This is a genomic window from Bacillus lumedeiriae (assembly GCF_044891285.1).
Taxonomy (GTDB): Bacteria; Bacillota; Bacilli; order Bacillales; family Domibacillaceae; genus Pseudobacillus; species Pseudobacillus lumedeiriae.
On record NZ_JAUIYO010000015.1, the window covers coordinates 1 to 57,671 of the forward strand.

Here is a 57,671-nt window from a genome sequence, read left to right on the forward strand (position 1 = left end):
ACCGCTAATAATCAAACGAAAATGTTTATTTTGTTCAACGATTCGGCGTTTGAACCCAATGTTCTTTAATATCTGTTTTAGAGAGTTCATAAATGAAATAGAGCTTCCTAAGAAACTAACTACTCTTCTTTCATAGTGTACATAACCATCACCATCAAAATACAAATGTTTTCAAATTATAATCCATAGGGTATAATAACGGTAGAATCACATACATTAAAAAAGACCGTTTCGATGCGGGAACATCAAAACGGTCATACAATAGCAGGTTCCCATTTGGGGATCGACACACAAATAGCAGCTGCTAAAACCGCCAAGAGGGTCCAATCTCAAGGGCGGTTTTAGTCTTTTTTATGAAATGACAGAATTGATACGACAAGACTTGCAAAAGCAAGTACAATCATTAATGATTCGTATACTGTCATATGGCATCACCTCCCTCCTATAAAAATGGAGGAGTATGCCGGCCACCCTTGAGAAAACCTATACTATTGTTCTTATATTATATCATTTTTCAGAAAGAACGTTTATTTCTAAAAAATTAACTTTGAAATTTCGAACGCTTTTTTATGTAATCTCAAACTTTTTATAGCTCGCCTGAAAGCAGATGATGTTACCTATATTCTATCCCGCTCCTCTTCGAATATTCAGAATGGTCTGTATTTATTCGGAGTTTATAAAGTCTCTTCTATAGACAGCGAATCAGTATAGTACTCATAAAAAAATGAATACTATACTCGAAAGCAAAAAGGAGTGATCTTAATGGCCATGTGCCCTTTATGTAACTCATTTAAAGTATTAGAAAAGTACTGTCCAGAATGCAGCTGTCGATTAGATGATTCAGGAAAGGTATCTGATTTTTTAGACCCTTATGGCCATTATAACGATAACGAAACAGTGAAAATGGGTGATGGTTATCCCAATACCGCAAAGGATCAGATTTGCCCGCATTTAATGTACTGTCAGCATTGTGGATATAATCAGGTGGAGTTCATTAAAGAAGAATAACGGAAAAGGCTGCCGAGAAATCTCGACAGCCTAAGAGTATTATTGAACGTTGTTTCCCTTTCGTTTGATCCACCCATTTTGCACACTATGATGAAAGTTCTCATCAGCATATGTAACGAAAAAGCGGCTCGTGTGACTATTTTGTTCATTCTCATTAAAGATTAATAATTGTTGATTATCAGGATTATACAAATAATTAGAGCCTTCATCGTCCATATAATACTCACCATCAAAATCCTCGGCAATGGCCGCTTTTAATTCGTCCACATTCGCTTCTGTATGGATGGATTCAACTTTATTGCCAGCATAGGATATTAATAGATTTTTACTTCGATAGTCTTGAATCCATTCGTAGAAGCCTTCTTCATCAGGGCCTTCATAATCAGGATTTCCAACCATTCTTTTTGCTTTGGATGGCGCATCCCCTAATGAAATCCCATACATGCTAAATTCACCATTATTGAATGCCAAAAATGGTGGAGTGGTAATAGAATCTAGTTTTTTGTACTCTCCATTTAAATACACTTGGGGAGTATGGCAGCTCTCGTTCTCAAACGTAACCGTTATAGTTGATCCCCTTTTTTCCATCATTCCGCCGCATTCTTCAAGCAGGCTGCTCGTAAATTCAACTTTATCGCCCTTGATGATCCCTGTTCCTTCGAATGAATTGGCATAGGAGTTGTTATTATTCGGATTAACCCTAGTTCCTCCTAGCGTATAGGTAATCTGATTCTCTTCACCCTGTTCGATTTGTAATTGACCGAGGTGATCATCACTTAAAAAGATCCATTGTCCGTCCCAAGAACGATCTTCATTTTTCTGTGCGTCCACTGGTTTAAGTGCAGTCTTTTTTTCATTAGCTTGTCCACTAGTCTGTTCGTTCACCTTTTCACTTGCTTGTTCATGGTTTACTTCCTTTTCCTTGGACACAACTTGACTCGAACACCCGGCTATCATAAAAATAGATGTGATCGTGATGATGGATGTCATGAATTTGTGCATTTGCCGCTCTCCTCACTATGAACTATTTCTAAATAAGATATAAAGAACTTGAAAAACCGCTTTTTGAAAAAGTCAGCCATTCCTTTATATATATCGGTCTTATTTCTTAGTTATTTAGAGAGGGATTAGTTATAATGTCAGGCAGCTTCTGATCTAAAATCATTATTCCGAGCAATATGAGACAAAGCACAACGAGCGGCCTTGGAGTAGGATGGTCGTTGTGCTTTTTATCGATTCGTCTATTCTTCTTTTAGTCGTCTATCGTTTCTTTTTATGCCGGGCAGATGATGCGGTTCTTTCCCCGGTTTCTATATTCGTCGTGCCTTGTCCTTTTACATCTGATGAGCCTAGTTCTGATTTGGATGGATCTTTTTTACGTTTTCCCATGTTTATCACCTCCTTCTTTACTGTTTCAATTCGTCCCGCTTTTTATTCTCTAGAAAATGCGGAATAAAAAGCGGTTGAAAAGGCAATCTATAAATTGAAACTCTCATCAGCGAGCGGCTCATTGCCCGCTGATGCAAGACCAATTTAAGGAGGCGTTACTGAATGACGAAAAAGGTTGCAGTGGAACAGTCACTCACAAATGTAACTGAAGCTCTTCGAGGAAAAGGCTATGAGGTCGTTGATTTACAGTCAGCCGCAGACATACAAAACACACAGAATTGCTCTGTGTATGTTGTGTCTGGAATGGATTCAAATATGATGGGAATCCATGATACTTCAACGAAAGCTCCGATCATTGAAGCGACCGGTATGTCAGCTGATGAAATTTGCCGGGAAGTAGAAGAAAGAATGCATTAATCTATAAAGCCGGGTTCAACAATTGTCAGGAACCCGGTTTCTTTTTTGTTTGTTATATAATTAGTTTTTAAACATAATTTTTTTAGGAATAAATGAAAAAAAACACGGGTTTATACTCGGTTTTTGTTATATGAGAATAATTTTAGATCGTTAATTTTCAGGTTTTTAAATGAAACAAAAGAGGCATAGTTTCATACACAGTAAGAGCAGCCCTGTCTCAGAGCTGCCCATGGAAGTTTCATTTTATAATAATGAACGTTCTTCGTCGATTTCTCTGCGGAAGTTTTCCACACTTTCTAATCGGTTCTCATTTAATGATTTCAGCTTCTCTCTTTGTGCAATACTTTCGGCATGCTGCATGGATTCCTCTGTCTCCTTAGCATTAGCCAGTGTGTTGTCAATCATCTGTTCCATTTGTTTTATTTTCGTCTGATGTGCACGTTTGTTTTGTTCAGAATGGTTGCTCATTTGATATCCTCCCGTCAAATATAATAAGGTCGTTTCCCCATTGCTCGGGATTCGGACTAGCCGGGTTCATCATCCCCTAAAGCTAATATGCCCTGAAGCGGGAGAGATATTTATTAGAAAATTTTTCTGATCTTAAAGCTTTACGAATTCGTCCACTAGCTCTCCAAATCGTTTTAATGAATTTTCTATCGGAAGCGGAGTTGTTAAGTCTACACCAGTCTTTTTCAGCAATTCGAGCGGATAATCGGAACTGCCGCTCTTCAGAAATTCCAAGTAAGAGTTCAGCGTCTCTCTGTCCCCCTCGAGAATCTTAGTTGCCAGATGGATCGCTGAAGCAAAGCCAGTAGCATATTTATACACGTAAAAAGGCCGGTAAAAGTGCGGGATCCTAGACCATCCGAATTTCACTTCTTCATCCAGCGTAATGACATCCCCGTGGTACTCTTTAAATAGTGACTCGTACGTTTGATTGAACACTTCTACATTTAATGGCATTCCTTTTTCAGCCATATCATGTGTCTTTTTCTCAAATTCTGCAAACATGACTTGAGTAAAGAATGTTCCTTTAAATTGATCGATAAAATGATTGAGCAGATGTTGATGAACATCCGCATCTTTTTCGTGTTTCAGCAAATAATTAATTAATAATACTTCATTCACTGTTGAAGCCACTTCTGCTACAAAGATGCTATAACGAGCGGAAATTTGCGGCTGGTGTTGCGAACTCAGCGTGCTGTGGACACCGTGTCCGCATTCGTGAACTAACGTGAATAGGCTGTCTAAATTATCTTGGTGGTTTAACAGAATGAACGGATGAACGCCATATATGCCAAGGTTGTAGGCGCCTGACCGCTTTCCAGGTGTTTCACGAACGTCAATATATCGGCCGTCTTTAAACTGATGTAAAATACTTACATAGTTCTCTCCAAGAGGCGACAATGCCTTGCACATCGTTTCAAAAGCCTCTTCATAAGAAATCACAGGTTTGACTCCAGCGACGAGCGGAACACTCATATCATATTGCCGAAGCTCATCTAACTGCAGTTTTTCCTTGCGAATCTGATTATACCGATGAAGCGGAGCGAGATTATTTTTTGTTGTATGAATGAGGTTTTCGTATACTTCTTTCGGTACTTGGTCGCCAAATAACGCTTTTTCCAATGCGGAAGGATAGTTGCGAATGTTGGCTGTTGTGACGTTATTTTTAATTGCTGCTGAAAGGGTTGAAGCAATGGAATTCTTTAGTTGTACGTATGGCTGATAATACGCTTTGTAAGCTTCCCTGCGTTTATCGCGGTCTTCATCTTCAATTAATTTAGTATACATTCCTCTTGTGAGCTCTACCTTTTCTCCATTTTCTCCGGTCACTTCACCAAACTTGATATCAGCATTATTGATCATGCCGAACGTATGGCTGGGAACAGAGAGAGCCTCCCCCAGCTGAGACAGGATCGCTTCTTGTTCCTTGCTTAATACATGCGGCTTGTAGCGGAATGAATCAATTAAGTCTTCTTCAAAGTAGGATAACCCTTCTTCTTCGGCGATATATCCCTTTAATGTTTCCTCATCTAAACTTAATAAGTAAGGCATGAAAAAGGATGTGGACGCACTTACTTTCACACTAAGCTGCTTGGCCCGGTCTAATAACGACTGTGAGCTTGTTTCCTTCGTATTTTCATCTGTTTTCAACATCGCATAAGCGTACACTTTGTTGAGAATGAAAGATAATTCTTCTCTTTGTTTAAGGTATTGACATAACGAGCGCCCATCGTGAATATTCCCATCAAATTGCTTTAATGTTTCTGCCATTGCTTCAATCTGCCGGTAATCCCCCTCCCAATTTTCAAGGTCAGCATATATATCCGCCAAATTCCACTTTTCATGTGTTGGAACGTCATTTCTATTTGTGTATGTCACCATCGCAAAGACTCCTTTGTTTAGTTAATGTAAATAGGGATGCCTACTAAATATATTCTAAAGACCGCCCCCTAAACCCTTTAACAGAACGTATATAAAAAACCGTTTTCGATGGTAGCCGCATCAAAAACGGTAATAGATTTTTCTTCTGTTGTCATCACTAAGCTGATTACTAAGAATATAGTATTAAAGGAGTGATCATTGACGCAGGAGGGATCAACATGAATATACATATCGTTCGAAGGGGCGATAGTTTATGGAAAGTAGCACAGCAGTATCATACGAGTGTTCAGCAGATAGCTGCAGTGAATGGGCTGGACCGTCCAGATGTGCTCGTTATCGGCCAGGCGCTTGTTATTCCTGCTCCTAGTGTGACCCATGTCGTCCAATGGGGGGAAACACTTTGGGGAATCTCCCAAAAATATGGAGTGACGGTACAAAGTCTTATGACGGAAAATCAGCTGACCGATGCATCGATGATTTATGCCGGTCAAGTATTGAACATCCCGATTACCTATCACATCGTTCAATCAGGCGACACATTGGCAAAGATTGCTGAACGCTACGGAACGACAACAGCGGCCATTCTACGGGTGAATAACATCACAAATCCAGAATATATATATGTAGGCCAGATGATTCGAATACCTGAAAGAACAAAACCGATTAAAGAAGTTAATGCTTATATTACTAGGGTAGGCGAACAAGCCATTCAAGAAATTCAAACCCTGGGAAAATATTTGACGTACCTCTCTCCTTTTACCTACGCAATTAAAGAAGATGGCACTCTTACAACGATGAAGGAAGCTCCCCTGCTAACAGCAGCTTGGGAACAACAGGTTGCTCCGCTTCTCGTGATTACCAACTTTTCTGCAGGAAAATTCGACTCTGACCTGGCAGCGACTCTTCTCCGAAACCCAACGCTGCAGGAAACCCTTATCACGAATATGATTCGCATCATTAGGGAAAAAGGCTACGCTGGATTGAATATTGATTTTGAATATGTCTATCCTGAGGATCGCGAAAATTATAATGCGTTTTTAAGGAGGGTCGTTGCCCGTTTTCGTCCTCTGGGGCTTTTAGTTTCTACAGCCTTAGCTCCAAAAGTTCGTGAGGATCAAAGCGGCATTCTATATGAGGCTCATGATTATAAAGCACACGGCGAGATTGTCGATTTTGTCGTATTAATGACTTATGAATGGGGGTGGGCAGGCGGTCCCCCTTGGGCCATTGCGCCGATTAATCAAGTCAAACGTGTGCTTGATTATGCAGTGACAGTCATTCCGCGCAATAAAATCATGATGGGGATGCCGCTGTACGGCCGCGACTGGAAAATACCGTGGGTACAGGGGACCACAGCAAGAACGATCAGCCCTAAAGCGGCAGTGGAGCTGGCGGCGAAATATGGAGCCGCTATTCAATACAACGAAACGTATCAATCGCCATTTTTCCGGTACACGGACGAAACTGGCCAGCAGCATGAAGTCTGGTTTGAAGATGCCCGAAGCTCTCAAGCTAAATTTGATGCAGTGAAACAATATGGTCTGCGAGGAGTAAGTTATTGGGTGCTCGGAAGTCCATTTCCACAAAACTGGCCTGTACAAGAATGGAACTTTAAGGCTAGAAAAAAATAACAAAAAGGCAGTATCGGCTAAAGCTTTGGCCGATACTGCCTTTTTATATTTTATAGTTTCTTTCTTCTTTCTGTGCCATTCATTTTTTTCATGCGGTTCTCTAGATCAACCCTGTAATGTTGCCTTCTTTATCAATGTCCATATTAAGTGCGGCCGGTTGTTTCGGCAGTCCCGGCATGGTCATGATATCGCCTGTCAGGCAGACAAGGAAGCCGGCACCTAGTTTTGGGATGATTTCACGGACTGTAATCGTAAAGTCTTTTGGACGGCCGAGCAGTTTTGGTTCATCTGTAAATGAATATTGGGTTTTTGCCATGCAGACCGGCAGCTTGTCCCAGCCATTTTGCTCGATTGTCATCAGTTGTTTTAATGCCTGATCAGTAAAGTGCACATCTTGTCCGCCATACACTTCTTGTACGATCGTTCTTATTTTATTGGCCACTTTATCTTTCACATCATACAGCGGAGCAAATTGATTCGGTGTATTTAACTGCTTGATGACATGCCGTGCAACGTCAAGGCCGCCTTCACCGCCTTTTTCCCATACATTGGCTACTGCGGCTGCGACATCGTTCGTTTCGCACCAGTGAAGGATTTCCTCCATTTCCTCTGGTGTATCAGAGGTAAAGCGGTTGACAGCAACGACAGGTTCGATTCCAAAACGGCGGATCGTATCAATATGCTTTTCTAAATTCGGGATTCCCGCCCGTACAGCTTCTGCATTCTCTTCTTTTAATTCTTCTTTCGGAACGCCGCCATGCATTTTAAGCGCCCGTACGGTAGCTACGATCACAACAGCATCTGGAGAAAAGTTCCCTTGACGTGCTTTAATATGCATAAATTTTTCCGCACCTAAGTCAGCGCCGAAGCCTGCTTCTGTGACGACGATATCAGCAAGCTGCCGTGCGGTGTTGGTAGCCATGATCGAATTGCATCCATGAGCAATATTCGCAAATGGTCCGCCGTGAATGAGTGCAGGCGTCCCGTCGATCGTTTGAACAAGATTTGGTTTAAACGCTTCTTTAAGTAAAACCGTTAACGCGCCTTCCACCCCTAAATCCCGCACTGTCACCGCTTCTTTCCCATATGTATAGCCGATGACAATTTGTGACAGCCGTTCTTTTAAATCCACAAGGTCGGAGGCTAGACAAAAAACTGCCATAATCTCTGAAGCGACAGTGATATCGAATCCATCTTCGCGCGGCACCCCATGAGCCGGCCCGCCTAATCCGACGACAACATTCCGTAAAGCACGGTCATTAAGATCAAGGACACGCTTCCAGGCGATTCTTCGCGGATCAATTTGCAGCTGATTTCCTTGTTGCAGGTGGTTATCGATCATGGCACTAAGGGCATTATTAGCAGTTGTAATCGCGTGAATGTCCCCGTTAAAATGCAAATTGATTTCTTCCATAGGAAGTACTTGCGAATAGCCTCCTCCAGTTGCACCGCCCTTCATTCCCATGACAGGACCAAGAGACGGCTCGCGAAGGGCAATCATTGTTTTTTCTTCCAGCCGGGACAGTGCATCTGCCAGTCCAACGGTGACAGTCGACTTTCCTTCTCCCGCCGGTGTGGGACTGATCGCCGTCACTAAAACAACTTTCCCATTTTTTGTTCCCTTCGGCAGTTGAGATACATCGATTTTTGCCTTATACTTTCCATACAATTCAACAGCTTCTTCAGGGATGCCTGCTGCCTCAGCAATGTCTTTTATTGGACGTATATCCGCTTTCGCTGCAATCTCAAGATCTGTGAGCGTTTCTGTGATTTTTGTCATGTCTTTCCCCGCTTCCTCTTTTTCTTCATTATAGTCTGAAAAAACGGAAAACAGAACACTGTTTTTGTGACCATGGACTAACAATGTTTCGTTCGAACCATTTAATTGTGCAAAACGGCGGATGATATAACCCAATGATCTGTTTTGCTGCAAGAAAAGTAACCTATACCAAAACATATTTATTTTGGCATAGATTTTTACTCAGCTTCCCCAATAGCTTATCGGTTAAGAGTGCGATATAAAAAGGCAGCAGTTTGAGCACGTGTCACTTGTTCAGCAGGTCCGAATGTTCCGTTAGAATTTCCAGCGGCTATTCCATTTGCTGCAAGGGCATCAATATAGTGAGCCGCCCAGTGATCTTTTCTCACATCTTTAAAAGGTTTTTCAGGATTCCCTTTTAATTGAAAAGCTGTGGCCAATATTCTGGCGATTTGAGCCCTGGTCAATGGCTCATTCGGTTGAAACGTCCCATCTGTGTAGCCTGACATGATGCCTTTTTGATGTAAAAAGCGAATATAAGGCAAAAATTCGTTTCCTTCCCCTACATCCTTAAACACAGTCTTATCTGTCACACTTTTTTCATCAAATTGTAAGGCGTTGGCTAGTATTTTAGCTGCTTGAGCTCTCGTCACAGCCCGATTCGGTTGAAATGTTCCATTAGGATAGCCATTAATATAGCCTTTTTCTGCTATATATTTAATTTCCTTGTATGCCCAAAAATTAGAGTTCACATCTGAGAAGGATAAAGGGATCTTTTCTCCTTCGATCCAATCGGCTATATCTTGAATAAACTCTTCAGGTACGTTAGCCGGAATGGAATACTCTGAGTAATCGGGCTTCCCTTTATAATTGACGAGTAAATGAATGAGATCAGGATACAATTTATACGAAACATTCTGTCTTTTATCTAAAACATTCTTCCATTCATTTAATTCGGAGGAAGGTACTTGCAGATCTTTCTCGCCTTGCATAATGAAAAGAGGGACTGTTTGCTTTGCGGCCAATTCGGCGGGCACATAATCACGAAGCTCGTACCACCAATATTGATTAGGGAGCTGCAACTCTTTCGGAATGTTATCTTTTGAATAGTCAGAGTTGTTAATCAGGGCAATTTGCTGTTCCCAAAAGGCAAGGTTTGCTTTTATTGCTTCGAGCTGTTCCGCCGGCAATTTTTGTTCTTTCGCCATTTCTAAAGCATGAAGCTGCTGCCATAGCATCAAGTCTTGAAATTTCCCACTTGGTCCTGAGACAACAATGCCTCCGTGAATCTGATGGTTTTTATCTGCTTCTACAATCCGCGGCAGCGCATATCCTCCTTGGCTATGTCCCAATACATAAACCCTATGGTTGATTTCAGGAAGGCTATGTAAAAGCTGAACAGCCTGTATAGCATCATGAACTGTTTCCTCTTGTAAACTTAATTTAGGATTCATGCCTGTTTTAATATGGTGTTCTCTTGTCACTTTTTCATAGCGAAGGACAGCAATGCCATGATTAGCTAATCCAACCGCTATATCGCGGAAAGGTTTAGTGGAGTAAAGTGATTCATCTTGATCATTCGGCCCCGAACCATGGACAAGAACAACCGCGGGAAAGGGACCGTTTCCTTTAGGTAATGTTAGTGTGCCAGGAAGAGAAAATTCTCCGCTGCCGATTGCTACTTGCCGCTCTATATAGTTTTCTATTTGTTCGTAAGCGGGCTTTTCATACTGACTTGGCGGTGTATAGTAAAAAGGAATATAAAAATCATCAATATTTCCGGATTGATCCAAGTTAATGGTAACTTCTATTGGAAACATCTCAGCTTCATAAGTCATAACAACATTCGTATGTACACTATTTACCGTTTCTTTCATTGTTAGTTGTTTTCCTAACTTCCCAAACGGAGCTGTTTTTACTTTCCATATTTCAGGAAGTTGTTCTTGTGAAACGTGCTTTTTTAAGTTATCACTGAGTAGAGAATAAGCCTCTGCCCACTTCTCATTAGTAATTGCTGACATAAATAAATTAGCTTTCTCTTCGGCGTTTATTTGGACATTGTTCTTCAAGACTGTTTGTGCCTGTACGTTTAAATAGATGTCTGAAGGTGTAAAGATTCCGCTTGTGCCAATAGCCGCTGCCAGTAAAACAGGGCCGACACGTTTTATCTTCTTCATTTTTCTTCCTCCAATCCCTTAAAGAGGATAATTGTCATTTAATGATAATACAGAATATTCTAAATGACAATTGTATAAACAGTCTCAACCATGGTTCCAAATGGCAGTGATTAGTGTATAAAATAGAAAACGGTACGCCGATTTGGCGTACCGTTTATATGCAAGAAATACAATGGTTTATACAGCCTGTACTTTGTCTTCGACAAACACCTCATTTGCATGATGTGATTATTGAAGTTCCCATCTCTGAGTCAGTACGATCTGTGCCCAAAGCCATCACCCCGTTTGGAGTTTTTGTTCCTTGCCTTAGTTATGATGTCCGGTTTTCAACAAAATATACTCCGATGAAACATTTTATTTTAAATACGGATGTGTCCCGCTGCTCAGTCGTTTTTATGCCGAAATAAGGAAACGGCGTACCAGTTGGCACGCCGTTTATATGCAAGAAATTCAAATGGTTTGTCCAGCCTGTACTTTGTCTTTAACAAACACCTCATTTACATGATGTGATTATTGAAGTTCCCATCTCTGAGTCAGTACGATCTGTGCCCAAAGCCATCACCCCGTTTGGAGTTTTTGTTCCTTGCCTTAGTTATGATGTCCGGTTTTCAACAAAATATACTCTGATGAAACATTTTATTTTAAATACGTAATGTGTCCCGCTGCTCAGCCATTTTTATGCCAAAATAAGGAAACGGCGTACCAGTTGGCACGCCGTTCATATGCAAGAAATGCAATGGTTTATACAGCTTGTACTTTGTCTTCGACAAACACCTCATTTGCATGATGTGATTATTGAAGTTCCCATCTCTGAGTCAGTACGATCTGTGCCCAAAGCCATCACCCCGTTTGGAGTTTTTTGTCCCTTGCCTTAGTTATAATGCCCGGTTTTCTACAGAGTATACTTATGGTCCCGACTTTTTGTCATCCATTTATTCACTTCATATAAATCAAATGTTGAGACAAAATAAGATCAGCACAGAGTGGCTCTGTGTGAATAATTAATACTTCGGAGGGATTCATAATGGGAAAAAGAAGCAAATCTAAACGTTTTACTCAACAAGGAAAAGATTCCGTTGCTAAGCATGCTGAGCGCTTCCCTTACCGTAGCACTTTCTCTGAAGCAGAAGATCAATTAACATCAGAAGCAGCGGATCGGTTTACGATTGAGAATACAGCAGAAAATCCTGATCCGACGGTTGGAGGGTATTAAGTGGGGAATAAACTATTTCAAGAAGCACGCAAATTTGTCGATCAGGCAGTGGCAAACGCAACTGAAGAAAATATAACGATAGCAAAAAACAGTCTGTCCTCTGCTTTTGCTAATTCTACATTAGCTGAGCAAAAACAACTGAGCGAAATGCAGGAAAAGCTGGGGCGAGTCAAGCAGTCAATGCAAGGAAACGAATACAGTTAACCTGATCTTACGTAGAGGAGTTGTCAATCAATGAGCAAAAGTCCTACAAGATCTAACGGCAACCGCTCGGGACAGCCAGCCCCGCTTAGCGGGTCGAAAAAAGTTAAAAATAAAAATCATTCCCGCCAAAAGAACAACAGCAGTCATGATATGTAACTACAGGTTCCTCCATGCACTTACCAGTGTATGGAGGAATTTTTTTACGCATAGAATCGTCATGATTTTTCTATATTTAACAAAGACATTGCTTAAATGGCTTATGACTATTTGAACCAGCCTTTTTCTTTTGATTGAGAAATTGCTTCTATTCGGTTTTTTACTTCAAGTTTATCGAATATCGTTGAAATATAATTTCTTACTGTACCGTTTTTAATGTTGAGTTGATCGGCAATTTCTTTCGTATTTTTCCCATCGGCAACAAGACTGAGTACTTCCTTTTCCCGCTCTGTTAAAGGGTTTTCCTCGCTATAAAAGTCGTCCATTAATTCAGGAGCATAGATGCGCTGTCCAGCCATAATTCTGCGTATCGAGTTCGCTAACTCTTCACTTGGGCTGTCTTTCAATAAATACCCGCTCACTTTTGCTTTCAATGCCCGTTGGAAATAGCCGGTCCGGGCAAATGTTGTCAAAATGATAACTTTACACTCAAGCCCTTTTAGTTCCTCTGCTGCTTCGAGCCCGCTCTTTCCGGGCATCTCAATGTCCATAATACAAATATCTGGCTTCATTTTTTGCACGAGGGTGATAGCTTCTTCGCCGTTTGCTGCTTTGCCGACGACTTCCATGTCTTCCTCTAGATTAAGAAGGGAGCCTAAAGCTCCAAGCAGCATCCGCTGATCTTCGGCGATCACAATTCGAATCATATCGATCTCTCCTTCTCTCTCTGTTTCACATCGTTAGGTACGGTCATAATGAGTGTCGTGCCTTCGTCAGAACGGACGTCTAGACATCCATTTACAAACTCGAGCCGTTCTTTCATGCCTAATAGGCCATTCCCTCTTCCGAATACACCTTCTACCATAGTGATCCCGCTCCCATTATCTCTTACGGTGATGCGAATGTCTTTTGCGGATTGCTCCATCTTTACTTCACACGAGGTCGCATGGCTATGTTTGACGACATTCGTCACTGCTTCTTTTAAGCACATACTCAATATATTTTCTAAAAACAAGGAAACATTCGTTAATTTAATCTCTTCTTCACCGATAAACTCAATTTGCGCCGCTTGCAGGATTTGTTTCACGAGGACAATTTCGTCTTTTAATCGCAGCCCTCGCATAGAAGAGACCATATTTCGCACTTCATTTAAGGCCGTCCGGGCTGTTTGCTGTACATCTTTTAATTCATTTCTGGCCTGTTCTGGATCTTTGGAGATTAATTTTCTTGCCAGATCGCTTTTTAATCCGATGAGCGACAATCGTTGTCCAAGCGTATCATGAAGATCGCGGGCAATTCTTTGCCGCTCTTCCATTTTGACAAGTTCGGAAATCCGGTCATTTGCGTCTTTCAGCTGTTCTTCCAGTTGTTCCTGCTTTTTTCGGTTATAGATATTAAACGGAAGCAGGATTACGCTAATCCAGATGATAATAACGAAAGGCAGCTGCGTTAAAAACATCTCACTTTGAAGCACAAGGTGATAGTTGAAAGAAATGATCGTGCTAATTAAGTGAATCACATACAGAGTAATAAAAGCAGCGCGGTTTTTAATATTGCCGTTATAGTAAGCGATGTAAAAGGCAAAATAAACAAATTGAAACAAGATGGTCATTGTAATCGAGATACCGATTAAAATACATGTCCATAAATAGACAGGCCACTTTTTTGACATAAAGGCGAACCGGTAAGAAATAAAAAATAAAATCGTGAGCGCGATGCCTATAAAAATTTCAATCGTAGAGGATGACTGAAAAATAAAATAAAAAGGCAGCAAGCTAAGTACGCTCCATATATAAGGAGAGATACCTGAATTTTTTTGAAAAATCATGTATTTTTTCTGCATGATCAAATCCTCTTCATTAATAGTAAGGCGATGTTAAACTCCCCTGTTGATTTCCGCTCTAATCAGCAATAGTCATTAACAAAGCCAATAGTATAAAATAATCGTGTCCTGTTTAGTATAAAGGATTTCACCGGGATGGTGAATTTTTCACCTTATGAAAAACCATGTTTCCAACCGCATCTGTTATGTCCAGACGGGGGGTGAAAACATGGTTTTATTGTTTATTATTCAGACTTCATATGAACAGAACGAAAGTGTCTTTTCGCTTTCTTGCGAGCCGTCTGTTCTTTGACCGCATGGAACGTAACAAATTTTTCATTTTGTTCATCCCATAGGCGGAATTTAAGAGATTCCAGGCTAGTTGCTAGTGTAATCGTCGGAACATTTTGTAAAGGAGGTGTATCATTATGAGCTGCCTCTAATTGATAGTTAGGCACTCGAGGGCTTAAATGATGCACGTGGTGAAAGCCAATGTTGCCTGTCAGCCATTGCAGAGGCTGTGGAAGCTTGTAAAATGAACTTCCCTCTACAGCTGCTTTCACATAACTCCAGCTTTTATCTTCTTCAAAGTACGAATCTTCAAACGTATGCTGAACGTAAAAAAGCCAGACACCGGCTGAGCCCGCAATGAGAAAAATCGTGCCTTCCACTAACAGAAAAGCCTGCCAGCCGATCAGCCAGATAAGTAAAGCGGCGATTCCGACAATGGCTGCATTCGTGATATACGTATTCAGACGTTCATTTAAGCGGGCACCTTTACGGTTAAAGCGGTTCTCGATTAAGAATACATAAATAGGACCCAAAATAAACATCACAAACGGATTCCGATACAATCGGTAAGCTAGACGCTGCCAAAAGGACGCTTCCATGTATTCAGTCACAGTCATCATCCAAATGTCTCCTGTGCCCCGTTTATCGAGGTTTCCACTCGTTGCATGATGGACAGAATGGCTGTGCTGCCATTGATGATAAGGGAAAAAAGTTAAAATTCCCGCAATGGTACCAACAATTTTATTTGCTTTTCTGCTTTTAAAGAAAGAGTGATGGCAGCAATCATGGAAAATGATAAAGATCCGTACCATGAATCCTGCAGAGACTACAGCTAGAACGAACGTAAGCAAATAAGAAATAGATAAGCTTTTATAAGCAAGAAACCATGTAAGAAAAAAAGGCCCTATCGTATTGATCATCTGCCACACACTAGATTTCATGTCTGCTTTTTCGTAAGGGAGCATTTGCTTGCGCAGTTGTTGTGAATGTTCTTTGTTCATTTGTTACTTCCCTTCTCTTTTTAATAGTACATTTATTATAAAAAAGAAGAGAGCATTTGTGCAGTAGCACTCGTCATGTATAAAGTATGACAAATGTCATATCAGGCGGCCGGCAATAATAGGTGGTTTTAAATCATTGCTTCGATAAAGAACCAAATGACCATAATTAGCTGGATGATGAACTTGGCAATCGTGCCGCTTAAAAAACCGACAAACGTAGCGAAGCCGATCATCATTGCTTTCTTTATATCTTTCTGGATGATTAGCTCTATCACGAAAACGGCCGCAAACGGGACGAGCAAAATGCCGAATGGCGGGAAAACAAAAGATCCGATGATAACAGCGAGAGCAGCGATCCTTTCTCCCCATTTAGAGCCGCCGTACTTTTTCACAAAATAGCTGTTTGCTAATATGTCGGCCACAATAATTAAAATCGTAAACAGCCCCATGGCGATCCAAAAGATCACCGACAATTCATTCGGATTGATTCCGAAATGATAAAGTAAAAACCCGCCCCATAAAAATAAGATGGAAGGGATAATAGGAAAAATCAGCCCTGCAAAACTAATGACAAATAAAACAGTGATGCCTATCCAGGCTGCAGTTATCATAGCTGCCGCACCTCTTTTCGTTTTCTTATTTCAATGTATGAATTAATTCTGGCAGCTCGCGGTAGATAGCCGTAATTTCATCCAATTTCATGCGGACAAGACCGCTGGATGAAGGGGCAACGAAATCAATGACACCGGGAACGATCGCTTTTTCTTGCAGACCCCACGGCACATCCTTTTGCCCGCTATATTGCTGATATACCCCTTTGCCGACAAAACAGACAATTCGCGGCTGATAAAAAGCAATTTTCTTTTTCAGTGTCTCCTTGCCTTTATCATATTCCTCTTTTGTTATTTCCTGTGCATTTTTCGTTGGCCTTTCTACGATATTCGTCAATCCATACCCTAAGTCCAATAGCTGGGCATCTTCCGTCGGGTGGAACTTTCTTTTTGTTAAACCTGCCCGCTGTAAAATCGTCCAAAAACGGTTATGCGGATTCGCAAAATGATGGCCGGTTTCCCCGGAGCGGAGACTTGGGTTAAAACCAACGAATAAGATATCTAAGTTTTCCTTTACATGGTCTTTGATGGGCTTCATATCATCACTTCCTATCTGTTGTGATCATTCTTGTATTCCCATTATAATGAAATAGTGTCGCATAAACACGTAAAAGGAGCATTCTATATGAAGAGAAAAGAAATCGAAGAGCAAGTGATCAAAAACTACGAACGCGATGAACAAATGATGGTGTTCATTTTTGCGCAGTGGTGCGTGAACCATGCTCTTGATCCAGGAGAATTGTATAAACGAGCATACCCTCATCAATCTGCCAATCACGCATTGCAGCAGGCCATTGATTTAACTGTTCCAAAAGAAGAAGCAGGTAATATTCCTGATGATACGCTGCTGAATGTATTGTCTTTGTATGGAAATGATGACCTTGCTTTTATCGTTACGGAAGAAATTGAAAAGCGAAATAGATATTAAGCGGTTTACGGCATATTTAAAAACTAGGATATGTTAAATTTTAATGTTGATATTAGATGAAATGAAAGGGAAACCTGAACAATAAGGTTTCCCACCATCTGTTTATCACGACCGATTTTACAACCAACCTACAGTTATTATGTCATCGTGGAAAAACTCAATCACATATTTTGATAAAGGGCAGTAAATGTACTGGTCTGGTCCCATACTCATAATCTCTTCAATATTATCCAAAGCTGTCGTTAACGAGGTTTTGACCACAGGGTATTTGTATAATCCGACAATTATATAGACCGGTAATGTGTTTTCCAAACTTTGTTGTGATAGGAAAAAAGGTATATTTGAAATATCTTCATTCGGGATAACGATTTTGTTACTCATTCTATCCCAGTCAATTCTTCCGTACCAAGCAACCGGAAAGCATTCTGTCATTTCAGTTTCAACCTTATTACTTTCTTTTTCATCTAATATTTTCACTTTATCTTTATCAGGGAATAGTTCTAACATCTCCGCAATTCGTCGTTCGGTTTCTAATTTTTCTTCATTCTTTCTTCTTTCTCTTAGTAATTCTTCCAAACGCTTTTTTCTTTCTTCTCTTTCCATAAGTTAATACTCCCTTTTAAATAGCTGTGCTGATGTGACAAGTTGCTGATATGTTTTAATAGATTACTGAACGCTTTGCTCAACCTTGTCACCTCGCGAATATTTGTTCTTATGTTAATTATATAAACTTTTCGATAAGGTTTTAAATATCAACATTTATCTTTAACAGAGCCAAAAACTAAAAACAGCCAAGCGTTCTATCGCTTGGCTGTTTTAATGCATGGCCCTCGTTAATACTTTTTATTTCTACGATATTTATTATCGCGTCTGGCAGCATAACAGGCATCGCAAATCTGGTAACGATAATTAGAAGGGAGTTTTTTTCCGCATCTTTTGCATTTTTTCTTGATGCTCGTCTCTTCTGCTTGCAATTGTTTATGGACCCCTTCACTGATCGTTTCCCGCAGGCGCTCCCAATAGAGAGCTTCTGTCTGCCGGCCGAGCCGATATAAAAACAAGAGGTGCAGTCCGATGGCTTTGTAGGAAAGCTCTAGTTCTTCAAGCGTTCCTGTCTTTACGTGCGGTTCCGGGAGGTCTGTTCCATTAATAATAGCCTTCATGGTGACCAGCCATTGCTTTGTCATTCCTAACTCTTTCGTTGAAAATGGCAAATGAAGGAATCCGTAGAGATCAAGCATGGAAAGCCGGGCTTCTATTTCACTGCCGCGAATCAACTCGTACAGTTCACGTTCTTGAGAAAGGGAAGATTTCTTCGTTCCTTGCGGGCTCTCAAACTTTTCCCACAACTCAAAAAACAGGCCAAGATCGCGGGAGTATCTTTGAAAACGTTCGAACACAGCTGATGTTGGAGCGATCGCAAACGTAGTTACAGGCTGATCTTCTTTTTCAAGTAAAAAAGTCATTTTTTGAATATCTGAAGTGAAGGCAACCTTTCCGATGGGATAAAGTCCTTTTCTCCCTGCCCGTCCGGCAATTTGTTTGACTTCCTGTGAAGTAAGCAGTCTTCTTCTCGTTCCGTCAAACTTTTCATTTTTTAAAAAGACGATGCGGCGTATAGGGAGATTTAATCCCATTCCGATGGCATCTGTCGCCACAATAACCGAGGTTTTTCCCTCAATAAACTGCTGCATTTGTTTCTTTCGCGTTTCCGGCGGCATACTTCCATAAATCATGCTGACGGAAAAACGGTTTCTCTTCAGCCGAGAAGCCGTTTCAAGCACTTCTTTTCTTGAAAAACAAACGAGAGCATCTCCTTTTTTCGTATCGGATAGTTGAAATGGTGTCTGTTCCACTTGAAGGGGAAGATCACGGTTGTATTCAATTAATTCGTATTCACTGTCACCGAGAAGCTGAATAAGCATGGGTTTCATATTTTTGCTTGCGATAATGTGAATTTCAGCTGCCTGAGCGCCTGTGATGGCTTTATACCAGGAAAATCCACGGTCTTTATCGGCAATCATTTGTGCTTCATCAATGACGATCACTTCATAAAAGTCTTTTTCATGAAACATCTCGACTGTGCAGGACGCATGCCGGGCACCTGGGCTCGTCTTCTCTTCTTCACCGGTTTTGAGCGAGCAGGGAATTCCTTCTGTATTTAACTTTTCATATACTTCGAGAGCCAGCAGGCGGAGCGGCGCAAGATAAAGCCCGCTTTTCGCTTGTTTCATTCTTTCTAGTGCCTGATGGGTCTTTCCGGTATTGGTTTCGCCAATATGAAGAATACAGCGGACATTTCTGCCGACGGGCGGGCTGTAGGCCTGTCCAAACACTCCTTCGATCAACTTTTTTTCTTCTGCCTTTTTCCGCTCGATTTCTGCTAATTCTTGTGCCTTTCTCTGTTCCCGTGCCGCTTTTGCCTGCTCGTATAGACCCCCATGTACTTCTTCATCAAACGGCAAGGAGGCGATAGGCAAAAGGTCGGCCAGTTCTTCGTTTTCAAATTCCGCTAAAAAATCCCACTGCATGTCCGAGAAGAGATGATCAAGTTGATCCATCAACGTGTCCGCTGTGAGTACTTCACCATTTACTTCTTTGTAATCGTGCTTGATTTGTTCTGAGAGATTGTCAAAAATCAGCTGTAAAGTAACATCTAATAGATAATCAGCAGCTAGTTGTTCATAGACAGCTCCATACACTTCATATTCAAATTCCCAGCGCCATACTTGTTCGATCTCACCTGTTAATTCGCTAAAGAAATCTGCGGCGGTCTGATAATCGGCCGGATCAAAGGCTCCTGCTTCGATTAATTGTGTTTCAAGTGCTTCTGTATCAACTGGATAAAATCTTGTTTTCGTTTTCAGGTCCTCTTGCAGACGGCTGGCCATAAAATGTCTGAAGCGTAAGTAAAAGTTCATTTCATGTTGTGAAACAATTTTCTCTACTTCTGTTTCTATTCTATCATTGATGGCATGCGCTTCTCGTTGCAGCCGCTGTGCTTCCTGACGTACAAAATAATCGGCTCTCGCTTTTTCATAACAAGCCTGCCATTTTTCCGAATGTCTTCCATACGTCTTATTGAGCCATTCAGCCGCTTCAAATGGCTGATAATTCCTAATCTCATTACGGAACACCTGATTGATCAGTTTACGCTCTGCGTCCTTTGTGACAAATCCCCGATCTCTTAAAAACGCTCGCTTTTCTTTGCCGGGGACTTCATTGGAAGCTGTGTTCAGCCATACGTTGATCCAAATATTTTTAATGTATTCTTCCCGGTCCTTCACATATTGCTCAAATGCTGGAATGCTTTCTTTATTTTCAAGATAATGGATGATATCGTCGTGAATTTTTTGCTTCGTTAGTGAAATGGCTTTTATGTGTGTCACTATAAACTTTTTCATCGGCCGCTCCTTTTATGTATGTACTTAATATTTGAGCATTTTTTGATTATGCAGCTGTTTTCATCTTCCTTCTTCGCTCGTACACAACACCCAGAATATCAAAAACAGTTTTCTTCTCATACCGGTAGAATTTACTCCAAGAGCTTGTACAGGCGAAGCAGCAGGCTTGTTAATTGCTGAACACCTTGTTGAATAGCTTAATACAGAAGCGGCAGATAGTTTTGTATCATATAGATCACTTTGTATTCACTCAGCTCCTTTTTGTGTTTTCACAGAGTAACTCCTGCATTCGAAACATGACTGAAGAGCAGATGAGCTGCCCATAGGTATGGTACTCTATCTTAACCTTTTTATATACATGAATGGTAAAAAAGCATTGCCATATTTTAAAACTATTCTACTAAAAGGATAGTGTATTTTAAGCACATGGGGGCTACATATGGGAATTAGCTTGAGCGGCATGCATTGGGACCTCAATAAAAACAAGAACTCACTTTATACTACTGGATATAAACATTGAGGCATCTTGACTCATAAAAATACGATGACCATGATAGAATGTCTTCATTTCAATTGATTTAAATCCAACTTCGGATAATCTTTTTTTCAGTTCTTCATGCGAAAAACCGTTATGAACTTTCGGATGATTTATTTTATCGTTTTTGTCAAAATCAATCATAATTAGCTTGCCGTCATTATTTAAAGTGTTGAACAATTCTTGTAAAATTTTTTTAGTATCCGGAATATGAAGAAGGACTAGTGACATTAAAATGATGTCTGCCTTAAGTTCAGGGGTTTCTTGAGTAAAATCTGAATGAAGTACTTTTGAGTTGGTCATTCCTTTGTGAGAAATTTTAGCTTTTGCAACCTCCAACATTTGTTTTGATGAATCTACCAACAAAATAGAATCTACTAAATCTGATAATTCTAAACTAATTAGACCCGTACCACTCCCATAGTCTATTAAAGCTTTTGATTGACTATTTTGTAATTTGGTTTTTACTTCCTTCACTATAACTTTAGCTAGTTCAACTCTTTCTTCTGTATCATATCTTTTTGCCATCTGTTCAAAAACGTTATTTTCCATATTCCACTCCCCTTTGTTATAACTTTAATCTATAGCAAAAGGTTAAAAAGTTCAATTTTACGTTTTGTATGAAAAGTTCTAAAATAAATGGAGAAAAACAAATGGAATATGAAAGGAAGAAAAAAATGATAAGGGAAGCAACTCAAAAAGATTTAATCGACATTTTAGATATCTATAATGATGCCATTCTCTATACTACTGCTGTATACGCATATAAACCCCAAACGCTTGAAAGCAGGCAAATTTGGTATGAACAAAAGATGGATGGAGGTTATCCAATATTAGTATGCGAACAAGATAATCAAGTGGTTGGATTTGCGACATTCGGTCCTTTTAGAGCGTGGCCGGCTTATAAATATTCAATTGAACATTCTATTTATGTAGATAAGGAATACAGAAAAAAAGGGGTTGGGACTTCTTTAATGAAAGAATTAATTGCTATTGCCAAGGAAAGAGAGTATATGACCTTAATTGCTGGAATTGATGCAGCAAATGAAAAAAGCATTGCCATGCATAAAAACTTTGGCTTTGTTCATTCAGGTACAATAGAAAAGGCCGGCTTTAAATTCAATAGATGGCTTGACTTAGCTTTTTTTCAACTAGAACTTAACGGACCTAAAAATCCTGCAGAAGAATAAAAATATCCAATTCAAAAAATAATAATGTACTGTATAATTGATTACGCAAAAGTTAAAGGGATAAAGCATTGCTATGCTAAGCTAGGTGGTACACTCCTTTTGGGCTCTATTTTTGTTAGTGAAATTAAATTTATTAGATTATCAAAACAGAGCACAAAAATTTTATTGAAATAGGAAATAAGAGCAGTGGGTTACATTTTCACCACTGCTCTTATTTTATGTTGTCGTAAGCTCGAAATATTGGGGATATGCCTATTTGTCTGTTTTTCGCATGACAGACAGCTACTCTTTTTTTCCATCGCTTAATTGGTCGAGCATGCTCACCGTATTGATCAAATGATTATTAAAAATTTGCCGGGCAATGTCCAGCAAATCAATAATCATCGGGTCTCTTAATGAATACACGACTTTGTTTCCGTCTTTCGTGCCATACACGATGTTTTTATTGCGCAGGACGCTAAGCTGCTGGGAAACAGCAGAACCTTCTGATCCAATCGCTGTCTGAAGTTCATTTACATTTTTATCCCCTTCGGCTAGAAGCTCTAAGATTCGTATCCGCAGCGGGTGTGAAAGTGCTTTGAAGAATTCAGCTTTAAACTGTTGCAAGTCTACATACATTTCTTATCTCCATTCTTTTTAGGCTAAAAGTCCTTTTTCAGACTGCTTCTCTTTTTCATGTCCGGCAGAAAGCTCTGTACATTCATGGAAAGCGAATTGTTTACAGCCTTTGCATTTGTCTATATCTAACTTCGTTAAGGAGAAATCGATCGCTTCCCCAGTGTGTGCAAAGAAACGCTCTTTTCCAATCGTATCCCATAATTTTGTCCGCTTCATGACATCTAGCGGCTGAGGCTGTATGCCTGAAATCAAGATCAGCCCTCCCTGTTTTTGGAAGTCTTTCACAATGCTTTGTAAAATGGCTTCTCCCGTTGTATCCATATAAGGCACTTTGCTCATTCTTAATATTAACACATTTGGACGGTAATGGATGGCTCCCATGATGGTTTGTTCAAATAGCTGAGCTGCTCCAAAGAAAAGAGGTCCTTCGATCGTAAAAAGGCTGATTTGCGGACAGTCCAGTCCTTCCTCGACAATCGATGCCCGTACTTTTTTATCGGCTGGATCAGGCAGGACTTGCTTAACTTTAAGAGAATCACTCATCCGTTTAACGAAAAGAACGACAGATAATAATAATCCTACTTCTACGGCAATGGTTAAGTTGGCAAATACGGTGAGAATAAACGTCACAAATAGAATGAGTGAATCGCTCGTTTTTGTCAGCAAAATCCGTTTAAACGCTTTTCGTTCACTCATGTTCCATGCTACGACCATTAAAATAGGCGCCATGCTTGCTAAAGGAATCGCAGAAGCATATGGAGCTAAAAGCAGCAGCACGAGCAGGACGGCCAATCCGTGAATCACCCCCGAAACAGGTGACACTGCTCCATTTTTAATATTCGTCGCTGTTCGGGCGATCGCTCCCGTTGCCGCGATGCCTCCAAATAAAGGTGTAATCAAGTTGGCAATCCCCTGCCCTACCAGTTCCTTATTGCTGTTATGTTTCGTTCCTGTCATTCCATCTGCGACAACTGCTGATAATAAAGATTCAATCGCTCCAAGTATGGCAATCGTAAAAGCCGGCCCGAGCAGCAAATGAATTTTTTCCAGCGTGAATTCAGGTATATGAAAAGCAGGCAGCGAATGAGGAATTTCACCAAAAGCAGAAGCAATCGTTGCTACTTGGCCAGGGAAAAAGAACGCAGCCGCGATACTAGAAACGAGAAGTCCTATTAATGGACTCGGTATTTTAGGCATAAACTTAGGTGTGATAAAGATGAAAAAGAAACAAACGGCAGCAGTCAACACACTATATATATTAATCGAACTTAAATGAATGATGATTTCTCTAATATTAGAAAGAAAATGTTCATGCTTTTCAATATCGCTTAGTCCTAGAAAGTTAGGAATTTGTCCAGTAAAAATAATAACAGCAATTCCTGAAGTAAAACCGATAATGACAGGGCGCGGAATAAACTTTATTAATGCACCTAATCGGAAAATCCCCATTAAAAGCAGCAAGACTCCAGCCATAAAGCCGGCAATCAATAAATTCTCATAGCCATATGCCATCACGATCCCAAGCAGAACAGGAACAAACGCGCCTGTCGGACCGCCAATTTGATACTTAGACCCTCCAAAAATGGAAATGAGAATACCTGCTATGATCGTTGTATAAATACCATACTCAGGTTTGACACCAGAAGCAATAGCAAAAGCCATCCCAAGTGGGATCGCAATGATTCCGACGATCACACCCGCTGACACATCTTTGCGGAAGTGACGCATGGAGTAATGCTTAAGAAAGTGAAGCCGCTGACTCAATGTAACCCCTTCTTTTCATAAGTTAATTTGCATATTCAAATGTTTGAATATATTGATATTATATGTTTAGAAGGAGTAAATGGCAATAGAGATTAGCGTCAGGAAATTCCGATTATCTTAACTTTGATGTGAGAACTATTGGAATATCAATGGTTCTCACATTATTTACATGTATTCAATGTAAAAATATTCGTTTATAAAGGTATGATTATTTTTTGATGACTTGTTTAAGTAATGCACCTTTAGTTTAATAGGAATTTCTTAACGAATGAACGCTGACTCTCTATTGGATAAAGCATCCAATAACCATCGAGGGTGCATTTTCAATAAGTCTTGAGGCAAGTTATGCTGTTCAAAAAACTTAATTTCTAGTGACTCATCTGAATTACATTTAAGTTCCCCGCCAGTAATCTCAGCAAGAAAACAAGTTGTAATAAAATGTACTACTTTGCCATTGGGGTATTCAAATACTTGTGAATTAGGGTCAGAGTACACACCAATCAACTTTTTTATGATTATATCTAAATTTGTTTCTTCTTTTACCTCCCTAATAGCTGCTTCAGAAACTGTTTCTCCTATTTCTATATGCCCTGAAGGAATACCCCATAGTCCTACATCTGACCTTTTCTGTAACAAAACTTGTTTTTCCTCATTCAAAATAATAACTGCGACCCCAGCTTTTAAATCATCAATTCTTTTCATACAATAACCCTCCTTAAAGTAATAAAAAAGGCCCGAAGAGAAAGGTTTCAACGCATAACAAATACGCTGAACCTTTCCCCTCGGACCTTTTATGTCAATAGGTGCCTTTTACATAGTGTAAAAGAAATAGCCCTCGGTCACAGACCTACCTAGATAGCGGAACCCTAGCTACAATTTTCCAGTTCATTTTTATTTTACTATTATTAATTAGAAAATAAAAGATACTCTTTCATTAACATGCACCATTAGTGCAATAGGCAAAACTAAAAGGCATAGGCTCAGTACAATACCGGATTCATGCTCAACAGCTGCCTAATGAAAGAAACTGTCTAAATTTTTGGGATCACTTCAATTTTCTTGCTCCAGGAATACACCCTATTGTGGAATATTGTAATAAGTCCTTTTCCTATGCTCTCTCCAGCACGACCGCAATTCCCTGTCCCCCGCCGATGCAAAGAGAAGCAAGTCCATATTTTGCACCGCGCTGTTTCATTTCAAGAGCGAGTGAGTACGTAATGCGTGCACCGCTTGCACCGACTGGGTGGCCGAGCGCAACGGCCCCGCCATTGACATTTACTTTGTCTGGATCGAGTTCGAGCTGTTTCATCACGGCGATCGCCTGTGCTGCAAATGCTTCGTTGAGTTCAATAATATCGATATCATTCCATGTAAGGCGTGCTTTTTGGAGAGCGGCTTCGCCTGCCGGCACAGGGCCGATGCCCATTAGATTTGGATCGACTCCAGCGATTCCCCATGAAACGATTCTCGCAAGGGGCTTTATTTCAGGACGGCTTGACAAAAATGATTCCGAAGCGAGAACAACGGCGGCGGCTCCGTCATTGATTCCGCTTGCATTGCCAGGGGTTACCGTTCCGTCTTTGATAAAAGCAGGTTTCAGCTTACGAAGGCTTTCAAGGTTAATGTCCGGCCGGATATGTTCGTCTTGTGACACCGTGATCTCCCGTTTTTTCTTGTCTGTCACGATGATAGGAGTGATTTCTTGAAGTAAGCGGCCGGATTGCTGCGCATTTGCAGCTTTTTGCTGCGATTTCCAAGCGAATCCATCTTGTTCTTCCCGGCTGATGTCATATTTTTTAGCGAGATTTTCGGCAGTGATTCCCATGCCGCACCCAATGTATTGATCGGTTAGTGTCGACCACAGCATATCATCAATCGGCGGGGCTCCTGATGGTGAACCGAAGCGTGTATTTCGTAAAACGTGCGGTGACTGGCTCATATTTTCTGTTCCGCCGGCCAGAGCGACAGCCGCATCTCCTAAAAGAATCGTTTGTGCAGCTGAAAGGATTGCCTGCAAACCCGACCCGCACAGTCTGTTCACGGTTAATGCCGGTGCTTCTTCGGAGACTCCGCTCTTTAATCCAATGTGCCGTGCTAAATAAGAAGAAGCCCGATTCGTATGAATGACATTTCCAAATACAATTTCTTCTACAATCTCCGGCAGCAAACCGCTTCTTTTGATCGCTTCTTTCGAGGCGGCTGCCCCCAGCTCAATATCAGATACTTCTTTTAAAGATCCTCCGAAGGTGCCAAATGGCGTTCTTGCTCCTTCAATTAAATAAACGGCATCCATTTTTCATCGCCCCCATATGAAATGTTGTTTTCCATGTACTATATTATGAGACTCGTCTCATTTTTATCGGCATTTTATAATCCGGCGAAAAAACCGGGACACTCACCTATTTTCAAATCACTCATACAATGGAATAAAACTAGCAGGAGGCTGTTTTGTATGTCAAAAAAAGCAGGAACGAAGACGAAGGCAGATATTTCACGGGGGAAATGGCAGTTCTATGAGGTTTTAGGACTTCTTCTTGTCGTGACGTCTATGCTTCTTCTATTGTTTAAACCAAACTCGCTGGCAGACTTTTTTAATACAATCATTACGGAAATCAAGCCAGTTGTCGTTGACATATTTTTAACGAGTGAAATAGGGATTGCAATCATCGCCAGTGTCATTATGGGCCGTCTATTAGAGCGGCTTGGGTTTACAGATGGCTTAATCCGGGCTTTCGTCCCTGTGATGAAATGGTTCAAAATCAATCCAGCTGTCATTATTCCAAGTGTGTATAACATCCTTGGCGATATTAATGCTGCCGGAAAAATTGCTGGTCCTATTCTTGTCAAGGCAGACGCCACAAAAGATGAACAAAAGATCGCTATTGCGACGATGATTCAGTCTCCTCAATCATTCGCAACATTTGTATTAGGCTTGATTGCGTTGGCTGTTTTTGGCATTCACGCATTTCCACTCATCATTTTAGCTATTTTTCTTCCTATTATCATTGTCCCCTTTTTATTATCCAAGACCATCTACCGATCAACTAGGAAAGTGGAATTAAAACAATTGCCGCGTTTTACGCCGAGAACTCCTTTCCTTCAAACCGTCTTTTCTTCCGCCAAAGAAGGCGCAGAGCTTTTGTTTTTAATTATTATTCCAGCCGTTGCAGTTGTCTTTTTCTTTATCGGTATTTTAAAATTTGCTGGTGTGTGGGGGCCGCTGGAGTCGGGGTTATCCGCCATGCTTACGTTTACGAGCATTGAACCAACAACAGGGATTGTGTCTATTCTCGCTGCCCCTACTCTTGCAGTCGCTCAGTTGGCTGAATTAGGGCAAGGAATTGATCCCCGCCTCGTCGTCGGTTCCTTTGTTCTTGCCAATTCGGGTCTCCCGTTGTCCGTCATTTTTGGGCAAGTACCAGCAACGTGGGTCGAATCATCCAGCCTTAATGAAAAAGAAGTGCTAATCGCAGCTGTGATCGGTTTAATCATTCGTTTCTTCACAGCGTGGGCATTGGGAGTTTTTTTAACTCCTTATCTAATCGGGTGACGGACGAATGAACGAGTCTTACATTATTCTTGGGAAAAAGATAGTGACAGTATCGGATCGTGGAACGATAGAAAATGGAGGCTTAGTAGTCAACAAAGGAAAAATTCAAGAGATTGGTGATTGGAAGACGCTGAAGCAGCGTTATGCCGCAATGAGCATCATTGATTGCTCAGAATATGTTATTACGCCTTCACTTGTGGATTGCCATACACATTTATTAGAGTTTGCGCCTTCTTCTCTTTATCCAGTGTCGCACACGACCCATTTATGGGCTGGAAAAACGATTCTATTTCACGCTTTATCTTCAGGAATTACGGCGCTTGGAGAACAGATTTGCGGTCACCCGAACAATCACTTTTCCATAGAGGATTACCGTAAAGCAGTGGCTGATTTGCCAATGGATATTTCTTTTGCGGCTGCCAGCATAACGATCGGCTTCCCTGAACCGCTTCACTTTTCAGCAGTCACTCGTTCACAGCCGATCGAAAAAAAACATCTTTCTGATCCATCACTTCTGCGAAAGCTTGCCGAACAAAGTGAGTTTCCTGGTGAAAATCTGTTCATCAATGCCACCCCTGCTAACTTTACTGCAGAAGCTGTACCGCGTGCTGGTGAACTAATGTATAGCTTCCAAGAACTACAACGGGCAGCTGACACGTATCACCAATTAAACAAAAAGATTGGCGTTCATGTCGCCGGTGAAGAAGGAATTGAATTAGCTATTAAAGCGGGAATCGATGTGCTTCATCACGCCCATGAGATCACGGATGAACAAATCGAGAAGGCGGCTAGCCGGCAGCTGAAAATTGTCGCTACCCCGCTGGGCGGAACACATTTGCCTCCGAATTCTCCGGAAGAAATCGTCAAGCTCGCTGAAAAGAACATCGCTGTCTCTATTGCGACTGATGCTTATTTGCCGTCTTATCCAGGTGTTTCATGGCTGCCATTTGACACAAATGTCCTGCGGGGTCCAGATGTCCTCATGCTCATTGCCCAGCCTGCCATGAAGCGGATGAAAGAGAAGAAATTTGATGAAAACGCCATCTTGGCCATACTGACAGCAAACCCGGCAGAAGTTTTAGGAAAAGAAAAGGAGTTCGGACGCCTAGAAAAAGGAATGGATGCGAACTTCATCGTCTCTACCGGCATCCCCGGCCTTGAAATCACAGAAGCAGAACAAATAAAGAAAGTATTCTTTCAAGGGACAGAAGTGATCAATCGGCTCGTTTAACGTTCATTTTTATAAAGAAGAGTGACTGAAAAGTGGCGGCTTTCAGTCACTCTTTGCTTTTTGAAATCAATAAAGTGGAGCAGAAATATTTTGTGCGCTGTTTTTTGAGCTTTATGCGCATGAATCACGAATTTGTGCGTGTTTCGGCCTAACTTTTGCGTCCATTCATGTTTGCAGCTGAGCAAGCAGCTTTTTATATTGGTTGACATATGACTGTTGGGATAAAGCAGCAAGCCTTCCCTCTACCTGTTCCTCTATTTGCTTCACGGCATCCTTCCTGATTTGCTCAAGAAGATCAGCGTAAAAAGGGAAAAAGGAATCCGCTATTTTTTTACCTTCTTCGTTTACGTAATGATGGACAGGAGTCATCAGCCCTTTTTCAATTTCATCCCGGATGATCTTATTTCCATTTTCAGTGAAAAATTGCAGCGCTGTTTTGTATTCCTTAAATAAAGATTGAAACAAGCCTGAATGGAGTTGATGCAGACCCGGATCAAAAACGAAATCAGGAAAAGAAGAAATATCCGTTTTTTTCAAATAGACTGAACCTAAAAAAGAAGTCAATTCTTTTTGCAGCGACCGCTGTACTTCCATGGCGGATGTTTGGACGAATGTTTGCATACGGAAGGCGGTTGTTCTCAGTTCATGAGCTAATTCTTTGGCGGTAAACCGAATGATTTCATTCGTCATCCGATGAAGCGCTGTCATTGTATCAGCGAATGAATCAAAAGCTGCGGGACTGAAAATCATCTTATATTCATCGTTGTAACGGTAAAATACACGCTGTTTCACATAAAACAATAATTCTTCCAGTTCTTGCTGCAGAGCCTCTCTTTCTGCTGTAAATGAATGAGTATGTAAAAAAGCGAGGGCTTCCTTCATCTGTTGGGAAAGATCTTCTCGGTGCCGTTGTTTCTCTGCTTCATTTTCTTCTGCAAGCCGTACTCTCTTCTTTAACTCCATTACAGCCTGCTTCATGTCATCCTGCGCTTGCCGCAGAACAGAAACAGCGAGTGCCTGTTTCGTAAATGGATAAAAGTCCCGTTCAAACAAAGAGAATCCAGAAGAATCCAGTGTTTGTTCGGCCGCTGGCAGCGGGGCTTCCGCCGGCAGCTGAAGAAGCGCCCCATAACGCTTTCTCTCTTCTAGAGTTAATAATTGATTCTGCTGTCTTTTAGCAAATAAAGCAAGATGGCTCGAAATAGGATAAATTCGGGCTTGATGAATGCCGCATTTCACCAAGTTTTGATCTACATGAAGAAGCACATCAAATAAATCATCCGTTGTGGAGGCAAGATCAGCGGCATTGACAATAAAGAACATTTTATTATTTTCAATGAAGTCTTTTACCTCACCGAGCTTCATTAAAAATAACTGGTCAGCGCGGGAAAAGGCATGATTATAGTAGGTCACGAATACGATGGAATCTGCGCTTGTGACGTATGTAAATGCTATTTCCGTATGCCGGGCGTTCATAGACCCCGCACCCGGCGTATCGACAAGCACCATCCCCTGCTCTGTCAGCGGCGAAGAGTAATATAAAATAATACGCTCAACGAAGCATGCTTTTTCTTCCACACTGACAAACTCTGTGTAAGCCTCCATCGTGCTGCTCTTTGATTGTCCAAGCTGCCCTTTTATTTTTTTATAACCAGCAAGAGAAGCACGTAAAAACGAAAAGTGTTCAAGCGGCAAAGCTGTCAGTGGGCTAAAGAGCTCTTCTTTTTTCGTATGGGTTTCTTTTCTTTCTTCCCCCTGCTTCTGAATGCTCTTCATTATTTCATCATGCTCCGTTAAAAGCCGGTGCAGATCATTCATGCTCCACGCGGTTTTCCCGCTTAGTTCAAGTGCTTGATTTATGTCCTTTAGCACTTGTTCGTCGGTTTTAAATAAAATTGTGACAGTTCCATGGGGATGATGGGTGTCAGGAGCACGAATTTCATTAATAGCAGCCGTTGTTGGGTTCGGTGAAACCGGAAGCACATGTTCTCCTAACAAAGCATTGGCAAATGAAGATTTTCCCGCACTGAAGGCACCAAATAAAGCAATCGTATATTCCTTTTTCTCCAGACGCTGAATCCGCTTGTTTAATGCCTGAATCATCTGTTCCATATGCCCTGCCTGTGCCAGCAGTGCTGCTTTTCTTTTCAATTCGTTCACATGCCTGTCCAAATCGACCGGCACCAATCCCTCGTCTTTTGTTTTCTCCAGCCACTTGGCTGCTGCATCCCCAATCGATACGAAAGTCCGGCTTTTCGTTCCAGTAGAAGAAGTGCGCTTTTCGAAAGCACGAAATGGTCTTTTTTCGACTTTTTCTTGCCCGCGGACAGAAAGCAAAGCCAACAACGATTCGTATAGCCTGTCTTCTTTTTCTTGCAGCTGTTTGCTTTGTTTCCAGGCATCGATCTTCTCGGCGATTTCTTCTCTTTCCCGTAGGAGACTAGCTTTTTTCTTTTGGCTGTTTGTTCTGGCCTGCATGTCAAGCGAGTCAATGAGTGCGCCGAACGATTGACGATACAGACTCTTTAATTTATGGGTCACATCTTTCGCATAATTGAGTACATACTCATCCGTCAACACCGCTCCGCTTTTTAGGAGCTGAATAAGCAGGGAGGGGGAAAAGTCAATTTGGCGCCGGCGGATGTCTTCCCGCCGCTCATCCGTAAGTAAATCATATTCGGCAAGCAGCTTTAGCACGGCTTCTCTAAGAGGAATATCCACATAGGACAGCCTATTTTCATTCAATGCTCCAAATAGCTGCTTCAGCCGGCCTTCTTGCTCTCTTTTCGTTTTCTTTCTGGAAAATAAGCCGCGGACTTGAAAGGAAAGCTCACGGGATGCTAAAAACTGCCTGACAAATACTCGGGTATAATAGTCCATCAGCTTGGCATTGTTAAAGACAGCCGTTAACTCTTCTTCAAACCGCTTGCTGAATAGCTGTTCTTTTGTATCGATTGTGCTCAACTGGCGTTCCAGCCGTTCTGTCTCGTCTTCTAACTCTTGCAATGAGTGTATACCGAACAATTTCTCTTCATATCGGCTGCGTTCATCATTTGCTTTTTCCCTCTGTTTTTGAAAGAAATTCATGGCAGCGATGAGCGCTTCCCGGAGCACATGGTGAACGATTTCCTGCTGACGGTCAGCGATTTTATTGGCTAAAAGCATTTTCAGTTCATTCAGTTGATTGGATGGATGGCTGTCGTCTCTTAATGAAGTAAAATAAAGGCCGCTGTAGGACAGATTGTGCTCATCAAAAGAGCGGCGGATACGCTGGGAAAATTCATCAAAAGACAGCTCACTGGCGACATGCTTATCAATTTGGTTCACGATAAAGCAGCAGTCTTTCCCTCTTTCTGCCAGCTGTTTGCTAAATTCAAAGTTTACAGGTGATTGGACGTGATTATAATCCATCATATAAAAGACTAGGTCGGCTAAATGAAGCTTAGACATCGCACTTACCCGATGGGCATCGTCCGTTGAATCAATTCCTGGTGTATCAAAAACTGCCGTTCCCTCCGGCAGTTGGCCGGTTCGATGCGAAATTTCCACTTCCTCCACTTGATCACCATTGACACAATAAGCTTGAATGTCGCTCAGGTCATACGGATAAGGAAACGTTTTTACTCCTTGATCTTTAAATAAGACTTTCGCATACGGTTCTCCTTCCTTCACCTTGACGACATTCGCACTCGTAGGAATCGGGCTCGATGGCAGCAGTTCTTCCCCCATAAGCTCATTGATCATCGTTGATTTCCCAGCAGAAAAGTGGCCATAAAAGGCAATTACATACTCCATTTTGTCTAGTTTATCAATGAGTTCCATACAAATTTTCGCCTGTTCTTGATCGTGATCACGCATGAATACATCGTGAAGCTGCTGCAGTTTGGGCAGTAATAGCGAGCGGGTCGGCTTCTGATTAGCGAGCCACTTTGTTAACGTTTCATCCAGCATAGAATCCGCCTTCCTGTAAATAGTAGAAGTGTTTTGTTTATTGTATCGGAATGAATCGGCAATTTCAGCAAATGTACAACAAAAAAGAAGCTAAACATAATCATTTAGCTTCTTTTTCTTATTTATTCATTTTTCAATTAGGCACTTATGGAGCGGTTTTGCCCCACAGGAGCGGAATGTTTAAAAAAGCTCGGCGAGGTTTTCTTCAGGAATACTAATACGGCTAGCGTAATCAGCATTTCTGGAAGTAAATAAGATAGGTTGTATAAGAATGAATAGACAGCAACTGGTGTGCCTTCCGGTGCATATTCCCCGAACCAAATGACTCCGGACAAAAAGTGGCACACAAGGCGCAGCGTTGTGCCGATCAACAGACCGATCACCATTCGGCTCACTGTTATGCTTTTATGGAAAACAGCGAGGCCGCCGAGTCCAAGTACGGCATAAGCGAGCGGGTAATCAAGTACGAGCTGTACAGGATGAACGACATAGCCGCCTGTCATTAAACTAATGACTCCAACTAAAATTCCTGTAATAAATCCGGCCTGCCACCCGCGGCGAAAAGCCATAATGAAAATCGGAACCATTACCAATGAAATGGACCCGCCGAAAGCCCAAAGTGCGCCAAATTCCACATAACTTAATATGACGGAAAGCCCGGCCATGACGGCGATTTCGATCATTGTGACTAGTTTGTTTCTCTCCATGAAAAATCCCCCTTTATCTCATCCAAAGGGGTGTAAGGATACAATAGACTTGTTCGTTTGTACGAATCTTTTTGCATCGATCATCACACTTTCCTACGCTGGTATGAACCAGATCAGGTTCTTAGAGTTGAGGATCTCTCCTCTCTCAGCCGATAACGACACCCCTAGTGGACTTATATACTATCAATATAGCATAAGAGACATGAAAACGAAATATTATTCTAAGATAAGCGCATGGGCATATATATAAACGGAATCTTCAAAATCGGTTTTTAAAAATCACGTTAAAGCAGGTGCATCCGATGAATCATATTGTAAAACCCGGCGAAACATTATCGTCGATTGCGGCTGATTATCGCATCTCCCTCTCTAGATTGATGGCTGCCAATCCTGGAATGAACATTCATCTCATTTATCCCGGTCAAAAAATTCGTATTCCTGGGCTGCCGTCACCGGATACTCTTCCCTATTCCATCCATATTTCGCTTTCACAGCGCAAATTAACGTTGTTTCACCGGGGAAATGTTCAAAAAACATATCCCGTCGGCGTTGGAAAAATGCTGACTCAAACGCCGACGGGCGATTTTGTCATTATTAATAAAGCACCCAACCCTGGCGGTCCATTTGGAACGATGTGGATGAGTTTATCTAAAAAATCATACGGTATTCATGGAACGAATAATCCATCTTCTATCGGGAAATTCGTTTCTCACGGATGTGTCCGCATGTATAATCGCGATGTGGAAGAATTGGCAAGAATTGTTCCAATCGGCACTCCTGTTCATATTCGACCGTGAAGAAATGAAAAGCTGTCTACTAAAGGCCATGTATACGTTTAAAAACGCGAAAGGAGGGCATAACAAAATCATAAAGGAGGAGTGGCTGATGACAGAAGAAAACCACGCGATTCATAAAGATGGTGAATTGCAAATAGATAAAGTGGACAATACGATTGCCCGGATGGATCCAGAAAGAATGGACAGCATTCTTGAAGATTTTGAAACGTTTCAAGGGTATCTCAAACAAAGAATTGAAGTCGCTGAAAAGATTGGTTTAAATGAGGAGCAGCTGGCTCTCGCGGCAGAAAAGATTGGGAACTATCTAGCCCAGCATGCCCAGCCAAAAAATCGGGAGGAAAAACTGCTGCAAGAGCTTTGGAATGCAGGCACGCAAGATGAACGCCATCATTTAGCCCATATGCTTGTTAAAATGGTTGATCACAAATAAAAAACGACTGCCCTTGGGCAGTCGTTTTTTATTTGACTTCGATGCACTGTTCAACTTCCATTGTCCAATTAAACGGATCTGGTTCTTTTCCGCCTTGAATGCTTGTAATCGTGTGGAAAAGTTTTTCAGACACTGGGCCTGTAACCCCGTCGTTAATGATCATTTTTTCATCTTTCCAGAGTAATTCTCCAATTGGCGAAATGATCGCGGCTGTTCCTGTGCCGAAGGCTTCTTCTAATTGACCAGCCTGATGCGCCTCGCGAAGCTCTTCCATAGAAATTCGGCGTTCTGTTACTGTCATTCCCCAATGTTTTAACAGTTGAATGACTGAATTTCTTGTCACCCCGTCTAAAATACTGCCATTTAACGCAGGTGTCACAACTTCACCGTTGATTTTGAAGAAGACGTTCATGCTGCCAACTTCTTCGATGTATTTTTTCTCTACTCCATCAAGCCATAACACTTGAGAGTATTCTTTGCGGTCAGCTATTTCTTGTGCTTTTAAACTAGAGGCATAGTTCCCTGCCGTTTTCGCTTCCCCTGTTCCCCCGGCAACTGCACGGACAAATTCGTTTTCCACCAAGATTTTTACCGGTTTAATGCCTTCTTTATAGTAAAGGCCTACAGGTGATAAAATGATGATAAATTGATACCGGCTGGATGGTTTCACTCCCAGGAACGGCTCCGTTGCAATAATGAATGGGCGAATATACAGCGATGTGCCTTCCCATTTTGGTATCCATTCTTTTTCAACTGAAATAAGTTGTTTTAACGCTTCGATCGCCATGTCCACATCTACTGCAGGAATGCATAAACGTTCATTTGAACGGTTCAAGCGCTGAAAGTTTCTCTCAGGACGGAATAATAATACTCGATTATCTTCTGTCAAGTAAGCTTTCAATCCTTCGAAGACACTTTGACCATAATGAAAGATCATGCAAGACGGATCTAATGAAAGCGGCTGGTAAGGAACAATTCTTGGATCATGCCAACCTTGTCCTTCGGTATAATCCATAATAAACATATGGTCCGTGAAGATTTTTCCAAAGCCTAGATCTGCGGATTGCGGCTTCGGTTTTCTTTCAGGACTAAGATTGAGTTGGATAGTATGTTCTTTCATTTTGCACTGGCTCCTTGCTGTATATGAATTTGGTGAAAAAGATAAAAGAGATAATAAACTATATACATTTCCATATTACAACTTTTTCGAATCTTTTCACAATCATTTAGTGCAAAAATAGTGTAAAATATTTTTATTTTTTTGTCCAATCAGAATTTTGATCAACAACATGCTGCTTCCGTCTGTATTATCAACGAACAGCAGGGAGGCGAATTTCTACTTTCGTCCCTTTGCCCTGCTCGCTTTCGAAGAAGATTTTTCCATTATGGTGTTCAATAATTTTAAAGCTGACCATCAATCCGAGTCCTGTCCCTTTTTCTTTGTTGGAGTAGAACGGTTCACCAAGACGCAGAATCCGGTCTTGGGAAATACCGATGCCCTCATCGATCACTTCAATACAAATAGAGCCATCCATTGCCTGTTTCGTGTGAATCGTGACTTTTCCTCCGTTCGGCATCGCTTCGATGGCATTTTTAATTAAATTCAAAATAACCTGTTTCAACTGTTTCTCTTCTATTCGGACAAATGGCAGCGGTTCTGCCAGCACCGGAACCAGCTCAATCCCATGAAGGAGTGCTTCTGGCTGCATAAACATGATGGAATCCTTTAACACTCCATTGATATCTTTTATTTCAAAAACCGTTTCTTGATTCGGCTTAGCAAGCATAAGGAATTCCTGCATAATGGATTCGATTCGATCAAGCTCTGAAAGAATAATTTCGCTGTACCGATGATGAGTCTCCTGCCCCCATAATTGGGTAAACCCTTTAATCGCTGTCAGCGGATTTCGCACTTCATGAGCAATTCCAGCTGCCAGCTGGCCAACAGCACCGAGTTTGTCTTTTTTATTAAGAAGAATTTCCTTCTCCTTTAAACTAGTAATATCCTGAGTAATGAAGATGACTCTATTTGTAAGGAGGTGTTCAATTATTTTCCGGGAGCGAAGCCAGACGACAGACCCGTTTTCATGGATCGCCTGGTATTCAATTTCTGCACTTTCGCCGTACTCTTCTCCTTTGATAAACTCTTTAAATCTTGTCCGGTCATCCGGATGAATAATGTCCATAATCATACACAGATTTTTATATATTTCACCGCTCGAATGTCCAAGCACTTTTTCATATGAGGGACTCATATAAACGAGCTGGCTGGTAAAACAGTCATATACACAAAAGATATCATTAATATTTTCTGTTATGGAAAGAAACTTTTTTTCGTTTTCTTTTAATTCTTTTGCTTTACGGTCCAGTAGAATAGCTGTTTCAATACTATTAGTTATATTTTTTATGACAAAAATAGCTGCAATGAATTGTCCGTCTGCATCTTGTACAGGTGATGCAGAAATGTTCACATAAAGAAGAGCTCCGTCTTTGTTTTGACGGACGGTTTGATAATGCTGGATTGTCTCTCCAGACATTAGCTTTTGTTTCAAACGCTCGAACTCGCCTTTTAAGTGTATCGGAACAATGGGCGGCGGTGTTTCTTGCAGTTCATTTAACGCCCATCCGTATTCCCGTTCAAATGCTTCATTCACAGCAATGATCTTTCCTTCGCCGTTGAATATGTAGACAGGGTCACAAATGGCATGTAAAAAAGCATCACACCAATTGCCATACATAGCAGGCAGGGTGCCCAGCTTAATAAATCTTTCTTCATTGGTTTCCACTTCTAATCCACTCCCCCTTACTATCATGTCTAAAAGCTTCTTCTTTTTCATCAAAAATCGTTCAACAAATGATGAGTTTTTCTGACAATTGTTCGTTAGCTGCAAGTATCCTGCCTTTTTCACAATTTTCAGCAAGTAAGCTATAATTAGGCTATATTAAATGATATTCTTGATAAAACGATTTTTGACTCATTTCGTCCGAAAACGAGTCAAAAATCAACAATGTTTTATAACAGAACTGATCATTAAAGAAAACATGTCGTGAATAAAGAGGTGCAGCCATGAGGATTAATCAATTACTTGAAAAGTTTCAACATCGGACACCGGTGATTTTAGGCAGTGAACAATTTACAAAGTTTGCTGTTCTCCTTCCCCTTATTGAGAAAGAAGGAGAAATCCATGTTTTATTTGAGGTTCGTTCCCATGAAATGCGCCGGCAGCCGGGAGAAGTTTGTTTTCCAGGAGGAAAATATGATCCGGATGATGAGGACGAACGCTTCACAGCTATCCGGGAAACGTCGGAAGAACTAGGAATTTCTTTATCAAGCATTCATCGTACGTTTCCCTTGGACTTTATGCTGTCTCCTTTTGAAGCGATGATCTTTCCATTCGTCGGGGTATTGTCTGCAGAAGAGCAGCTAAAACCGAATCCTGCAGAAGTGGCGGAAGTCTTTACGGTTCCCTTGAATTATTTATTAACAGCCGTTCCAGCCTGTCATTCGGTCCGTTTTAAAGTGGAGCCTGAAGCAGGATTTCCTTTCGATTTAATTATCGGCGGAGAAGATTACAATTGGCGGCCGCGCAAAAGAGAAGAGTATTTTTATGTGTATGAAAACCGGATTATTTGGGGGATGACTGCCCGCATATTAAAACATTTTCTGGATATCATTAAAGAAGCTGACATGTAGACAAAAGCTACTGTTACATATTCTTGGGCTGATTGAAAACAATTGTTAAGGGACATGAGCACTGCTGGCAGGCGGGCATTGAAGAAAGCGAGCGGTTGTCAACAGTCTAGAAGCCGGAATAGCACCTCCTGTCCCTCTTGACAAATCTTCAGAATAATAGATAATTGTGAATAATTAAGAATACACAAACGATGAAGGGATTAGTAAGCAAGTGAAATGCGTCAGAGATTGGAGTCCATCGGCTGAAAGGCTCCTCGCAGGAAATTGTTGAACCTGCCCTTGTTAACCGTCGCTTATGACAACATAAGCCGTTCCCCTCGTTACGGGTTCAAAGCGGGCGCTTCTATGCGCCAATAAAGGTGGTACCGCGGAACAGCATGCCCTCCGTCCTTTTGTTAGGAGGAGGGGCATGCTGTTTTTTGTGTTTGATATAAAAGGCTATGTTAATTGTTGATTGGAGCACCTCCAGCGGAAATCAACAGGAGAATTTAACAAAGCTATATAAAGAGGAAAAGGATGAGATTGACTGTGAAAAAATCCAGGGTTGTTGTGAAAATTGGCAGCAGTTCTTTAACGGATGAACAAGGAAATATCGTTGAAGAAAAAGTATATGATCACGTATCAGCCATTGCCAAGCTTCGTGAAAACGGTCATGAAGTGATCGTCGTATCATCTGGAGCGATCGCGGCCGGCTTTCGATCATTAGGTTATCAATCCCGGCCGAAAACGGTGGCGGCGAAGCAAGCATCTGCGGCTGTCGGACAAAGCCTGCTCATTCAAAAATATATTTCCCTGCTGGCGCCTTTTGGGCTCGTCGCCGCACAAATGCTTTTAACGAAAGAAGATTTCTATAGCCGCGGCCGTTTTTATAACTTCTATACGTCCATGTCAGAGCTGTTAAGAGCAGGAGCCATTCCAATTATCAATGAAAATGATTCAATTTCTATTGAAGAGCTGACGTACGGGGATAACGACATGCTGTCTGCGCTCGTCAGCGGCTTTACTCAGGCCAATGCTCTTATTATTCTTACGGATATTGATGGGCTTTATGACAGCAATCCTGCTGATCACCCGGAAGCGAAACGATTTCATTTTATTCCGGAAGTAACGGATGAGCTTTTATCGTATGCCGGCGACAGCGGCACGTCGATCGGAACAGGCGGGATGAGATCGAAGCTATTAGCAGCGAAAAAAGCCTTGTCGCTTGGGGTGCCCGTATTTGTTGGCAGCGGCCAAGGTGAAAACAAGCTGATGGACATTCTTGAAGGCAAAGGCAGCGGCACGTATATCGGTGCTCCATTTAAGAGCCATATGCAAATGAAAAAACAATGGCTCGCCCACCATGCGCAGACGAGCGGGGCCATCGTGATTGATGAAGGAGCGGAACAAGCCATTCTTTCAAGAGGAAAAAGCCTGCTTCCTGTTGGCGTCTTATCTGTGGAAGGGTTGTTTCATGCGATGGATGTGGTAACCGTTTTAAATCAAAAAAGAGACGTGCTCGGCAAAGGACAAGTGTATTATTCCTCGGCAGATCTTGAGAAAGTTAAAGGCTTGGCCGGTGCAGAAGCGAAAGTGTACTCGATTAATGAGCGGGCGGAAGTAATTCACCGCGATAATTGGGTGACGACAAAAATAATGATTAAATGAAGGGAACGGAGTGGGAATCATGAGTGAACTAATTGAAAAAGCGAAGCTGTTGAAGAAAGCATCGTATGAAATGGCAATGCTTACGGAAGAAGAAAAAAATCAAGGGCTGGAACAGATCGCAGCCGCTTTGTCAGCTAATGTAGACTTTATTTTGCAGGAAAATTCAAAAGACATGGAAGCGGGAGCGGCTGCAGGCTTTGCGCCCCCTCTTCTCGACCGGCTAAAGCTGACGGAAGAACGCGTTAGGCAGATGGCAGATGGTGTCCGGCAGCTGATCCATTTAAAAGATCCGGTTGGTGAAACTACTGAACAGTGGACACTAGAAAATGGATTAGCCATTCAAACCATACGGGTGCCTCTTGGTGTAGTAGGCATGGTGTATGAAGCGCGGCCGAATGTGACAGTAGATGCTGCTGCTTTATGTTTAAAAGCAGGCAATGCAGTACTGCTCCGCGGCAGTTCTTCCGCAGCCCGTTCCAATATCGCTTTAGTGTCAGTGATGAAAGCGGCTTTGGAGGATTCTCCGATTCCAGAACAGGCACTGCAGCTGCTTGAAGACACAAGCCGGGAAACAGCATCGGAAATGTTTCGGTTAAATGAATACTTAGATATGCTCATTCCACGCGGCGGGGCTGGTTTAATCCAAACCGTCATCCAGCAGGCAACCGTCCCTGTGTTAGAAACAGGTGTTGGCAATTGCCACGTGTATATTGATGAAAGCGCAAAGAAAGATATGGCTATAGCGATTGCTGAAAATGCGAAGCTGCACCGCCCTTCTGTTTGTAATGCGGCAGAGTCCTTGTTAATCCACAAAGACTGGCCTCACCGAGAAGAGCTTTTGCGCTCGCTTCATGAAAAAGACGTGGAGCTTCGCGGTTCCGATGATCTAGTGCAGAAATTTTCTTTTATACAAAAGGCAGAAGAAGCAGATTGGGGCACAGAATATTTAGCGCCAATTCTTGCTGTAAAAACGGTCGCAGATGTCAAAGAAGCGGTGGCTCATATTCAAACATACGGCACGAAACATTCTGAAGCGATCGTTTCGGAAACACCCCAGCACGTTCAAACGTTCTTCCGTGCCATCGATGCAGCCGTTCTTTATCACAATGCTTCCACACGCTTTACAGACGGTGAGCAGTTTGGGTATGGAGCGGAAATCGGCATTAGCACGCAAAAATTGCATGCGCGCGGACCGATGGGACTTCGCGCTATTACAACTGTGAAGTCAATCGTAGAAGGAAACGGACAAATTAGAAAATAATCAAAAAACCGGCAGCTCATCAGTCTGCCGGTTTTTTGATTATTTTCTGTATTATTTCAACTCTTGAATAATGAGCTGTTCGCCTTCTTTTATATACGTAAACGTAATTTCTGTTCCTTCTTCTAATTGTTCAAACTGTTTCATGATTTCACTGTCCGGTGCTACTTGAAAAGCCTGTGGCTGTCCGTCGACTTCAACTTCCACTGTATGAGGATCAGCAATGCCGTTGAACACACCTTTTGTTTCAACGGCTTGTTCTGTTTTCAGTTCTTGAATGATCAGCTGTTCGCCGTCTTTTTTATACGTAAACGTAATTTCTGTTCCTTCTTCTAATTGTTCAAACTGTTTCATCGTTTCGCTGCCGGGTGCCACTTGAAAAGCCTGTGGCTGTCCGTCGACTTCAATTTCCACTGTATGAGGATCAGCAATGCCGTTGAACACACCTTTTGTTTCAACGGCTTGTTCTGTTTTCAGTTCTTGAATGATCAGCTGTTCGCCGTCTTTTTTGTACGTAAACGTAATTTCCGTTCCTTCTTTTAATTGTTCAAACTGTTTCATCGTTTCGCTGCCGGGTGCCACTTGAAAAGCCTGTGGCTGTCCGTCGACTTCAATTTCCACTGTGTGAGGATCAGCGATGCCGTTGAATACACCTTTCGTTTCAATGATGTCTGCTGGTGTTTCTTTCGGATCTGATTCTTTGGCTGTTTCTGTAGTTGGATTGCTCGTTGTATCCTTTGATACAGGAGTTTCTTTCTCTGCTGGTGTTTCTGTTCCTTCTTTTTGATCCGGTTGTCCGCCCGCTCCTTGTTCACCCTCTTGCGCTGTTTCTTCCGGCTTATTTGTCTCTTGTTCTTCTGTCGTTGTTTCTGAACATGCGGCTAATACTCCCCCCGCAAGTACAACGGCTCCTACGATCATCGACCATTTTTTCATAAGTGTGACTCCTTTCTTTCCCTTGTCTTACCGACTATATTGTAACACACTTGGAATTTTCCGCTAAGTATTTGCATACTGGAATAGAATGGGCCAATTGTTTGTTATAGTAAAAAAATTCGTGTGAACGCTTATTTTTTCTGTTCATTTATTTATAAAAGAGCAGTATAATAGGTCACGGTATGAGGAGATGAGGGTTAAACATGAAACGAAACATTATTCCCACATTTGATCCGTGGGAATCTTACTTAGATGTGCAGCAAACAGGACAGCTGCAATTATCGAATGTGGAATTCACTACGACAACGCTTTGTAATATGAGATGTGCGCACTGTGCAGTAGGGTATACGCTGCAAACGAAAGATCCAGACGCTCTGCCATTTGAGCTGTTAAAACAGAGGCTTGATGAAGTACCTCATTTGCGGGCTTTAAGCATTACCGGCGGCGAGCCGATGCTGTCAAAGTCGTCTGTGCGGGAGTATGTGCTGCCGCTCTTGAAATACGCGCATGAACGAGGAGTTTATACACAGCTAAACTCCAATTTGACACTGGAACTTTCCCGCTACGAAGAAATTGCTCCTTATTTGGATGTTCTGCATATTTCTCATAACTGGGGGACAACAGCGGAATTTGCTGAAGTCGGTTTTGCGAATATGTCACGCAAGCCGTCATTCGAGCAGCGCCAAGCATTGTTCCAGCGGATGATTGACAATAGCCGTGCGCTGTCACGCATGGGTGTCATGGTCTCTGCTGAAACGATGTTAAATAAAAGCACACTTCCTTATCTTGAGAAAATTCATCGTCAAATTGTGGAGGAAATGGAATGTGTCCGCCACGAAGTTCACCCAATGTACCCAAGTGATTTCGCCAGCTCCCTTGAATCGCTTTCTCTAGATGAGATTAGAGAATCGATCCATCACTTGTTAGACATTCGCCATCAGGACGTATGGATGATGTTCGGCACCCTGCCATTTTACTCGTGCAGCCCGAATGAAAAAGATCAGCAGCTGCTGAAACGTCTGCGTACAGAACAAAACGTGACAGTCCGCAATGATCCTGACGGCCGTTCCCGGTTGAATGTCAATATTTTCAATGGGGATATCATTGTTACTGACTTTGGTGATGCACCAGCTTTAGGAAACGTGCAGACGACGACATTGCAGGAAGCGTATGACACGTGGAATCAATCGAAGCTTGCTTCTGAGCTGAACTGCCACTGCCCAAGTGTTCAATGTCTCGGTCCTAATATTTTAGTGAAAAATGCGTACTATCCGAACGTTAATTTTACGGTGAAAGAAGCTGTAGGTGCGAAATAAAAAAACGAAGAAAGCTGGTTTTGAACCAGCTTTCTTCGTTTTTCTTTTATTTCAAGTTATCAAGGATAACAGAAATATTCCACTTCATCATCTTAATATAAGAGTCTCCCTCTTCCCCTGGTTTGCCGAGAGAATCTGTAAATAAAGTCCCTCCAATAGGGATTCCAGTTTCCTTTGAAACCATTTCCATGCTGCGGGGATCGATACTTGTTTCTATAAATAAGGATGCTACCTCTTTTGATCGAATTAAATCAACGATTTGTTTTACTTGTTGCGGTGTCCCTTGATTCTCGGCATTAATCTCCCAAATGTATCCTGCTTGGAAGTCATAGGCATCGCTAAAGTATTTAAAGGCACCTTCACTTGTTACTAAAAAACGTTTTTCCTTTGGAATTTTACTGAATTCGGTCACTGCTTCTTGATGAAGGGCTTCTAACTCAGCAATATATTTCTCTGCGTTTGCCTTGTAAATATCCGCATGTTTAGGGTCGATTTGAACGAGGGCATCTCTTGCATTTTTAGCGTATTGAATGCCGTTGCGGATATCGAGCCAGGCGTGGGGATCTTCCTCTCCTTCATGGCCTTTTGACGTTAAATACTTCGGTTTTACACCCTCACTTAGTCGAAACACTGTCCCATCTTCTTCGGATTTTCCAGCTGTGTGAAGAAGCTTTTCAAACCAGGAGTTTCCTGCTTCAAGGTTTAACCCATTATAAAATACAACGTCTGCATCGGTTGTTTTCTGGATATCTAAGGGGAGCGGGTCGTATTCATGAGGATTAGATCCTACCGGTGCTAAACTATGAATCTCCACCCGGTCACCGCCGATATTTTTCACAATATCGTATAGAATAGAATACGTTGTGACGATTTGTATTTTATCCCCTTTTTGGGCTGGGGCTGTTTTCTCTCCTGATCCGCATCCAGTAAGAAGAGCGGCAGCCAAAAGCGCGGTCATTAGTACTGTAAATAAACGTCTCATTTTTATTCCTCCTTTTACTCTTTAAGTGAACGATACTTTTTTTCTTCGCGCTTTGATGGAACGCCATAAAATTCCTTGCTTCGGAGAAAAGATAAAGGCGAGTAAGAACAACATCGTTGATACTAAAACGATTGTTGCGCCAGAAGCGAGGTTATACGTGAAGCTAAAGTATAGCCCGGCGATCGATGCGGCCACGCCTAATCCAGCAGCAAGATAAATCATGATCCATAACCGGTCTGTTAATAAATAGGCGGTCGCCGCCGGTGTAATGAGCATCGCTACGACAAGCACAATTCCTACCGTTTGAAGAGAAGCGACTGTGACCATCGTCAGCAGCGTCATTAAAAAGTAATGAATACCTTTAACCGGCAATCCGTAGGCTGCAGCCATCGTTGGATCAAAAGACGTGACGAGCAATTCCTTATAAAACAAATAGATGGAAGTTAAAACGAAAATCCCGATTCCAAGCGTCGTCCACATATCTGATGGCCGAACAGCGAGCACGTTGCCGAACAAGATGTGATAGAGATCGGTGCTGCTCTTCATGAGTGTAATAAGGATAATCCCTAAAGCGAACGCAGAGGTAAACATAATTCCAATAGAAATATCATTTTTAATCCGGCTGTTTTGACTGACAAAGCCGATGCCTACTGCTGTAATGACTCCCGAAATAACCGCTCCGATAAAGAAATTGATGCCAAGCATATAAGCGATGGCCACTCCAGGAAGAACAGCGTGCGAAATCGCATCGCCCATTAGTGCCATTCCCCTTAAAATGATAAAGCAGCCGACGACTCCACAAATGATGCCGACCATGATAGAAGTTAATAGTGCTTTTTGTAAAAAACCGTAGTGAATCACTGCATCAATAAAGCTCATTTATACCTCCACCCCCAATCGATCCAAGAAAGAAAATTGTCCAGAATACGCTTTAGATAAAATATCCGCGCAGAACACTTGATTAACAGCGCCGAATCCTATGAGTTCTTTGTTTAACAAAATAAGCTGATCAAAGTAGTCGCTTACTTTGCTTAAATCATGATGAACGACAAGAATCGTTTTTCCGCTTTCCTTTAATTCTTTTAAAATGTGAATAATCGTTTCTTCACTGGCTGCATCTATGCCGACAAATGGTTCATCTAGAAAGAAAATTTCTGCTTTCTGGGCGAGAGCCCTTGCTAGAAAAACCCGCTGCTGCTGCCCTCCGGACAGTTCTCCAATTTGCCGCTTGCTAAAGTCCTCCATCCCCACTCTTTGCAGACATTGTAATGCCCAGTCTCTGTGTGCTTTCTTTGGCCGTTTAAACCAGCCGAGCGTTGGATAAGAGCCGAGTACGACAGTATCCAATACCGTGATGGGGAAATCCCAGTCGATATTGCTTCTTTGCGGCACATACGCAATAGATTTTCTTTGTTCATGAAACTTCTTTCCATATACTTGAACTTCTCCTGTATCTTTCGGGATGAGATTCAACAAAGCTTTTAATAGTGTCGATTTTCCCGCTCCATTTGGTCCGATGATGCCAACCAAATTCCCTCGTTCAATGGAAAAACTGATGTTCTTGACTGCTTCGTTCCCATGATAGGAAACGAATAAATTTTTTACTGACAGTGCGTCATTCATTGGACTTCTCCTTTACGATTCATATTTTAATAAGCTGTTGACGCAAATAATAGGATCTTTCAATGACCTCACTTTTTTGATAGGAAGACATACTCTTTACCTTGTGCAACTTTTTATTTAAAAAAATAATCATTTCCTCTTAAACTACTCTATGCAAGAAAAAGAAAAATGATATATGTGTACAACCAATAAAGTTTCCTTAGTACAAAATTTAAGGCATGATCAAAATTCTGTCAAGATATTTTCTGAAAAAATAAAAGCCGTCTCCTAAGCATCAGACGGGTCTGACACTTATAAGACAGCTCTTGTTTTTAAATTAAATTTTCCATTTACTTTTAATGACGCCCGCTTCTCTAAAAGTATCATAAATGATCACGATTGCTGGTCCGATAAAGAAGCCGATAAATCCAAGCAATTTAAACCCGACGAACAAGCTAATTAAAGCAGCCAGCGGTGAGATCCCCATATTCGTTGAGAACACTTTCGGCTCTAGTATCCGGCGGACAACGGTAATAATCACAAATAGTACAATTAAGCCGAAGCCGAGAAATTGATTTCCTTGAAAAAAACTAAGAATGGCCCACGGGACGAGCACTGATCCTGTTCCGAGAATCGGAAGCACATCCACAAAAACGATTAATATAGAAAGCAGGACGGCATACGGCACTTTTAAAATAGATAATCCAATAAAAGCCATTAAAAAAGTGACAATACTTAGAAAAATTTGTGCTTTAATAAAGCCGACTCCCGCGCGGTTCAACTGGACGGTAATTAAATAGAGCTTGTCTTTCGTTTCTTCTCTTAAATGTCTTTCCAGCTTGATGCGCAATCGGGATAATTCTAAACTGAACAAAAAGACGGCAATAATGTAGACCAAAAATTCAATTAAAAATCCTGGGATTGCCGTTGCCAGACTAAACAGCCATTCAACGATCGCCTGCAGCATATCTGTCACAGTCTGAAGGGCATTTTCAATCGTTCGCTCAAAGGACTGGAACACATCAGGCGGCAGTTTTTTAAAGTATTGTTCGGATTCTTTAAAAAGGCCCTTTAACGATTCTTTGTAAAAGTTATTTACAAAAGCTGGCCCGCTTTGCGCTAATGTCACTACTTGATCAATGACAAGCTTCACAATAAACCAGACAAACAAGGCAATAAACAGCAAATATAACAAAAAGGCAGCAAGTACTGCCCGAAAGCGCGGCCATTTAAAGTTTGTCATAAACCACTTTACTGAATTTTCCAGAAGAATTGCTGTGATCAGCGCTAGTACAAAAGGCAGCGAGTACGGAATTAAATAAATAATTGCTGCTATTAAAGCAGCGGTAATGAACCATCGTTTTATCATTTTACGATCGACTGCTCCTTATCTCAACATCTCATTATCTAATTAATATAATAAACCATTTTTTTCGTAAAAACACTTTAAAGATATTAGTCAGCAAAACTTTCTTTTAATCTTTATTGGTAGAAATCACGGCGAATGAATGGTATGATGAACTATTATTTCTTGAAGAGGTGTAAGTCATGACAAAACAGTTAGAAAAAGCAACGTTCGCCGGAGGGTGTTTCTGGTGTATGGTCAAACCATTTGATCAATGGGATGGTGTTCATCAAGTATTGTCCGGGTACACCGGCGGCCACACGGCGAATCCAACATACGAACAAGTAAAAGCCGGTGCAACCGGCCATCTGGAAGCGGTTGAAATTGTATATGATCCAGCCGTTATTTCTTACAAAACGATTCTTGATCTTTATTGGCAGCAAATTGATCCGACGGATGACGGCGGCCAGTTTCAAGACCGCGGTGATTCTTACCGCACGGCGATTTTTTATCATACAGTAGAACAAGAACAATTGGCTCAAGCATCGAAACAAGAGCTTGAAGAGAGCGGGAAATTTCAAAAGCCGATTGTCACCCGCATTTTACCGGCGGCACCGTTTTATCCTGCAGAAGAGTATCATCAAGATTTCTATAAGAAGAACCCTGATGAGTACCACGCGGATCGTGTACAATCTGGACGGGATGAGTTTATCGAAGCGCATTGGACAGAAGGCAATAGTAAGCAGTAAATTGGCATGATATGATGGAGACAGCACTAACGATAGGGAGAATAAAATGGCTATGAGCACAAATCTTACAAAATACGAACAAGTGATGAATTACATAAAATCATGTATTTCAAGCGGCGAGTGGCCAGTCGGCAGTAAGATTCCGAGTCAGCGGAAACTGGCTGAAGAGCTGTCGGTCAATCGCTCGACGATCGTTGCTGCGCTGGAAGAATTAAAAACAGAAGGTCTCATTGAAGGTGTCATGGGAAAAGGCACAATCGTCAGAAACAATACGTGGACGTTACTCGCAGCAACCCCTCCGGATTGGGATGAATCGATGTCCTTCTCTGTGCCAAAACCTGCCTCCGTCCCTCTTTTAGAAATAGACGAAGTGAAAGCGCCGGAACATATGATTGAGCTGAGCAAAGGCGAGCTGTCCCAAGATATTTTTCCAACGGACAACATGCAGCAAGTGATGCTGCGCCTCGCGAAAAGCCTGGAGCCTTTCGGATACGAAGAACCAAAAGGATATTTGCCGTTAAGACAGGCAATCAGCGACTATATGAAAAAACAAGGGTCAGAGGTTTCCCCTTCCTCCATTTTAATTGTGTCTGGCGCTATTCAAGGATTGCAGCTGATCTCCGCCGGCCTGCTGCATAAAGGTTCGACTGTTTTCCTTGAGAAGCCGTCTTATTTGTATTCTCTTCATACGTTTCAGTCAGCTGGCATGAATTTATCCGGTCTGCCGATGGATGATGAAGGATTGCAGCCGTCCGCTCTTTCTAAAAAAGCAGCTGATGGCCCTTCTTCGATTTTATACACGATTCCCTGTTTCCATAACCCGACCGGCAGCTTGATGTCTGAAATACGCCGTAAGGAACTGCTCGATATATGTGAACAAAAGCGGCTTCCTGTGATTGAAGATGATATTTACCGCGAACTGTGGCTCGACAGCCCGCCGCCGCCGACCCTTCAATCACTCGATTCAGATGGGCGCGTGCTTTACATCGGCAGCTTGTCCAAAACATTGACACCTGGGCTTCGCATCGGCTGGATCGCAGGGCCTGATCAAGTCATTGACCGGTTAGCTGAAATCAAGAAGCAGACAGATTACGGCTCCAGTTCTCTTTCGCAGCTCGTTGCTGCTGAATGGCTGTCAAGCGGGTTCTACGAACAGCACCTGGCCGTCGTTCGTGAAGAATTAAAGAAGCGGCGGACGGCTGCCCTAGAAACGCTGAACCGATATATGAGCGACCTGGCAGATTGGGACGTTCCTGCGGGCGGTTTTTTAATTTGGCTAAGAATCAAAACAAACATTCCATTAAAAGAAATGCATGTTAAAGCGTATCAAGCGGGGATTTCTTTACATCCGGGAAGCATTTATACAGAAGAGTCTGTTCGGGCGATCCGGCTATCCTACGGCTACGCGTCAATCGAAGAATTCCAACAAGGTATTATCAAATTGCGGCAGATTATATTGGAAAGCAACGAAGTAAAATAGGTGATAACAATGGACTTTACGATACATTATTTATCTTTCTTTGTGATCCGCGTCGATGATGAAGAAAATAAACGGGCTCATCATTTTCAAACATTGAAAGAAGAAGACTATGAAAACAGCCCGCTCAACGATTTTCTCTCTGGAGAATTTACGAAAATCGCAAAACGAAAAGCAGAGCGCCATCCGAAAGCCGAACAAGCACCGACGAAAATTGGGTTTTTCACAGCTGAACCAGGCCATGATTTAACATCCAATCCGAACTACAATTTATTCGCTAAAGCGAAAGCCGCTTCCTCCCTCTTAGAGTTTCAAGAAGCAAGCGAACAATTTGCGGCGCTTTATACACAAACGAACGCTGCGCGCGGCGGCGTATTCATCGTCACGAAAGCCCAAATAAAAAAATATTTCGATGACTCCTTTGTCTTTATTTTAAAATGCGATTTCGAACCAAAAGTCGCCTCTATCACCGACCCAACTTCTCTCCTTCAGCACGTAGAACTGGCGATCACAACGAAAAACATGAAATCGATCCAGTACCCTTACATGCCCGAAGAAGGAATGGTCGAACAAGGCGAACTGAAAATCCACCAGGCTTCCCACGCCCGTTACTTTGAGGATTTCCTAAAATACGTCGGCTACGAACAGTCCATGCCTGAAATCGTGAAAACACAAGTGATCGACTTCGTACGGGAAACGGTGATTGAGGACCTGGAAGACGAAAGCCCGGAGCGCGCTCAATTTGAAGAAGCGATGGAAATCTGGGCGGAGAGTCCGAAACGGGAACTGCAGGAGCGGTTTTCGACGGAAGAAATTGTGGAAGCCGCTACACGTATGGTTGAGCATACACCTGAATTGGAGCTGAAGATGAAACTGGACCACATGGGTGTCCATGCGATGTTGTCAGACTTCGGGGAGTCGATTCATTTGGCTAAGCTCGGTGACCGCTATGTCGTTTTGATGGAAGCTGATTCGGTGATATTTGAGAAAGGCTTCTCCCCGATTGAGTTTCATAAGCCTGAGGAGTTGGATGAGGTGGTTGAGCGGATTCGAGAGAAGCATGGGAACTTTTCAAGGTGATGTAGAGTTTAGAGTTCTTTTGAGAGGCATTATAAGGATCTTGTGACCGGAAATGTGATCAGAAAACCGGTGTAAGGACAAGGACTATGAAGTCAATCAAGAAGAAGGGGTCTATTAACTTTTGAAAGCTCTCTACTATCTTTGAACTATTATAAGAGAAAAAGCAAGATACTGAGTGAAGATCAGTATCTTGCTTTTTTATTACGTTACAACCTTTTTGGCAGTTACAGTCACGTAGGTTATAACCTTTGTGTATGACGTATAACTGTGTATTAGCATTTCTATATTCAACATCTTCTGTTCCGTACCAATCTGTTGTAAGGATTCTGCTAACTCATGCAGCTCTTTCTATGTCTAGATACTTTAACTCAAAGAAAAAGCTGCAAAACTAACAAGCAGTTCGAACACTCTCAAAAGATACTGATAAAAACTTGCTCTATTGCTTAAAACTATTGTGTGCTTCTGGTTTCTTTAGTATCAAAAGTATGATTGTAAAAAACAATCCCATTTTATTCTAGACCCATATTAAAACAATAGATACCAATAGAGAATTAATTATTCTTTTTTGTCCAAAAGAGTATCTCACTGATCCATTATCTTTACCTCACCTCTACATAATTTAAAAATGATAAGTTGTGTCTCTGGTATTGTATTGATTAGTTATTTTAATAATGTTTCTTCATATACTTGTCCCAGTTACCTTACTATTTTCCTCCCGTCACAATTCCCTTCCTTTAAACTAGAATCCTTTACCTCGCTCCTATATGTCCCCATAATAACACCTGAAATAATGAACAAAGCCCCCATTAACTGGATCGACTGAACTGTTTCTTGGAGTATGATATATCCAACAACCATTACGATAAAGGGTTCCAAATTGAGGAGCATCGAAGCATTTGCCGCTCCTACTTTTTGAATCGATGCATTCCAAAGCATTGTGCAAATACCATGCATTAAGATAGCTGTAACGATGAGCAGCATCCAATATTTAATGTCTATATGCATGGATTGTTCAATCATATCAACACGAATAAAAGGGATAAATAAGAGTAAACCAAATATGTTGGTATATAAGGTAATAATAATTGGCTCTAGTTTTTTTGATAGTTGCTGAACGATGACAAGAAAAATGGAGAAGGAGAGCATCGTCAACGTAATAAGCAGTTCTCCTTTTCCAACGGCCACAACCAGTCCATTTCCACTCGTTATGACAAACGACACGCCTACAAATCCCACAGCCACCCCAATCCAGAAAATAATCTTTCGCCTTTCTTTCAAATAGAAAAAAGTAATCAGGGATGTCATCATTGGCGAGAGCGCTAAAATAATAGCAGCAGTCACTGGATTAGCATGCTGCAAGCTTGCATAGAAGGTCCATTGATTTACTGTGACCCCTATAAATCCTGCCCCCGCAAGCATAAAGAGTATACGCACTGGAATCTGATTCCTTCTAACAAATTTCCAACCGACGCCCCACAAGAATATATTAATAAAAATAAGGCGTAAACAAGCGATAGCCATCGGATCAAAGACATCCACTAAGATCGTGCCGAATATAAAGTTACTTCCCCAACATATTACACAAAATACTAGCATTGCATATGTCTTCACCAAGATTTGCGGCTTCTTATAGCCATGTGAAAAATATTTTACAGATTGCCCCATTTCTTTTTCCCCAGTCTACAAGTATTCTCTGTAATGAGGTCTGTAAGTACGACCATCTAAATAAATCATTCGTTTAACCATACGGTCATCAAAGATAGGCTGGCTGAATTCCTGTAAATTAGGAAGTTGTGAAGATTATATTGATTAAATGTGCGGTTTACGTATTCAACGGTTGGTTTCCGGTCATACTAGGTGATTTCATTTTAGGCCACTCCTCTAACGGATTAGCCTAAAATGAACTGAAGCCAGCTCCTATCCTGCATAAACGCCAACATTTAATCAAATGTTTTCGAACCGTCTATTAAAGAGATTGGCTGCCATTTAACCAGATTTTACTGCACTGTTTTTTCAATATCTTTGCCAGCTAAATGACCTGCAACTATGTTTCCTTTAAACATGGTCGCTTTACGCTTCGCCCTTCTCGCGACTGCCTCAGCAGAACAACTTGCTTCAACAAATACAGCATTTGCTTTATCACCCACTTTTGGCCAAACCCGTTCTCCATTGGAATTCAGCGGTATGATTCCTCCAGTAACAAATGAAAGGGCTTTTCCTAATGATTGTTCATCAATCCAAGAAAAACGCTCGGCCATAATACTTGCCTTATAGAGCATATCACCTGTTCCAAAAGCTTCCCAATGATCAATTATGCTATCATTTGCCAGTGAAACTTTTACCCCCTTTTGATGAAGCAACGGTATTGGAGGAGTTGAAAATCCAGCTTCAAAAGGCACAGTAGAAGCAAGGTCTATTCCAGCTTTAGCTAGTATTTCAGCCATTTCTCCTGCTTCTTCTAAACTAACTTCGCCTAAGCCAAAGCCATGTCCAATCGTTACTCTCCCCTGCCAACCTGCTTCTTCTGTATAAGCAGCTAAACGCTTCATTGTATAGACTCCTAAATGCCCTTTATCATGCAAATGTAAATCAATACCTGCATCCGCCTCTACTGCTAAATCAAACATTGTATATAGAGATTTCTCAATGTCTTCATCTACGGTTGCAGGATCAACGCCGCCAACATGAGTTGCTCCCCTCTTAAGCGCTTCTCGTACTAATTTAACAGAGTTACTACGTAAGAGACCATGCTGAGGAAATGCGACAAGCTCATGTGTCAATTTGCTATCATTTGAATGTAATGCACGTGTCACAGCCTCAAGATTCTTCAGTTCTATTATCGGATCTACATTTACCTGGGCACGAATATGGGTTGTTCCATTTTGCAAATGGAGGTCTATTATTTTTTCAGCCCTCTCTTCTGCTACTGGCAATAGGCGAGGCAGCAATTCCTTTTCTTCTTCTAGACGTCCAAAAATGCTAGTAAATGGCTTGGGTGCTTTCCATGGTCCTCCATAATGTGTTTTATCTAAGTGCATATGCATATCTTGAAAGGATGGAATCATTAGTAATCTATTAGCATCCTTTTGTGGAAGATCATCTTTTATCGGTTCAAATTCAGGAATAATTTCCATTATTGTCTCATTTTCAATTCGGATATGAAATACTTCTGTGATCGTTTCTTCTATTACACTATTTTGATAATGATATCCGCTCTCTAGCAAAACATTTTTCAACCAATATGAAGTAGTCATAAATTCATACACCCTTTTCTTAATATTTGTATTTAATTACATAACAAACCCTAAAATTAAATAGAATACTGCTGCTATAAATCCACTAAGTATGACATAAGGCATTTGAGTTACGGTATGTGTCATTGGCTCAATTCCTGAAGCAGTAGCACAGAGTATAGTAGAATCCCCATATGGACAAAGATGACTTCCAAAAGCACCTGCTGAAATGACAGCTCCAACTGATAGCCAAAGATCCGCACCAACTGCTTGAGCAAGAGGAATGATGATTGGAAGTGTAATAGCATAAATCCCCCAAATTGCCCCAGTTGCAAAAGCTACTAAACACAATGAAATAAACGCTACTGCAGGTAAGAATTCTGCATTCATCAAAGGCTTTACCTGTTCGATAACAAATGTTGTTAGTCCTAACTGGTCATTTGCCTCTACTAACATAAATGAGGCAACAAACATCATGACAATATAAATCATCGGTTTAGTTCCTTCAATAAAGGTATCAAATAACTCACGCAGCCCCATCAAACGTTGTACAAATAACATGGTTATTGTTACAAGGACTGCAACGATAATACCTTGTAATAGATCAATTCCTGAAAACCATGTATAGGAGATTAAAACCAGTATCGGAATGATAAAGTTAATCATTCTAGGCTGTTTAATATTTTCCAAAATACCTAACGAATCATCATTGAAACTATCCTCACTAGTTGATGCTACTTCGTCATCAGCACTGTTTTTACTCCCTGGAATACATACCCCTGTTGTTTCAGCTCTTAATTCCGCTTTTTTCATTTGACCAAGCTTAGGAATAATTCCAAAAATAGATAATACAACAACTAAAATTGCAACCCATCCATACAGAATAAAAGGAATGGTTTGTATATAGGCCGCTCCTCCCAATCCTTCTGCAGCGATCCCATTTTTCTCAAATATACCAGATACAAATACTGCCCATGTTGATATTGGCACAATGACACAGACAGGCGCGGCAGTGGAATGAATGATATAAGCTAAATATTCTCTTGAAGTCCGATGCTTGTCAGTTACCCTTTGCATTGCGGTTCCCAATACTAATGCATTTAAGTAATCATCAATGAAGATAATAAGCCCCATGACCCATGTTGCAAACAGTGATCCCTTCTTAGTTTTAATTCTTGCTGAAACATAATTTCCAAATGCCAGTGCTCCTCCAGACTTCACAAGAAGGGCAATAAAACCTCCGAAAAATACGATAACAAGCGTAATCCAACCAATTGTCGGATCTCCCATTGTAGCTAAAAGAGAATCGACAACTGCCGGAAAGAAATTTTGTTTCTCCAAAATAATAAACCCGATAACTGCTCCAGCCAACAAAGATTCAAGGGTTCTTCTCGTTGTAAAAGCAATAATCAATACACAAAGCGTAGGAATTAAACTCCACCAACCAAAACTCTCCAATTAAATTCCCCCCTTTAAATAAATTAAAAATGATACAAATTAGAAAATTCAGTCTATTCTCGGAAGAGTTTTATCTTTGAATGAAGAGCAAACCATATATGATTATTTCTATTACTCTAGATGTATTTGATTAAATTCCTTTCATAGAAAATCTCTCTATTTAAACCGCCTTTCTTTACTTGGTAATGGAAAGCTATCCTTGAATCACCCCCTTTAGGTAAAATCTTTTTCACAGCTTGAAGTGCTTCTGGCTATGATCCTTATAGCTGAATGTGTATATTTTTTACTTATATTGAAATACTTCTGAAAGCGGTAATACCCGCTGCTCTTCACTAAAATTTAAATTATTTTCAATTTCATTTAAATGATCCAAAACGAGTTTTTCTGCAAGCTCTTCATCTCTTTTTTCAATAGCGTTGAAAATGTGAAGGTGATGGGAACAAGCTTTCTGATCACCACCATAGATGCCTACAATCACATTAGTTAAGGATATTAAGTCCTCTAGGTATTGATAAAAATAAGAATTTCCTGAAATATCTGCAATTTTCAAATGGAAATCTCCAAGTATTTCTACAAGTTCATAAGAGTCCGCACTCTCAAACATTTTATTTTCTTCATCAATCATTTTTCCTAGCTCGATAATTTGATCTTTATTGTGTAATTGACAGGCCTTTCGAACAGCTTTTGCTTCAATGATTCTTCGCACTTCAAATACTTCTTTCGCTTCCTCCATCGAAGATCCCGATACAAAGGCTCCTTTATTTTCTATTATTTTGACTAATCGTTCATATGCTAATCTGCGAAGCACATTTCTAACAGGCGTTCTACTCACTCCAAATGATTCAGCGATATCTTGTTCTATCAATTGAATATTAGGCCGAAGTTTTTGCTGAATGATTGCTTGCTTTATCTTTTTATATATTTCAAATTCCTTGCTGTTCATCACTATCTTCCTCCCTATAATTAAGTATGCAAAATCGAATCCAACATTGTATACAATGTTGAATAAAAAAAGAAGCCTAAATTTAAAGTATTAAAAAAATCACTTTATTTAGTCTGATATGAAATACAAGGACAAGTGCAATAATGTAGAATTGCATTTTAATATATACCCTCTGTTATAGAAGGGTTTTCAATAGTTTGTTTTTAATGAGTCTAAATCTCTATATCAAACAGTAATTTTAAACACCTCCTTTACCAAACTCTATATTTTCATTACTTTCTGAATGTTTTATTTAATATGCAAAAGACATGCCAAGTGAAAAAGCTGTTTTTAAAGGCTGATTATTAAAAAATCTATAAAACAAATATGCAGATATGAATAATTTATCTACCAATGAATATTTTGTTAGTCTATAAATCTTTCATCAGATTCTTAAATTTCTTTTCAAAATCACCTAAAATCCATTGCAGCTTCTGAATAAAATTTGATCAAAATTCTTAGTTAAATGAACTCCAATAAAAAAGTCGTTATATTTAAACAATTAAATGTATGTAATTCCATCAAATCAGCTTCATTTAATTTTCGAGGTGATGTGATGTAGAGTTGCGAGTTTAGAGTTCTTTTGAGAGGTATTATAAGGATCTTGTGCCCGGAAATGTGATCAAAGTTGTGACCATAACATTGAGAAAATAAGCATATTCTTTGGTTTAAAAACACTTCCGTTTTCAAAATGCGTAAATAATGATGGGGTTGGTTGGACGCGAACATCCGTCACTAGT

52 protein-coding genes, 2 pseudogenes and 1 riboswitch are annotated in these 57,671 nt (G+C 41.2%); of the genes and pseudogenes, 19 read left to right on the top strand and 35 right to left on the bottom strand.

Translation table 11 applies throughout. The features are described 5' to 3' along the window. Positions 1–165: LAGLIDADG family homing endonuclease (locus QYG89_RS14030; RefSeq protein ID WP_404318465.1), on the bottom strand; the 165-nt coding region annotated here is incomplete at its 3' end. 176 nt (positions 166–341) lie between these two features. Beyond that, positions 342–425, bottom strand: coding sequence for a putative holin-like toxin (locus QYG89_RS14035; protein ID WP_404318467.1), 84 nt, complete (start codon positions 423–425; stop codon positions 342–344). A 337-nt stretch (positions 426–762) separates the two neighbouring features. Between QYG89_RS14035 and QYG89_RS14040 the strand changes: the two genes are divergently transcribed. Then, complete coding sequence (locus QYG89_RS14040) at positions 763–1,008, top strand: hypothetical protein (protein ID WP_404318363.1); 246 nt, start codon at positions 763–765, stop codon at positions 1,006–1,008. Positions 1,009–1,047: 39 nt separating this feature from the next. On the opposite strand, the gene QYG89_RS14045 is transcribed toward QYG89_RS14040, so the two are convergent. Then, positions 1,048–2,010, bottom strand: a complete 963-nt coding sequence (locus QYG89_RS14045) for a hypothetical protein (RefSeq protein WP_404318365.1) — start codon at positions 2,008–2,010, stop codon at positions 1,048–1,050. A gap of 258 nt (positions 2,011–2,268) precedes the next feature. Further along, positions 2,269–2,397 (bottom strand): YuzL family protein, encoded by a 129-nt coding sequence (locus tag QYG89_RS14050; RefSeq protein WP_404318367.1) that lies wholly within the window; start codon positions 2,395–2,397, stop codon positions 2,269–2,271. Between the two features lie 162 nt (positions 2,398–2,559). Here QYG89_RS14050 and QYG89_RS14055 point away from each other — a divergent pair, with 162 nt between their 5' ends. Next, the gene (locus QYG89_RS14055; RefSeq protein ID WP_404318369.1) at positions 2,560–2,814 is read left to right on the top strand and encodes a YkuS family protein; all 255 of its coding nucleotides are present in this window, start codon (positions 2,560–2,562) and stop codon (positions 2,812–2,814) included. Between the two features lie 243 nt (positions 2,815–3,057). On the opposite strand, the gene QYG89_RS14060 is transcribed toward QYG89_RS14055, so the two are convergent. Together QYG89_RS14060 and pepF are read right to left on the bottom strand one after the other, a co-directional pair. Beyond that, positions 3,058–3,282: a hypothetical protein gene (locus QYG89_RS14060; protein WP_404318371.1), complete on the bottom strand. Its 225-nt coding sequence runs from the start codon at positions 3,280–3,282 to the stop codon at positions 3,058–3,060. Positions 3,283–3,414: 132 nt separating this feature from the next. Next, positions 3,415–5,202, bottom strand: coding sequence for an oligoendopeptidase F (pepF, locus tag QYG89_RS14065; RefSeq protein WP_404318373.1), 1,788 nt, complete (start codon positions 5,200–5,202; stop codon positions 3,415–3,417). 218 nt (positions 5,203–5,420) lie between these two features. Between pepF and QYG89_RS14070 the strand changes: the two genes are divergently transcribed. Next, positions 5,421–6,833 (top strand): LysM peptidoglycan-binding domain-containing protein, encoded by a 1,413-nt coding sequence (locus QYG89_RS14070; protein WP_404318375.1) that lies wholly within the window; start codon positions 5,421–5,423, stop codon positions 6,831–6,833. Between the two features lie 100 nt (positions 6,834–6,933). Here the strand turns inward: QYG89_RS14070 and QYG89_RS14075 are convergent, their stop codons facing one another. Together QYG89_RS14075 and QYG89_RS14080 are read right to left on the bottom strand one after the other, a co-directional pair. Beyond that, positions 6,934–8,613, bottom strand: coding sequence for a formate--tetrahydrofolate ligase (locus QYG89_RS14075; protein ID WP_404318469.1), 1,680 nt, complete (start codon positions 8,611–8,613; stop codon positions 6,934–6,936). Between the two features lie 218 nt (positions 8,614–8,831). Beyond that, on the bottom strand, positions 8,832–10,769 hold the full coding sequence (locus QYG89_RS14080; RefSeq protein WP_404318377.1) for an S-layer homology domain-containing protein: 1,938 nt from the start codon (positions 10,767–10,769) through the stop codon (positions 8,832–8,834). Between the two features lie 1,024 nt (positions 10,770–11,793). On the opposite strand from QYG89_RS14080, the gene QYG89_RS14085 reads away from it, so the two are divergent. Genes QYG89_RS14085 through QYG89_RS14095 form a run of 3 tightly spaced genes read left to right on the top strand, consistent with a single transcriptional unit; the run spans position 11,794 to position 12,342 of the window. Further along, positions 11,794–11,982, top strand: coding sequence for a hypothetical protein (locus QYG89_RS14085; RefSeq protein WP_404318379.1), 189 nt, complete (start codon positions 11,794–11,796; stop codon positions 11,980–11,982). Next, positions 11,983–12,186 carry a DUF3813 domain-containing protein gene (locus tag QYG89_RS14090; protein WP_404318381.1) on the top strand — a complete coding sequence of 68 codons (204 nt, stop codon included), beginning with the start codon at positions 11,983–11,985 and terminating at the stop codon, positions 12,184–12,186. A gap of 30 nt (positions 12,187–12,216) precedes the next feature. Continuing rightward, positions 12,217–12,342: a small acid-soluble spore protein P gene (locus QYG89_RS14095; protein ID WP_404318383.1), complete on the top strand. Its 126-nt coding sequence runs from the start codon at positions 12,217–12,219 to the stop codon at positions 12,340–12,342. A 107-nt stretch (positions 12,343–12,449) separates the two neighbouring features. Here the strand turns inward: QYG89_RS14095 and QYG89_RS14100 are convergent, their stop codons facing one another. The 5 genes from QYG89_RS14100 to mug all read right to left on the bottom strand — a co-directional run bounded on the left by QYG89_RS14100 (position 12,450) and on the right by mug (position 16,605). After that, the gene (locus tag QYG89_RS14100) at positions 12,450–13,049 is read right to left on the bottom strand and encodes a response regulator transcription factor (RefSeq protein ID WP_404318384.1); all 600 of its coding nucleotides are present in this window, start codon (positions 13,047–13,049) and stop codon (positions 12,450–12,452) included. Beyond that, positions 13,046–14,185, bottom strand: a complete 1,140-nt coding sequence (locus tag QYG89_RS14105; protein ID WP_404318386.1) for a sensor histidine kinase — start codon at positions 14,183–14,185, stop codon at positions 13,046–13,048. Before QYG89_RS14105 ends, QYG89_RS14100 begins: the two co-directional genes overlap by 4 nt. Positions 14,186–14,409: 224 nt before the next feature. Further along, positions 14,410–15,456, bottom strand: coding sequence for a fatty acid desaturase (locus QYG89_RS14110; RefSeq protein ID WP_404318388.1), 1,047 nt, complete (start codon positions 15,454–15,456; stop codon positions 14,410–14,412). 128 nt (positions 15,457–15,584) lie between these two features. Beyond that, positions 15,585–16,067: a DUF456 domain-containing protein gene (locus QYG89_RS14115; protein WP_404318390.1), complete on the bottom strand. Its 483-nt coding sequence runs from the start codon at positions 16,065–16,067 to the stop codon at positions 15,585–15,587. Positions 16,068–16,092: 25 nt separating this feature from the next. Beyond that, positions 16,093–16,605 (bottom strand): G/U mismatch-specific DNA glycosylase, encoded by a 513-nt coding sequence (mug, locus tag QYG89_RS14120; RefSeq protein WP_404318392.1) that lies wholly within the window; start codon positions 16,603–16,605, stop codon positions 16,093–16,095. An 87-nt stretch (positions 16,606–16,692) separates the two neighbouring features. Between mug and QYG89_RS14125 the strand changes: the two genes are divergently transcribed. After that, positions 16,693–16,995 (top strand): hypothetical protein, encoded by a 303-nt coding sequence (locus QYG89_RS14125; RefSeq protein WP_404318394.1) that lies wholly within the window; start codon positions 16,693–16,695, stop codon positions 16,993–16,995. 117 nt (positions 16,996–17,112) lie between these two features. On the opposite strand, the gene QYG89_RS14130 is transcribed toward QYG89_RS14125, so the two are convergent. From QYG89_RS14130 to QYG89_RS14145, 4 genes and pseudogenes are all read right to left on the bottom strand, one after another. After that, the gene (locus tag QYG89_RS14130; protein WP_404318396.1) at positions 17,113–17,598 is read right to left on the bottom strand and encodes a CDI toxin immunity protein; all 486 of its coding nucleotides are present in this window, start codon (positions 17,596–17,598) and stop codon (positions 17,113–17,115) included. Between the two features lie 230 nt (positions 17,599–17,828). Further along, positions 17,829–20,399, bottom strand: a complete 2,571-nt coding sequence (locus QYG89_RS14135) for a DEAD/DEAH box helicase (RefSeq protein ID WP_404318398.1) — start codon at positions 20,397–20,399, stop codon at positions 17,829–17,831. 46 nt (positions 20,400–20,445) lie between these two features. Then, positions 20,446–20,790: pseudogene (locus tag QYG89_RS14140) on the bottom strand (IS4 family transposase); the annotation flags it as partial. A gap of 99 nt (positions 20,791–20,889) precedes the next feature. Continuing rightward, the gene (locus QYG89_RS14145; RefSeq protein WP_404318400.1) at positions 20,890–21,486 is read right to left on the bottom strand and encodes a class I SAM-dependent DNA methyltransferase; all 597 of its coding nucleotides are present in this window, start codon (positions 21,484–21,486) and stop codon (positions 20,890–20,892) included. Positions 21,487–21,611: 125 nt separating this feature from the next. Between QYG89_RS14145 and QYG89_RS14150 the strand changes: the two genes are divergently transcribed. Then, positions 21,612–22,124 (top strand): GNAT family N-acetyltransferase, encoded by a 513-nt coding sequence (locus tag QYG89_RS14150; RefSeq protein ID WP_404318471.1) that lies wholly within the window; start codon positions 21,612–21,614, stop codon positions 22,122–22,124. Between the two features lie 282 nt (positions 22,125–22,406). Here QYG89_RS14150 and QYG89_RS14155 read toward each other — a convergent pair whose 3' ends face one another. From QYG89_RS14155 to QYG89_RS14170, 4 genes are all read right to left on the bottom strand, one after another. Further along, on the bottom strand, positions 22,407–22,742 hold the full coding sequence (locus tag QYG89_RS14155) for an ArsR/SmtB family transcription factor (protein ID WP_404318401.1): 336 nt from the start codon (positions 22,740–22,742) through the stop codon (positions 22,407–22,409). Between the two features lie 18 nt (positions 22,743–22,760). Beyond that, on the bottom strand, positions 22,761–24,506 hold the full coding sequence (locus QYG89_RS14160; protein ID WP_404318403.1) for a SulP family inorganic anion transporter: 1,746 nt from the start codon (positions 24,504–24,506) through the stop codon (positions 22,761–22,763). A gap of 261 nt (positions 24,507–24,767) precedes the next feature. Further along, on the bottom strand, positions 24,768–25,208 hold the full coding sequence (locus QYG89_RS14165) for an NUDIX domain-containing protein (RefSeq protein ID WP_404318405.1): 441 nt from the start codon (positions 25,206–25,208) through the stop codon (positions 24,768–24,770). Between the two features lie 406 nt (positions 25,209–25,614). Then, on the bottom strand, positions 25,615–26,799 hold the full coding sequence (locus QYG89_RS14170) for an acetyl-CoA C-acetyltransferase (protein ID WP_404318407.1): 1,185 nt from the start codon (positions 26,797–26,799) through the stop codon (positions 25,615–25,617). A gap of 159 nt (positions 26,800–26,958) precedes the next feature. Here QYG89_RS14170 and QYG89_RS14175 point away from each other — a divergent pair, with 159 nt between their 5' ends. Continuing rightward, positions 26,959–28,056: a hypothetical protein gene (locus tag QYG89_RS14175; RefSeq protein WP_404318409.1), complete on the top strand. Its 1,098-nt coding sequence runs from the start codon at positions 26,959–26,961 to the stop codon at positions 28,054–28,056. Between the two features lie 7 nt (positions 28,057–28,063). Next, the gene (locus QYG89_RS14180) at positions 28,064–29,287 is read left to right on the top strand and encodes an amidohydrolase family protein (RefSeq protein ID WP_404318411.1); all 1,224 of its coding nucleotides are present in this window, start codon (positions 28,064–28,066) and stop codon (positions 29,285–29,287) included. Positions 29,288–29,452: 165 nt separating this feature from the next. Here the strand turns inward: QYG89_RS14180 and QYG89_RS14185 are convergent, their stop codons facing one another. Both QYG89_RS14185 and thiT read right to left on the bottom strand, forming a co-directional pair. Further along, positions 29,453–33,238, bottom strand: a complete 3,786-nt coding sequence (locus QYG89_RS14185) for a dynamin family protein (protein WP_404318413.1) — start codon at positions 33,236–33,238, stop codon at positions 29,453–29,455. A 137-nt stretch (positions 33,239–33,375) separates the two neighbouring features. After that, on the bottom strand, positions 33,376–33,945 hold the full coding sequence (thiT, locus tag QYG89_RS14190) for an energy-coupled thiamine transporter ThiT (protein WP_404318415.1): 570 nt from the start codon (positions 33,943–33,945) through the stop codon (positions 33,376–33,378). A 73-nt stretch (positions 33,946–34,018) separates the two neighbouring features. After that, positions 34,019–34,121, bottom strand: a riboswitch (TPP riboswitch). A gap of 126 nt (positions 34,122–34,247) precedes the next feature. Here thiT and QYG89_RS14195 point away from each other — a divergent pair. Continuing rightward, positions 34,248–34,742, top strand: coding sequence for a L,D-transpeptidase family protein (locus tag QYG89_RS14195; protein WP_404318417.1), 495 nt, complete (start codon positions 34,248–34,250; stop codon positions 34,740–34,742). An 88-nt stretch (positions 34,743–34,830) separates the two neighbouring features. After that, entirely contained in the window at positions 34,831–35,172 is a 342-nt protein-coding gene (locus tag QYG89_RS14200; protein ID WP_404318419.1) for a DUF3243 domain-containing protein, read from the top strand. A gap of 28 nt (positions 35,173–35,200) precedes the next feature. Here QYG89_RS14200 and QYG89_RS14205 read toward each other — a convergent pair whose 3' ends face one another. From QYG89_RS14205 to QYG89_RS14210, 3 genes and pseudogenes are all read right to left on the bottom strand, one after another. After that, the gene (locus tag QYG89_RS14205; RefSeq protein WP_404318421.1) at positions 35,201–36,292 is read right to left on the bottom strand and encodes a branched-chain amino acid aminotransferase; all 1,092 of its coding nucleotides are present in this window, start codon (positions 36,290–36,292) and stop codon (positions 35,201–35,203) included. Between the two features lie 190 nt (positions 36,293–36,482). Then, complete coding sequence (locus QYG89_RS17385; RefSeq protein ID WP_449727749.1) at positions 36,483–36,974, bottom strand: ATP-binding protein; 492 nt, start codon at positions 36,972–36,974, stop codon at positions 36,483–36,485. Then, positions 36,951–38,009 (bottom strand): annotated as a pseudogene (locus tag QYG89_RS14210) (PAS domain S-box protein); the annotation flags it as partial. The pseudogene QYG89_RS14210 and the gene QYG89_RS17385, both read right to left, overlap by 24 nt. Positions 38,010–38,239: 230 nt before the next feature. Here QYG89_RS14210 and QYG89_RS14215 point away from each other — a divergent pair. The 3 genes from QYG89_RS14215 (at position 38,240) to QYG89_RS14225 (ending at position 41,774) form a co-directional block, all read left to right on the top strand. Then, complete coding sequence (locus QYG89_RS14215; RefSeq protein ID WP_404318424.1) at positions 38,240–38,866, top strand: NUDIX hydrolase; 627 nt, start codon at positions 38,240–38,242, stop codon at positions 38,864–38,866. Positions 38,867–39,394: 528 nt separating this feature from the next. Further along, positions 39,395–40,513: a glutamate 5-kinase gene (proB, locus tag QYG89_RS14220; protein WP_404318473.1), complete on the top strand. Its 1,119-nt coding sequence runs from the start codon at positions 39,395–39,397 to the stop codon at positions 40,511–40,513. A gap of 19 nt (positions 40,514–40,532) precedes the next feature. Then, positions 40,533–41,774 (top strand): glutamate-5-semialdehyde dehydrogenase, encoded by a 1,242-nt coding sequence (locus tag QYG89_RS14225; protein ID WP_404318426.1) that lies wholly within the window; start codon positions 40,533–40,535, stop codon positions 41,772–41,774. A 51-nt stretch (positions 41,775–41,825) separates the two neighbouring features. Here the strand turns inward: QYG89_RS14225 and QYG89_RS14230 are convergent, their stop codons facing one another. Then, positions 41,826–42,707 (bottom strand): hypothetical protein, encoded by an 882-nt coding sequence (locus tag QYG89_RS14230; protein WP_404318428.1) that lies wholly within the window; start codon positions 42,705–42,707, stop codon positions 41,826–41,828. A 203-nt stretch (positions 42,708–42,910) separates the two neighbouring features. On the opposite strand from QYG89_RS14230, the gene yfkAB reads away from it, so the two are divergent. Beyond that, entirely contained in the window at positions 42,911–44,023 is a 1,113-nt protein-coding gene (gene yfkAB / locus QYG89_RS14235) for a radical SAM/CxCxxxxC motif protein YfkAB (RefSeq protein WP_404318430.1), read from the top strand. A 46-nt stretch (positions 44,024–44,069) separates the two neighbouring features. Here yfkAB and QYG89_RS14240 read toward each other — a convergent pair whose 3' ends face one another. The 4 genes from QYG89_RS14240 to ytvI all read right to left on the bottom strand — a co-directional run bounded on the left by QYG89_RS14240 (position 44,070) and on the right by ytvI (position 47,976). Continuing rightward, on the bottom strand, positions 44,070–45,005 hold the full coding sequence (locus QYG89_RS14240) for a metal ABC transporter substrate-binding protein (protein ID WP_404318432.1): 936 nt from the start codon (positions 45,003–45,005) through the stop codon (positions 44,070–44,072). A gap of 21 nt (positions 45,006–45,026) precedes the next feature. Continuing rightward, entirely contained in the window at positions 45,027–45,884 is an 858-nt protein-coding gene (locus QYG89_RS14245) for a metal ABC transporter permease (RefSeq protein ID WP_404318434.1), read from the bottom strand. Further along, positions 45,885–46,628 (bottom strand): metal ABC transporter ATP-binding protein, encoded by a 744-nt coding sequence (locus tag QYG89_RS14250; RefSeq protein ID WP_404318436.1) that lies wholly within the window; start codon positions 46,626–46,628, stop codon positions 45,885–45,887. It abuts the gene before it with no gap. 316 nt (positions 46,629–46,944) lie between these two features. Further along, positions 46,945–47,976, bottom strand: coding sequence for a sporulation integral membrane protein YtvI (gene ytvI, locus QYG89_RS14255; RefSeq protein ID WP_404318438.1), 1,032 nt, complete (start codon positions 47,974–47,976; stop codon positions 46,945–46,947). Positions 47,977–48,155: 179 nt separating this feature from the next. On the opposite strand from ytvI, the gene msrA reads away from it, so the two are divergent. The 3 genes from msrA to QYG89_RS14270 are packed head-to-tail and all read left to right on the top strand — an operon-like array spanning position 48,156 to position 51,258. Beyond that, positions 48,156–48,701 (top strand): peptide-methionine (S)-S-oxide reductase MsrA, encoded by a 546-nt coding sequence (gene msrA / locus QYG89_RS14260; protein ID WP_404318439.1) that lies wholly within the window; start codon positions 48,156–48,158, stop codon positions 48,699–48,701. A gap of 46 nt (positions 48,702–48,747) precedes the next feature. Then, positions 48,748–50,181: a MocR-like pyridoxine biosynthesis transcription factor PdxR gene (pdxR, locus tag QYG89_RS14265; RefSeq protein WP_404318441.1), complete on the top strand. Its 1,434-nt coding sequence runs from the start codon at positions 48,748–48,750 to the stop codon at positions 50,179–50,181. Positions 50,182–50,190: 9 nt separating this feature from the next. Continuing rightward, on the top strand, positions 50,191–51,258 hold the full coding sequence (locus tag QYG89_RS14270) for a DUF3900 domain-containing protein (protein WP_404318443.1): 1,068 nt from the start codon (positions 50,191–50,193) through the stop codon (positions 51,256–51,258). Between the two features lie 696 nt (positions 51,259–51,954). On the opposite strand, the gene QYG89_RS14275 is transcribed toward QYG89_RS14270, so the two are convergent. The 4 genes from QYG89_RS14275 to QYG89_RS14290 all read right to left on the bottom strand — a co-directional run bounded on the left by QYG89_RS14275 (position 51,955) and on the right by QYG89_RS14290 (position 56,892). Further along, positions 51,955–52,923: a DMT family transporter gene (locus QYG89_RS14275; protein WP_404318445.1), complete on the bottom strand. Its 969-nt coding sequence runs from the start codon at positions 52,921–52,923 to the stop codon at positions 51,955–51,957. 332 nt (positions 52,924–53,255) lie between these two features. Then, positions 53,256–54,512 (bottom strand): amidohydrolase family protein, encoded by a 1,257-nt coding sequence (locus QYG89_RS14280; RefSeq protein WP_404318446.1) that lies wholly within the window; start codon positions 54,510–54,512, stop codon positions 53,256–53,258. Between the two features lie 36 nt (positions 54,513–54,548). After that, a complete protein-coding gene (locus QYG89_RS14285; protein WP_404318448.1) occupies positions 54,549–55,949 on the bottom strand; it encodes a Na+/H+ antiporter NhaC family protein in 1,401 nt (466 codons plus the stop codon). A gap of 283 nt (positions 55,950–56,232) precedes the next feature. Next, positions 56,233–56,892 (bottom strand): GntR family transcriptional regulator, encoded by a 660-nt coding sequence (locus QYG89_RS14290; RefSeq protein ID WP_404318450.1) that lies wholly within the window; start codon positions 56,890–56,892, stop codon positions 56,233–56,235. Between the last annotated feature and the right edge of the window lie 779 nt (positions 56,893–57,671).

Excerpts from the sequence above, each read along its gene's own strand:
- QYG89_RS14035 (WP_404318467.1), bottom strand. The coding sequence starts at position 425 with ATGACAGTATACGAATCATTAATGATTGTACTTGCTTTTGCAAGTCTT.
- QYG89_RS14040 (WP_404318363.1), top strand. The coding sequence starts at position 763 with ATGGCCATGTGCCCTTTATGTAACTCATTTAAAGTATTAGAAAAGTAC.
- QYG89_RS14045 (WP_404318365.1), bottom strand. The coding sequence starts at position 2,010 with ATGCACAAATTCATGACATCCATCATCACGATCACATCTATTTTTATG.
- QYG89_RS14050 (WP_404318367.1), bottom strand. The coding sequence starts at position 2,397 with ATGGGAAAACGTAAAAAAGATCCATCCAAATCAGAACTAGGCTCATCA.
- QYG89_RS14055 (WP_404318369.1), top strand. The coding sequence starts at position 2,560 with ATGACGAAAAAGGTTGCAGTGGAACAGTCACTCACAAATGTAACTGAA.
- QYG89_RS14060 (WP_404318371.1), bottom strand. The coding sequence starts at position 3,282 with ATGAGCAACCATTCTGAACAAAACAAACGTGCACATCAGACGAAAATA.
- pepF (WP_404318373.1), bottom strand. The coding sequence starts at position 5,202 with ATGGTGACATACACAAATAGAAATGACGTTCCAACACATGAAAAGTGG.
- QYG89_RS14070 (WP_404318375.1), top strand. The coding sequence starts at position 5,421 with ATGAATATACATATCGTTCGAAGGGGCGATAGTTTATGGAAAGTAGCA.
- QYG89_RS14075 (WP_404318469.1), bottom strand. The coding sequence starts at position 8,613 with ATGACAAAAATCACAGAAACGCTCACAGATCTTGAGATTGCAGCGAAA.
- QYG89_RS14080 (WP_404318377.1), bottom strand. The coding sequence starts at position 10,769 with ATGAAGAAGATAAAACGTGTCGGCCCTGTTTTACTGGCAGCGGCTATT.
- QYG89_RS14085 (WP_404318379.1), top strand. The coding sequence starts at position 11,794 with ATGGGAAAAAGAAGCAAATCTAAACGTTTTACTCAACAAGGAAAAGAT.
- QYG89_RS14095 (WP_404318383.1), top strand. The coding sequence starts at position 12,217 with ATGAGCAAAAGTCCTACAAGATCTAACGGCAACCGCTCGGGACAGCCA.
- QYG89_RS14100 (WP_404318384.1), bottom strand. The coding sequence starts at position 13,049 with ATGATTCGAATTGTGATCGCCGAAGATCAGCGGATGCTGCTTGGAGCT.
- QYG89_RS14105 (WP_404318386.1), bottom strand. The coding sequence starts at position 14,185 with ATGCAGAAAAAATACATGATTTTTCAAAAAAATTCAGGTATCTCTCCT.
- QYG89_RS14110 (WP_404318388.1), bottom strand. The coding sequence starts at position 15,456 with ATGAACAAAGAACATTCACAACAACTGCGCAAGCAAATGCTCCCTTAC.
- QYG89_RS14115 (WP_404318390.1), bottom strand. The coding sequence starts at position 16,067 with ATGATAACTGCAGCCTGGATAGGCATCACTGTTTTATTTGTCATTAGT.
- mug (WP_404318392.1), bottom strand. The coding sequence starts at position 16,605 with ATGAAGCCCATCAAAGACCATGTAAAGGAAAACTTAGATATCTTATTC.
- QYG89_RS14125 (WP_404318394.1), top strand. The coding sequence starts at position 16,693 with ATGAAGAGAAAAGAAATCGAAGAGCAAGTGATCAAAAACTACGAACGC.
- QYG89_RS14130 (WP_404318396.1), bottom strand. The coding sequence starts at position 17,598 with ATGGAAAGAGAAGAAAGAAAAAAGCGTTTGGAAGAATTACTAAGAGAA.
- QYG89_RS14135 (WP_404318398.1), bottom strand. The coding sequence starts at position 20,399 with ATGAAAAAGTTTATAGTGACACACATAAAAGCCATTTCACTAACGAAG.
- QYG89_RS14145 (WP_404318400.1), bottom strand. The coding sequence starts at position 21,486 with ATGGAAAATAACGTTTTTGAACAGATGGCAAAAAGATATGATACAGAA.
- QYG89_RS14150 (WP_404318471.1), top strand. The coding sequence starts at position 21,612 with ATGATAAGGGAAGCAACTCAAAAAGATTTAATCGACATTTTAGATATC.
- QYG89_RS14155 (WP_404318401.1), bottom strand. The coding sequence starts at position 22,742 with ATGTATGTAGACTTGCAACAGTTTAAAGCTGAATTCTTCAAAGCACTT.
- QYG89_RS14165 (WP_404318405.1), bottom strand. The coding sequence starts at position 25,208 with ATGAAAAGAATTGATGATTTAAAAGCTGGGGTCGCAGTTATTATTTTG.
- QYG89_RS14170 (WP_404318407.1), bottom strand. The coding sequence starts at position 26,799 with ATGGATGCCGTTTATTTAATTGAAGGAGCAAGAACGCCATTTGGCACC.
- QYG89_RS14175 (WP_404318409.1), top strand. The coding sequence starts at position 26,959 with ATGTCAAAAAAAGCAGGAACGAAGACGAAGGCAGATATTTCACGGGGG.
- QYG89_RS14180 (WP_404318411.1), top strand. The coding sequence starts at position 28,064 with ATGAACGAGTCTTACATTATTCTTGGGAAAAAGATAGTGACAGTATCG.
- QYG89_RS14185 (WP_404318413.1), bottom strand. The coding sequence starts at position 33,238 with ATGCTGGATGAAACGTTAACAAAGTGGCTCGCTAATCAGAAGCCGACC.
- thiT (WP_404318415.1), bottom strand. The coding sequence starts at position 33,945 with ATGGAGAGAAACAAACTAGTCACAATGATCGAAATCGCCGTCATGGCC.
- QYG89_RS14195 (WP_404318417.1), top strand. The coding sequence starts at position 34,248 with ATGAATCATATTGTAAAACCCGGCGAAACATTATCGTCGATTGCGGCT.
- QYG89_RS14200 (WP_404318419.1), top strand. The coding sequence starts at position 34,831 with ATGACAGAAGAAAACCACGCGATTCATAAAGATGGTGAATTGCAAATA.
- QYG89_RS14205 (WP_404318421.1), bottom strand. The coding sequence starts at position 36,292 with ATGAAAGAACATACTATCCAACTCAATCTTAGTCCTGAAAGAAAACCG.
- QYG89_RS17385 (WP_449727749.1), bottom strand. The coding sequence starts at position 36,974 with ATGCAGGAATTCCTTATGCTTGCTAAGCCGAATCAAGAAACGGTTTTT.
- QYG89_RS14215 (WP_404318424.1), top strand. The coding sequence starts at position 38,240 with ATGAGGATTAATCAATTACTTGAAAAGTTTCAACATCGGACACCGGTG.
- QYG89_RS14225 (WP_404318426.1), top strand. The coding sequence starts at position 40,533 with ATGAGTGAACTAATTGAAAAAGCGAAGCTGTTGAAGAAAGCATCGTAT.
- QYG89_RS14230 (WP_404318428.1), bottom strand. The coding sequence starts at position 42,707 with ATGAAAAAATGGTCGATGATCGTAGGAGCCGTTGTACTTGCGGGGGGA.
- yfkAB (WP_404318430.1), top strand. The coding sequence starts at position 42,911 with ATGAAACGAAACATTATTCCCACATTTGATCCGTGGGAATCTTACTTA.
- QYG89_RS14240 (WP_404318432.1), bottom strand. The coding sequence starts at position 45,005 with ATGAGACGTTTATTTACAGTACTAATGACCGCGCTTTTGGCTGCCGCT.
- QYG89_RS14245 (WP_404318434.1), bottom strand. The coding sequence starts at position 45,884 with ATGAGCTTTATTGATGCAGTGATTCACTACGGTTTTTTACAAAAAGCA.
- QYG89_RS14250 (WP_404318436.1), bottom strand. The coding sequence starts at position 46,628 with ATGAATGACGCACTGTCAGTAAAAAATTTATTCGTTTCCTATCATGGG.
- ytvI (WP_404318438.1), bottom strand. The coding sequence starts at position 47,976 with ATGATAAAACGATGGTTCATTACCGCTGCTTTAATAGCAGCAATTATT.
- msrA (WP_404318439.1), top strand. The coding sequence starts at position 48,156 with ATGACAAAACAGTTAGAAAAAGCAACGTTCGCCGGAGGGTGTTTCTGG.
- pdxR (WP_404318441.1), top strand. The coding sequence starts at position 48,748 with ATGGCTATGAGCACAAATCTTACAAAATACGAACAAGTGATGAATTAC.
- QYG89_RS14270 (WP_404318443.1), top strand. The coding sequence starts at position 50,191 with ATGGACTTTACGATACATTATTTATCTTTCTTTGTGATCCGCGTCGAT.
- QYG89_RS14275 (WP_404318445.1), bottom strand. The coding sequence starts at position 52,923 with ATGGGGCAATCTGTAAAATATTTTTCACATGGCTATAAGAAGCCGCAA.
- QYG89_RS14280 (WP_404318446.1), bottom strand. The coding sequence starts at position 54,512 with ATGACTACTTCATATTGGTTGAAAAATGTTTTGCTAGAGAGCGGATAT.
- QYG89_RS14290 (WP_404318450.1), bottom strand. The coding sequence starts at position 56,892 with ATGAACAGCAAGGAATTTGAAATATATAAAAAGATAAAGCAAGCAATC.